The sequence below is a fragment of the Sorangium sp. So ce1504 genome, assembly GCF_051521635.1.
Classification (GTDB): domain Bacteria; phylum Myxococcota_A; class Polyangia; order Polyangiales; family Polyangiaceae; genus Sorangium; species Sorangium cellulosum_B.
Genome location: NZ_CP150365.1, coordinates 2,594,431 through 2,651,368, shown reverse-complemented (window position 1 = coordinate 2,651,368; position 56,938 = coordinate 2,594,431). Strand labels below are relative to the sequence as shown.

Annotated in this window: 49 protein-coding genes (1 of these 49 cut by a window edge); 24 read left to right on the top strand and 25 right to left on the bottom strand. The window is 70.7% G+C overall.

The window, feature by feature from the left end:
• Positions 1-33: 33 nt before the first annotated feature.
• From WMF39_RS10260 to WMF39_RS10250, 3 genes are all read right to left on the bottom strand, one after another.
• Entirely contained in the window at positions 34-330 is a 297-nt protein-coding gene (locus WMF39_RS10260; RefSeq protein ID WP_437745356.1) for a hypothetical protein, read from the bottom strand.
• A 116-nt stretch (positions 331-446) separates the two neighbouring features.
• Positions 447-1,631 (bottom strand): ARPP-2 domain-containing protein, encoded by a 1,185-nt coding sequence (locus tag WMF39_RS10255; RefSeq protein WP_437745355.1) that lies wholly within the window; start codon positions 1,629-1,631, stop codon positions 447-449.
• On the bottom strand, positions 1,631-3,226 hold the full coding sequence (locus WMF39_RS10250; RefSeq protein ID WP_437745354.1) for a hypothetical protein: 1,596 nt from the start codon (positions 3,224-3,226) through the stop codon (positions 1,631-1,633). The genes WMF39_RS10255 and WMF39_RS10250 overlap by 1 nt, the downstream gene beginning before the upstream one ends.
• A 779-nt stretch (positions 3,227-4,005) precedes the next feature.
• Here WMF39_RS10250 and WMF39_RS10245 point away from each other — a divergent pair.
• Both WMF39_RS10245 and WMF39_RS10240 read left to right on the top strand, forming a co-directional pair.
• The gene (locus tag WMF39_RS10245) at positions 4,006-5,241 is read left to right on the top strand and encodes an alpha/beta hydrolase (RefSeq protein ID WP_437745353.1); all 1,236 of its coding nucleotides are present in this window, start codon (positions 4,006-4,008) and stop codon (positions 5,239-5,241) included.
• A gap of 290 nt (positions 5,242-5,531) precedes the next feature.
• Positions 5,532-6,611, top strand: a complete 1,080-nt coding sequence (locus WMF39_RS10240) for a hypothetical protein (protein ID WP_437745352.1) — start codon at positions 5,532-5,534, stop codon at positions 6,609-6,611.
• Between the two features lie 13 nt (positions 6,612-6,624).
• Here WMF39_RS10240 and WMF39_RS10235 read toward each other — a convergent pair whose 3' ends face one another.
• The gene (locus WMF39_RS10235) at positions 6,625-7,236 is read right to left on the bottom strand and encodes a hypothetical protein (protein ID WP_437745351.1); all 612 of its coding nucleotides are present in this window, start codon (positions 7,234-7,236) and stop codon (positions 6,625-6,627) included.
• A 189-nt stretch (positions 7,237-7,425) separates the two neighbouring features.
• Here WMF39_RS10235 and WMF39_RS10230 point away from each other — a divergent pair, with 189 nt between their 5' ends.
• Positions 7,426-7,806: a DUF6176 family protein gene (locus tag WMF39_RS10230; protein ID WP_437745350.1), complete on the top strand. Its 381-nt coding sequence runs from the start codon at positions 7,426-7,428 to the stop codon at positions 7,804-7,806.
• 83 nt (positions 7,807-7,889) lie between these two features.
• Here WMF39_RS10230 and WMF39_RS10225 read toward each other — a convergent pair whose 3' ends face one another.
• The 6 genes from WMF39_RS10225 to WMF39_RS10200 all read right to left on the bottom strand — a co-directional run bounded on the left by WMF39_RS10225 (position 7,890) and on the right by WMF39_RS10200 (position 14,185).
• A complete protein-coding gene (locus tag WMF39_RS10225; protein ID WP_437745349.1) occupies positions 7,890-8,018 on the bottom strand; it encodes a hypothetical protein in 129 nt (42 codons plus the stop codon).
• Positions 8,019-8,383: 365 nt separating this feature from the next.
• The gene (locus tag WMF39_RS10220; protein WP_437745348.1) at positions 8,384-9,406 is read right to left on the bottom strand and encodes a TauD/TfdA family dioxygenase; all 1,023 of its coding nucleotides are present in this window, start codon (positions 9,404-9,406) and stop codon (positions 8,384-8,386) included.
• 87 nt (positions 9,407-9,493) lie between these two features.
• Entirely contained in the window at positions 9,494-10,927 is a 1,434-nt protein-coding gene (locus WMF39_RS10215; RefSeq protein WP_437745347.1) for a hypothetical protein, read from the bottom strand.
• Positions 10,887-11,927 (bottom strand): hypothetical protein, encoded by a 1,041-nt coding sequence (locus WMF39_RS10210; protein WP_437745346.1) that lies wholly within the window; start codon positions 11,925-11,927, stop codon positions 10,887-10,889. Before WMF39_RS10210 ends, WMF39_RS10215 begins: the two co-directional genes overlap by 41 nt.
• On the bottom strand, positions 11,924-12,670 hold the full coding sequence (locus tag WMF39_RS10205) for a nucleotidyltransferase domain-containing protein (protein WP_437745345.1): 747 nt from the start codon (positions 12,668-12,670) through the stop codon (positions 11,924-11,926). The genes WMF39_RS10210 and WMF39_RS10205 overlap by 4 nt, the downstream gene beginning before the upstream one ends.
• A 3-nt stretch (positions 12,671-12,673) precedes the next feature.
• Positions 12,674-14,185: a multinuclear nonheme iron-dependent oxidase gene (locus WMF39_RS10200; protein ID WP_437745344.1), complete on the bottom strand. Its 1,512-nt coding sequence runs from the start codon at positions 14,183-14,185 to the stop codon at positions 12,674-12,676.
• A 101-nt stretch (positions 14,186-14,286) separates the two neighbouring features.
• Between WMF39_RS10200 and WMF39_RS10195 the strand changes: the two genes are divergently transcribed.
• Complete coding sequence (locus WMF39_RS10195) at positions 14,287-15,264, top strand: D-2-hydroxyacid dehydrogenase family protein (protein WP_437745343.1); 978 nt, start codon at positions 14,287-14,289, stop codon at positions 15,262-15,264.
• Positions 15,265-15,287: 23 nt separating this feature from the next.
• Here the strand turns inward: WMF39_RS10195 and WMF39_RS10190 are convergent, their stop codons facing one another.
• The gene (locus WMF39_RS10190) at positions 15,288-16,211 is read right to left on the bottom strand and encodes a Rieske 2Fe-2S domain-containing protein (protein ID WP_437745342.1); all 924 of its coding nucleotides are present in this window, start codon (positions 16,209-16,211) and stop codon (positions 15,288-15,290) included.
• Positions 16,212-16,551: 340 nt separating this feature from the next.
• On the opposite strand from WMF39_RS10190, the gene WMF39_RS10185 reads away from it, so the two are divergent.
• The gene (locus WMF39_RS10185; protein ID WP_437745341.1) at positions 16,552-17,439 is read left to right on the top strand and encodes a hypothetical protein; all 888 of its coding nucleotides are present in this window, start codon (positions 16,552-16,554) and stop codon (positions 17,437-17,439) included.
• Positions 17,440-17,448: 9 nt separating this feature from the next.
• Here WMF39_RS10185 and WMF39_RS10180 read toward each other — a convergent pair whose 3' ends face one another.
• From WMF39_RS10180 to WMF39_RS10170, 3 genes are all read right to left on the bottom strand, one after another.
• Positions 17,449-18,417 (bottom strand): NAD-dependent epimerase/dehydratase family protein, encoded by a 969-nt coding sequence (locus WMF39_RS10180; RefSeq protein ID WP_437745340.1) that lies wholly within the window; start codon positions 18,415-18,417, stop codon positions 17,449-17,451.
• An 82-nt stretch (positions 18,418-18,499) separates the two neighbouring features.
• Positions 18,500-19,021, bottom strand: coding sequence for an HNH endonuclease (locus tag WMF39_RS10175; RefSeq protein ID WP_437745339.1), 522 nt, complete (start codon positions 19,019-19,021; stop codon positions 18,500-18,502).
• Positions 19,022-19,375, bottom strand: a complete 354-nt coding sequence (locus WMF39_RS10170; RefSeq protein ID WP_437745338.1) for a hypothetical protein — start codon at positions 19,373-19,375, stop codon at positions 19,022-19,024.
• Positions 19,376-19,660: 285 nt separating this feature from the next.
• On the opposite strand from WMF39_RS10170, the gene WMF39_RS10165 reads away from it, so the two are divergent.
• On the top strand, positions 19,661-19,966 hold the full coding sequence (locus WMF39_RS10165) for a type II toxin-antitoxin system Phd/YefM family antitoxin (RefSeq protein WP_437745337.1): 306 nt from the start codon (positions 19,661-19,663) through the stop codon (positions 19,964-19,966).
• A complete protein-coding gene (locus tag WMF39_RS10160) occupies positions 19,963-20,394 on the top strand; it encodes a type II toxin-antitoxin system VapC family toxin (RefSeq protein ID WP_437745336.1) in 432 nt (143 codons plus the stop codon). The genes WMF39_RS10165 and WMF39_RS10160 overlap by 4 nt, the downstream gene beginning before the upstream one ends.
• 79 nt (positions 20,395-20,473) lie before the next feature.
• Here the strand turns inward: WMF39_RS10160 and WMF39_RS10155 are convergent, their stop codons facing one another.
• Together WMF39_RS10155 and WMF39_RS10150 are read right to left on the bottom strand one after the other, a co-directional pair.
• Entirely contained in the window at positions 20,474-21,445 is a 972-nt protein-coding gene (locus WMF39_RS10155) for an alpha/beta fold hydrolase (protein ID WP_437745335.1), read from the bottom strand.
• 268 nt (positions 21,446-21,713) lie between these two features.
• Entirely contained in the window at positions 21,714-22,019 is a 306-nt protein-coding gene (locus tag WMF39_RS10150) for a WD40/YVTN/BNR-like repeat-containing protein (protein ID WP_437745334.1), read from the bottom strand.
• A 541-nt stretch (positions 22,020-22,560) separates the two neighbouring features.
• On the opposite strand from WMF39_RS10150, the gene WMF39_RS10145 reads away from it, so the two are divergent.
• The 9 genes from WMF39_RS10145 to WMF39_RS10105 all read left to right on the top strand — a co-directional run bounded on the left by WMF39_RS10145 (position 22,561) and on the right by WMF39_RS10105 (position 31,723).
• Positions 22,561-23,121 (top strand): NADPH-dependent FMN reductase, encoded by a 561-nt coding sequence (locus tag WMF39_RS10145; protein WP_437745333.1) that lies wholly within the window; start codon positions 22,561-22,563, stop codon positions 23,119-23,121.
• A 247-nt stretch (positions 23,122-23,368) separates the two neighbouring features.
• Positions 23,369-24,043, top strand: a complete 675-nt coding sequence (locus WMF39_RS10140; RefSeq protein WP_437745332.1) for an RNA polymerase sigma factor — start codon at positions 23,369-23,371, stop codon at positions 24,041-24,043.
• Entirely contained in the window at positions 24,027-25,298 is a 1,272-nt protein-coding gene (locus WMF39_RS10135) for a hypothetical protein (protein ID WP_437745331.1), read from the top strand. Before WMF39_RS10140 ends, WMF39_RS10135 begins: the two co-directional genes overlap by 17 nt.
• A 148-nt stretch (positions 25,299-25,446) precedes the next feature.
• The gene (locus WMF39_RS10130) at positions 25,447-26,706 is read left to right on the top strand and encodes a hypothetical protein (protein WP_437745330.1); all 1,260 of its coding nucleotides are present in this window, start codon (positions 25,447-25,449) and stop codon (positions 26,704-26,706) included.
• A gap of 295 nt (positions 26,707-27,001) precedes the next feature.
• Entirely contained in the window at positions 27,002-29,182 is a 2,181-nt protein-coding gene (locus tag WMF39_RS10125) for a type VI secretion system Vgr family protein (RefSeq protein ID WP_437745329.1), read from the top strand.
• 31 nt (positions 29,183-29,213) lie between these two features.
• Positions 29,214-30,284, top strand: coding sequence for a DUF2169 domain-containing protein (locus WMF39_RS10120; protein ID WP_437745328.1), 1,071 nt, complete (start codon positions 29,214-29,216; stop codon positions 30,282-30,284).
• 445 nt (positions 30,285-30,729) lie between these two features.
• Positions 30,730-31,074: an RNA recognition motif domain-containing protein gene (locus WMF39_RS10115; RefSeq protein WP_437745327.1), complete on the top strand. Its 345-nt coding sequence runs from the start codon at positions 30,730-30,732 to the stop codon at positions 31,072-31,074.
• Positions 31,075-31,181: 107 nt separating this feature from the next.
• The gene (locus WMF39_RS10110) at positions 31,182-31,364 is read left to right on the top strand and encodes a hypothetical protein (RefSeq protein WP_437328622.1); all 183 of its coding nucleotides are present in this window, start codon (positions 31,182-31,184) and stop codon (positions 31,362-31,364) included.
• Positions 31,361-31,723 (top strand): hypothetical protein, encoded by a 363-nt coding sequence (locus WMF39_RS10105; protein WP_437745326.1) that lies wholly within the window; start codon positions 31,361-31,363, stop codon positions 31,721-31,723. The genes WMF39_RS10110 and WMF39_RS10105 overlap by 4 nt, the downstream gene beginning before the upstream one ends.
• A gap of 445 nt (positions 31,724-32,168) precedes the next feature.
• On the opposite strand, the gene WMF39_RS10100 is transcribed toward WMF39_RS10105, so the two are convergent.
• Positions 32,169-33,671, bottom strand: coding sequence for a hypothetical protein (locus WMF39_RS10100; RefSeq protein ID WP_437745325.1), 1,503 nt, complete (start codon positions 33,669-33,671; stop codon positions 32,169-32,171).
• A 97-nt stretch (positions 33,672-33,768) separates the two neighbouring features.
• Positions 33,769-34,011 (bottom strand): hypothetical protein, encoded by a 243-nt coding sequence (locus WMF39_RS10095; protein WP_437745324.1) that lies wholly within the window; start codon positions 34,009-34,011, stop codon positions 33,769-33,771.
• A gap of 327 nt (positions 34,012-34,338) precedes the next feature.
• Between WMF39_RS10095 and WMF39_RS10090 the strand changes: the two genes are divergently transcribed.
• From WMF39_RS10090 to WMF39_RS10080, 3 genes are all read left to right on the top strand, one after another.
• Positions 34,339-36,195, top strand: coding sequence for a hypothetical protein (locus WMF39_RS10090; RefSeq protein WP_437745323.1), 1,857 nt, complete (start codon positions 34,339-34,341; stop codon positions 36,193-36,195).
• A 66-nt stretch (positions 36,196-36,261) separates the two neighbouring features.
• Positions 36,262-38,463, top strand: a complete 2,202-nt coding sequence (locus WMF39_RS10085) for a polyprenyl synthetase family protein (RefSeq protein WP_437745322.1) — start codon at positions 36,262-36,264, stop codon at positions 38,461-38,463.
• Between the two features lie 302 nt (positions 38,464-38,765).
• Positions 38,766-40,265 (top strand): sigma-54 interaction domain-containing protein, encoded by a 1,500-nt coding sequence (locus WMF39_RS10080; protein ID WP_437745321.1) that lies wholly within the window; start codon positions 38,766-38,768, stop codon positions 40,263-40,265.
• Between the two features lie 83 nt (positions 40,266-40,348).
• Here the strand turns inward: WMF39_RS10080 and WMF39_RS10075 are convergent, their stop codons facing one another.
• Positions 40,349-40,648 (bottom strand): hypothetical protein, encoded by a 300-nt coding sequence (locus tag WMF39_RS10075; protein ID WP_437745320.1) that lies wholly within the window; start codon positions 40,646-40,648, stop codon positions 40,349-40,351.
• A gap of 768 nt (positions 40,649-41,416) precedes the next feature.
• Between WMF39_RS10075 and WMF39_RS10070 the strand changes: the two genes are divergently transcribed.
• The gene (locus tag WMF39_RS10070) at positions 41,417-41,653 is read left to right on the top strand and encodes a hypothetical protein (protein WP_437745319.1); all 237 of its coding nucleotides are present in this window, start codon (positions 41,417-41,419) and stop codon (positions 41,651-41,653) included.
• Here WMF39_RS10070 and WMF39_RS10065 read toward each other — a convergent pair.
• From WMF39_RS10065 to WMF39_RS10055, 3 genes are read right to left on the bottom strand one after another with little or no spacing between them, the layout of a single operon-like run.
• Complete coding sequence (locus WMF39_RS10065; RefSeq protein ID WP_437745318.1) at positions 41,622-43,091, bottom strand: hypothetical protein; 1,470 nt, start codon at positions 43,089-43,091, stop codon at positions 41,622-41,624. The two genes, WMF39_RS10070 and WMF39_RS10065, sit on opposite strands and share 32 nt — an antisense overlap.
• Positions 43,092-43,116: 25 nt before the next feature.
• Entirely contained in the window at positions 43,117-44,361 is a 1,245-nt protein-coding gene (locus WMF39_RS10060) for a DUF2169 domain-containing protein (RefSeq protein WP_437745317.1), read from the bottom strand.
• A gap of 16 nt (positions 44,362-44,377) precedes the next feature.
• Positions 44,378-44,596 carry a hypothetical protein gene (locus tag WMF39_RS10055; protein ID WP_437745316.1) on the bottom strand — a complete coding sequence of 73 codons (219 nt, stop codon included), beginning with the start codon at positions 44,594-44,596 and terminating at the stop codon, positions 44,378-44,380.
• 217 nt (positions 44,597-44,813) lie between these two features.
• On the opposite strand from WMF39_RS10055, the gene WMF39_RS10050 reads away from it, so the two are divergent.
• Positions 44,814-46,676 (top strand): DUF2169 family type VI secretion system accessory protein, encoded by a 1,863-nt coding sequence (locus WMF39_RS10050; RefSeq protein WP_437745315.1) that lies wholly within the window; start codon positions 44,814-44,816, stop codon positions 46,674-46,676.
• A gap of 39 nt (positions 46,677-46,715) precedes the next feature.
• Here WMF39_RS10050 and WMF39_RS10045 read toward each other — a convergent pair whose 3' ends face one another.
• On the bottom strand, positions 46,716-47,201 hold the full coding sequence (locus tag WMF39_RS10045; protein ID WP_437745314.1) for a hypothetical protein: 486 nt from the start codon (positions 47,199-47,201) through the stop codon (positions 46,716-46,718).
• A gap of 316 nt (positions 47,202-47,517) precedes the next feature.
• Between WMF39_RS10045 and WMF39_RS10040 the strand changes: the two genes are divergently transcribed.
• Entirely contained in the window at positions 47,518-48,399 is an 882-nt protein-coding gene (locus WMF39_RS10040; protein ID WP_437745313.1) for a VOC family protein, read from the top strand.
• A 78-nt stretch (positions 48,400-48,477) separates the two neighbouring features.
• Here WMF39_RS10040 and WMF39_RS10035 read toward each other — a convergent pair whose 3' ends face one another.
• Positions 48,478-49,359 carry an AraC family transcriptional regulator gene (locus tag WMF39_RS10035; RefSeq protein WP_437745312.1) on the bottom strand — a complete coding sequence of 294 codons (882 nt, stop codon included), beginning with the start codon at positions 49,357-49,359 and terminating at the stop codon, positions 48,478-48,480.
• Positions 49,360-49,520: 161 nt separating this feature from the next.
• Between WMF39_RS10035 and WMF39_RS10030 the strand changes: the two genes are divergently transcribed.
• Complete coding sequence (locus WMF39_RS10030; RefSeq protein WP_437745311.1) at positions 49,521-50,003, top strand: DoxX family protein; 483 nt, start codon at positions 49,521-49,523, stop codon at positions 50,001-50,003.
• A gap of 155 nt (positions 50,004-50,158) precedes the next feature.
• On the opposite strand, the gene WMF39_RS10025 is transcribed toward WMF39_RS10030, so the two are convergent.
• Positions 50,159-51,358 carry a response regulator gene (locus WMF39_RS10025; protein WP_437745310.1) on the bottom strand — a complete coding sequence of 400 codons (1,200 nt, stop codon included), beginning with the start codon at positions 51,356-51,358 and terminating at the stop codon, positions 50,159-50,161.
• Positions 51,359-51,530: 172 nt separating this feature from the next.
• On the opposite strand from WMF39_RS10025, the gene WMF39_RS10020 reads away from it, so the two are divergent.
• Positions 51,531-56,938 carry the 5' portion of an AAA family ATPase gene (locus tag WMF39_RS10020; RefSeq protein WP_437745309.1) on the top strand. 568 nt of this gene lie beyond the right edge of the window, so only the first 5,408 of its 5,976 coding nucleotides appear in the window; it begins with the start codon at positions 51,531-51,533; its stop codon lies off the right edge, out of view.

Sequence of the window (56,938 nt, the reverse complement as noted above, 5' to 3'; positions counted from 1 at the left end):
GAGCGGCAGGGCGATCCGTCCGTGGTCGCGAAACTACCGTTCGCCGAGGCGGGCGGCGAGCGCCTCGGCGAGCGCGGGGAGCCGCGCCGGCGGCGACGCCGAGGCCGCCGGTCGTCGCTCATCCAAGGTCAGGTAAAGCACATCGACATCCTCGTTGGTCAGGCCGATGCAGCCGTCGGTGGGCCCCCAGAGCTTCTGAAGACCGGCGGCGTTGGCGAGGCGGATCCAGGCGCGCGCCAGGCCGGCGAGGCGGGGGTCGCTGCCGTGGATGCCGATCGCGCCTCCCGGCTTCTCGATGCCCTTCGCGCGGGCGCGATTCAGGTCATCCACGTTCGGGTACGAGACGCCGAGGAAACGATAGAACCGCTTGCTCTCGCGCTTGCCCGTACGGGAGCAGCGCGACCACGGCCGCGCGCCCGCACGTGAACGAGCTGGTAACGGCGCGCTCACCTCGTCCGCTTCAGCGCCGCCTTGAGCACGTGCTCCGCGATGAGGTAGCCGAACCCCTCGCCCTCGATGCGCCGGATCAGCTGGTCGCGCGTGGTCCGGAGCGCCGACGCCGTGGCGTTCAGGTTCCACCCGTGCGCCGCGAGCTGCTGGAGGAGCCGGGCGCGCCTCACCTGCCCCGCCGCGAGCCGGTACGTCTTCGCGTACTCCAGCGTGCCGTCCTCGCGCACGATCGCCTCGCCGATGTGGTTGTCCAGCGACGGATCGAGCTCGGTCATGAACCGCTGCAGCGAGAACGGCCCCGCCCGGTACACGCGCTCCGCCGCGATCGGCCGGCCGAGGAGCCCCGCGGCCGTGTCCACGTGCAGCGCGCCGGCCTCCGCCCGCGCCCTGCCGAGCGCGGCCCGCAGGTCGTCGAGCGAGCCGATCTGCGCGGCGTCGAAGGTGTGCTCGAGCGCCTGGCTGTCGCCGTTGTGGCGGGCCGCGTAGAGCAGCGTCTGCTCGTAGAAGTCCTCGATCAGCGTGCGGTGCAGCGCGCGGTAGTCGTCGGGGTGCGACACAACGAACACCGACGCGAGCAGCTCGCCGACGAAGAGCAGGACGCCGCACTGGCCCTCGTGGATCTCGAAGACGCGCAGCGCGTCCTCCAGGCTCGGGATCGCCCGGCCGGAGAGCGATACCTCGGTGCGCGGGTCGAGGCCGCGGGAGATCGCCCGCCGCGAGTACTCGGACCAGGCGATCTCGGGGGCGTTGAAGTGCAGCGCGAGGAAGCCCTCCATCGCGAGGTGCAACGGCAACAGGCGCAGGCGGTTCCGCTCGGCCGGGTCCTCGCCGCGCGCCTCGCGCCGGGCCATGCGGTGGAGCAGCTGGACGCCGCAGCCCCACCTGCTGAGCGGGTTTCGGACCTCCGGCCCCGCGAGCGCCGCGCCGTAGGACGCGACCGGCGAGCCGTCCTCGGTCCACCCGATCACGAGCGCGTGCGGCACGTAGGAGCAGTAGGCCGTGCCGTCGCCGAGATCGACGATCGACCAGGCGTCCTCGTGTCTGCGGCCGGCGATGCGCAGGTCGTCCCGCGGCGCGTCCCGGAGGAGCGGGACCAGGCGCACGCCCGCGAAGACCTGGGCGTGGGTTGCGGTGAGGCCCCGGAGCGAGAGCGATCGGAGCAGGGCCGGCGCCTTGGCCATCAGGGCACCTCGAGCGCCGCGGCGGGCGCCTCTTCTGCGGGCTCGGCGGCTGCTGCCGGCTCCACGGCGTCTGCCGGCTCCACGGCGTCTGCCGGCTCCACCTCGTCTGCCGGCCCCGCATCCGCAGCTGGCTCCGCGGCGCCCGGCGTCCGGGCGTGCCGCGAGAGAAGCGTGGCCGCGCGCTGCGCGAGGTAGCGCTCGAGCTCCGCGAGCGGCGCCGTGCCCTCGGCAAAGCGGGCGAAACCGAGGACCGTCGGCAGGTCCTCGGCGTCGCGCAGGCCGACCGTCGGGATCGACGGGCCGAGCGCGCGGGGCGCGTAGCGCTCGCTGTCGAACACGGGGTTGATGTGGACGATCGACGTGCGCTGCCCCGGATCGAGCCGCGCCCGGAAGCAGCGGGCGACCTCGGCGGCGGCGCCGGGCGGGTCGTTCTCGAAGCCGTCCGAGAGGACGACCACGACGTCGGGTCGCCAGGCGAGCGCGTCGAGCAGCGGCGTCGCGAGATCGGTCTGGCCGCGCGCGCCGACGAGGATCTCGTCGGGCGTGGGCGCGGTCCAGAAGGCGCGGTACTCGCGGGCGGCGGCGCGGAGCAGGTAGCTCACGCCGAGCGCGACGGCGAGCGGGCGGCGGCGCTTCTCGCTCGATCCGGACGCCGAGTAGCTCCGGTCGAGCACGGCGGCGACGCGCCCGAGCGCGGCTGGGCTCTTCCTGAGCGCGCGGGCGGCGCCGCGCTCGAGCGCCGCGTGGAGCTCGTCGCGGCGCTCGCGCCGGACCTTCTCGGGCAGCGAGAGCGCATAGAGCGCGACGCGCGTGAGCGGGGCGCGGCCGAGGTCGACGGCGAGGTCGACGTCCTCGCGCCCGGCGGCGCGCTGGAGCCGGAGGCGCTCGCCCTCGGTCATGCGCGGCGCGGCGCGGCGCAGGAGCTCTTCGCGAGAGACGCCGCGGGCCGCGGCGAGCCCCTCGGCGACGGTCAGCGGCAGGTCGAAGATCGCCTCTTTCGCGTAACGCGCCTGCCGCGCGCGCTCGAGGAGCGGCGTCTCGAACGGCGCGCGACGCCCGGGCTCGAACAGGAAGGGCCCGACCTCGCCGGGGAGCTGGAGGTGGGCGTGCACCGCGAGCGCGCGGAGGTGGGCGCGGTACTTGACGGCGTCGAACGCCGGGTCGGGCCGGCCGGCGAGGTAGCCGCGGATGACGGCGCGCGCGCGGCGGTTGTTCACGCGGCGCTCCCGGAGCTCGCGCAGCGCCCGGAGCGCGCGCTGCGGCGGGAGCTCCCGGAGGGCCGCCGCGATGAGCGAGCCCTCCTCGCCCCGGTCGGGAGCGGGCGTCTCGGCGCCGGTCGCGAGGAGGTTCACGGCGATGCGCGCCTGGTTGAAGTGGTTGATGCCGGCGGCGAGCGTGCGCGCGTAGAGGCGGCGGTAATTGCCGAGGATGTACTCGTGGAGGAACTCGATGGAGACCGCCTGGCCTCCGGAGGTGCCATAGAACTCGGCCTGCCCGGTGCACGCGAAGCAGGCGTTGATGAACATGACGAGGTCCTCGCGCTCGACGCGCTCGGTGTGAAAGCGTGCGGGGGGCGCGGTGGGGGCGAGGGGCATGGCAAAGAGCCGCCCGGGGAATGGTGGGGCGATCAACCTACGACAGTTTCCAGACTGGGATCGGAAATCGCCCCGAAGTCCCACGGGCGGCAACCGGCAGCATACACCTGAAGGGGCACCTCGAAGGACAAGATCCCCCTTGACGACAAGATCATCGCTGGCAGCGCTGAACGTCTCCACCCTGCCTGCCATGTCTTCGTCCCCCGCTCCGAATTCAGTCAGGGCAAGGGTGGCGAACAACGGACAGACATCCACCTCACGAAGCAGGCCCTCATCGCCTGGGAGGGCACGAAGCCTGTGGTTGCGACCTTGATGTCCCGCGGACTCCTTGTCGCTTGATCGCTTTCCCCGAGGGAGGCAACGCGGCGTGTGGGGCGCGAGCCGCCCCTGGCACGCGTGCCCGCACGGAGAAGTTCTTGGTACAGCGTCACTTTTCCAGGAGGAGGCGAATCGAAGATTTCCTGTGTCAACAGGCACGTGCGGCGTGGCTGTACGATGAGAACGTTCACACGGGGCGCTTGACATTCGGATCGCATTTGGATTCTCTAGCCCTTCGGATCGAGTTTGGATTTCCTCGCCCTGTTGCTCCTCGGAACGCCTGAGGCGTAGTTTTGCATGCCAGCTGCTGGGTGGTGCGCGACCCGTGCGTCGGCACGTGCCGCTTGCTTGGGACACCACGGTGACAATGCCAAATGCGCCAAAGCGCTTGTAGCGCGGTCCATGGAACTAGCGCGGGCCATGGAACTCGAGTTTGAGTTTTACCCACGTTGGAGGTCCCCATGCCCTTGAAGAACTGGCCTGCTGTCCTTTCGCTCTCCGTCATCTCTGTCCTCCCCGCCGCGGTGTATGCCAGCGACCCCGCTGATCTTCCCCTTCCGCCCAGGGGCTTCGATGCCAGGGACGCCAACATTCCCCATGGGAAGGTGGACGTCTCCGTCAGCTATCCGACCCGAAACTACGGAATGCGGAAGGTGACGGTCTATATGCCGCCGGGGTATTCGACGAGCCAGAAATATCCTGTCGTTTACCTGCATCACGGGATCGGCGGCAATGAGGTCTCCTGGATCGGCCAGGGGAGCAACGAAGGCAATGCCGACAATATCATGGACTATCTGTACTCGAAGCAGATGGCCAAACCCATGATCGTCGTGATGCCCAGCGGCAAGATGGACGGAGCGGACGATTTCGCGCGCTTCGCAAACTTCGGGGACGTCCTGCTCAACGACCTGATCCCCTGGGTCGAGAAGACTTATTCCGCTGCCACCGATGCCGATTTGCGGGCCATCTCCGGCCTGTCAATGGGCGGGGGGCAGACCTTCAACTTCGGGTTCCCCAATACCGATGTCTTCCATTACATCGGACCGTATTCGGCTGCGCCCAATACCCAGCAGCCAAGTCAGACCATCAAGGATGTGGCTGCGGTCAAGAACAACGTGAAGCTCATCTTCATCTCTTGCGGCAGCACAGACGGCCTGATCGGCAATAGCAGAAACTATCACGACTTCCTGGATCAGAACAACATCGACCATATTTACCAGATCGAGCCGAACGAAGGCCATACCAAGACCGTCTGGAACCGCAGCTTTTACAACTTCGCCCAACGCATTTTCCTCGACGGGGGCGCGACGGGCGCCGGTGGGGCGGGCGGGGCCGGTGGGGCCGGTGGGGCGGGTGAGACCGCGGGCAACGGCGGTAGCGCAGGGGACGGAAGCGGAAACGGCGGTAGCGCAGGGGACGGGAGCGGAAGCGGCGCAGGCGCAGGGGACGGAAGCGGAAACGGCGGGGGCGTGCCCGGTGGTGCCGTCACGACAGGCAGTTCTGCGACGACTGGCGGGCAGGTTTCGAGCAGCGCGAGCGGCGGCACCGACGAGGATACGCCCGTGACGGAGGACTCTGGCTGCAGCGTCTCGGTCCCCGGGTCCGAACCCGGAACGCCGCCTTGGCGCTTCGGGATCCATCTTGCGGCGATCGGAGCCATGCTCTTCGGAGCGCGAGCAAGACGGAATCGCGGCTGAGCGGCCGAGCGTCGCTCGAGCTCGCACAGCGTAGAAGACGGCGGATAGGGGAGGTAGCCGACTTCGTCGATGCAGGATGGCGAGCACCTCCCGAAGCCAGGGCTTGTCGGCGAGTGGCTGGAGCGCCCGCGCGATGCGGCGCGCGGAGCCAGTTTCCGACGTCGGTGTGAGACCATCGGAAGCGCGCCCACATGATACCCTCGCGCTGGCCAGTGCGCGGTCGGGGCTCCCTCTCTCTGCTCGCAGCATTCCTCCTCCACGCGGGCGGCGTCGTCGCGGCTCGTGTGCTCGTGCCCGAGAGCCTCGATGTGCCGGCACGGGCCGGCGCGGGCGACCAGCGCGATTCGCTCCTGGAGCTGGCCCCCGACGTCGTGCTGGACGAACCCAGGACGCCGGAAGCCCGGGCGGCGGAGCCCCGCCAGGGCCTCGCCCTGGCAAGGGGCGTCGATCCCGGCTTCTCGCGTGCCGCGCCGAGAGAGCGGGGCAGAGCGCTGCCCGAGGCGCCTCCTGCACGAGCATCCCGCTCCGGCGCGGCGACCCACGATCACGCGCCGCCGGACGCGGCTCACGCGCTGCCGGACGCCGCCCACGCGCCGCCGGACGCTGCGCACGCGCCGCCGGATGCTGCACACGCGCCGCCGGACGCCGCCCACACGCCCCCGGGCGCGCCCGACTCGCCTCCCCCCGCCGCGGCACCTCCAGGCCTGGGCGGCGCGCCCATCTGGGTATTGCCAGGTGTCTTGCCGGTGGAGCCCCCAGCGCGTTCCCGTGCTCCCGAGCGCCCCCTCGCCCCGGTGCGCGCCGTCCCGGAGCGCCCCGCGCGGAGCGCCGCGGACAAGGACGGGCGAGGGCCGGTCCTGGTCTTCCCCGCGGCGGGCGTGCTCGCCTCGGCCGTCGCGGAAGAGGTGTCGTCGTCCGTCGTGCCGCCGGACTCCGAGAGCTCGTTCGAGCTCACGCTGGACGCGAAGGGCCGGCTGGTCTCGGTGCGCTTCCTCCAGGCGAACACGGGGAACGGCGACGACTTCCGGCGCGTCGCCCAGGCCGTGTCGAAGCGCTTCTCCGGGCGAGCGCTGGCGATGAACGGCGATTTTGCCGCCGGGAGCAAGGTGACCGTCCACGTGACCAGCCGGGTCGTCATGCCGGATGGGACGTCGCACGGGACCCCGACGCCGACGAAGAAACCTGGAGACGGAAGGTCGATCATCCGCGAAGAGTCGCTGGACGATCGCTTCAGGTCGCCTCATCTCGCGCCGTCGCCCGGCGTGAAGCTGCCCAAGCTGACGTTTCTCTTCGATCTCGCGAACATCGGCGCGCAGCGCCGGAGGGTCGTCAGCACGCGGGTCGAAGCGGTGCCTGCCGCGCTGCCCTAGCGCGAGCAGGCCTCTACTCCGGCCAGACCTCGATCCAGACGAACAGCACCTGCCCGGCGGCCTGGTTCTCGACCGCCACCGGATAGACCGTGCGCGCTCGGAGCGCCTCGACGAGGTGACCGTGGTGGATCGCGAATCGCCCGATGAAGTCGTCGTTCACGAGATCCCTGTCGATGAGCTCACCGCTCAGGTGGACATCCGGCGTGAGCGGCACGCGGTACCAGGTGGGCGGGCCTTTCCAACCCGGCGTGCAGGTGTCGCGTTGCCCCGGGCGATCGAGCGCGCGCCTCCCGAGCGACCGGCCGCCCGCGAACAGCTCCGCCGAGCCGAAGGGCTCCGGCGGCTCGGTCCCCGCCCCTGCCGCCTCCGCCGCGAAGCCGGCCACGCTGGCGGCCGCCGCGACAGGGTGCTTCGTGCGGAGCAGGCCGCCGATGGCGGTGAGCGCCTCCGCCGGGACCGCGCCCATGCCGTCCCACTGACGGCCGTCCGCCTTGGCCGGGCTGACGACGGCGCCGTCGATGGAGATGCGGACATGCGCCGGCAGCGGCGGCGCCGCCGGCTTGCACGCCGCGCAGCCAAGGGCGATCCCGCACAGCGCGGCCGCTCCGAGAGGACGTGACGCCATGCCTCGAGAACCTATCCCGGCGGCCGCGCCGCACCAACACCGAAGCGCGCGCGGGGGCGCGGCCGGGTGCGCTGGTCGCGCCGCGGCATCTCGCGGCGAGCCTGCATCCTCCTGAACCGGCGACGTGGCGCGCCCCTGCAATCACGACGCCCTGGGCTTGCCGCATCGACGGGCGCCCCCGCGGACCGTATGCTGTTCGAGCTCACGGAGGCGTTGATGCAAGCCCAATGCGTCAGAATACCGTTGTTCGCCGGAAAGACCCAGCGCTTCGTCGACTGGATGCGGGAAGCAAAGAGCAGGAAGCGAGAGATGCTGGAGTCGATGAGCATCGAGGGCGTTTGCGCGGAAGCCATCTTCCTCGAGGGGGGCGAGACCGAGGACTCGATCGTATTCTATATGCGCGCACACGACCTGGCTCGCGCACAGCAGGCATTTGCGTCGTCGGATCTCGCGATCGACAAGGCCACCAGGGACATCATCGCGGAGTGTTGGGACGTCGCACGCGCCCGACCTCTCGACGTATTGCTCGAGCTCGAAGCCCCCGAAGGGTCGGGGCCCGGCTCTTCATAACCGGCTTCTGGAGAGAGGGAGCCTCGGCGCGGTCTGGACGTCAACCGCGCTGGAGCCGGAGGAGGCGCTCCAGCGCCTCGACATCAGCGCGATCCTGAGGTCGATCTGCGGCGCGGGCGGCCATGCACGCCGACGGCGTAGGCCCCGATCACCAAGAACTTCGCGTCAGCGGCGCACAGGGCGGAAATCAGATCGAGGAAGTCTTCGTTCATGGGCGGATCCCGGGAAGGCCAGCTCGAACAGCTCCTGACTCAGCTTCCAGGTGACCTCGGCACGCTGGTGGATGGGGATGGAGCTCCAGAAGAGGGCGTCCGCTTCCGCTTGCGCCTCGTCCTCTCCTGGTCGAAAGACCCGCATCATCCAGCCCGCGCGAGCCAACCGCCGCGCTTCCGCAGCCTCATCACCTGCGCTCATGGCCACACTGTACCATGCCGCTTGGCGGAGCCGATGGACAGGCCAGCGCAGCTGCGACCGCATCGACCCGGCGGACGTCCACAGCGCCGTCCACGCAGCTTCCGCCCGATGGACACGGCCCTCTTCCGCACAGCATCTGGGTGCCGCCCGGCGCAAGCGCGGCTCACCCGCGGGTCATCCGCGCGATCGCCTCCGCCAGCGCGCCGTCGTCCGCGCCCTCCGCGTCGCCCGAGAGCGCCTCCTCCGCGGCGGCGAGCGCCGCGTCGCGGAGGCGGTAGAGCTCGGGCTCGGGGATGCGCTCGCGCGCGGCGAGGACGCCCGGCGGAACGCCGCGCAGCATCTCCAGGACCAGGCCGAGGCGGCGGCGGGCCTCGGGCGGCGGCGGCGCGCCGAGGCCGAGCCGCCGCCGCGTGGCCCGCGGCGCTTCGGCGAGGCGGCGCGCGGCAGCCTCTGCGACCTCCGCGGCGAGCGCGTTGTACGCCGGCGGCGACGGGAGCCGCGCCTCCGTCCAGACGAGCAGCCGCACGAACTCGCGCGCCCCCTCGAACGCCCGCCGCCCGTGCAGCATGCGCCGGTTGTCGACGACCAGGATGTCCGCCGGGCCGAGCGACAGCTCGATCACCTCGCGTCGCGACGCCTCGACGAACCGCGCGAGGCGCGCGGCGATCGCGTCCCCCGGCGGCACGACCGGCGCGTGCGTGAGCGCGAGCGCGCCGCCGCGGAGCGACACCGTGGGCCCGAAGAAGTCGCCGAAGACGAACGGGATGCGCCTGTACACCGTGAAGAGCGCGCGGAAGAGCCCGGGATCGGCGCGCTCGATCGCCGAGAGCAGCGGCCAGCCGTCGAGCAGGAGGCAGCAGCCGCCGCGCTCCGCCGGCCTGACGCAGGCCATGATCTGCACCGCCGGGGGCGCGCCCGCGAAGCACTGGCTGTCGGTGTGGAGCGGCGCCGCCGCGGAGCTCGCGGCGAACGACCTGCCGCCCGGCACGGCCTTGATCGGCTGCCGCTCCACAAGGAGCGGCCTCGCCCCGAGGAGCCGCTCGGCGAAGCTCCACGGCGCCCGCGCGGCCTCCTCCGGCGCCAGCGCCGCGTCGCCGCGGAGGACCGAGAAGCCGCGCGCCGCGAGCTCGTCGAAGAGCCTCGCCGGACCGCCCTCCGGCCCGGGCCAGATCCATCGCTCGCTCATGGGCGCGCTCCGCGAGGGGGCTCGAAGGGCAAATTCATACCATCTATCCAGCACAACCAGGCCCGCTGGCGGCGCCGTCCACCCCGCTCACGCATCGAGGAAGCGGGCCTCCCGGAAGCCGGCCCGGAGCAGGTCGCGCGGGATGGGCACGATCCGGAGCAACGGCGCGCCCTCGGGCACCTCGATCGGCGCCCCGAGCCGGCGCACGTGGAACACCGCCGGGGTCGCGAAGAAGGCGTCGGTGGCGACCACGCCGCGCATCACGTCGTAACCGTCGCCGTGGACGCCGTCGAGCAGGCTCGACCAGCCCGGCGGCGTCCGGGTGAAGGCCCACGGCTTCACGAAGAAGTGCGGCTCGCCCGGCGGATGCGGCGTGAAGTACTTCGTCAGGTACCAGAGCGCCCCGCGGTTCGCGGCGAGGAAATCGTCGCCGAAGGTCTGCGCGAACGCGCGCTCCACCGCGGCCGCCCCGTCGGCGAGGCGCGGCGCCTCCGGCGCGACCGCGAGCGTGTGCCCGTCGAACGTCGCGCGGAACGGGACGGCGTTCCTCACCACGATCGACGCGAGCCGCCGAGCACCCCCGCGCCAGGGGACCGGATCCGGCCCGGCCGCGGTCGTGACCTCGGTCACCTCGGTGATCTCCGGCGCCGCCGGCCCGGCGACGACCAGCCGCACGCGCGCCGGCCCTGCGCTCCCCTCGCTCGTGCTCTCCCCGCCCGCGCTCCCCTCGCCCGCGCTCCCCTCGCCCGCTCTCGCGTTCCGCCCACCCGCCGTGCCCCCGACGAGCCGCCGGTACTTGCGGGTCACCTGGCCCTTCTTCACCGCGAAGTACTTCGCGTCGTAGAACGCCGCGTGCGCCCGCCCCACCTCGGGCGCGTCCGCGAGCGCGCACGCCTCGATCTGCACGTCGGGGAGCACGGGCGCGATGCAGCCGATCTCCCCCTCGATCTGCAGGCGCTGCGGGGCCTCGTCGCGGACGCGCAGCTCGACCACCAGCGGGACGAACGCGCCGTCGTCGGCGAGGTACGCCTCGCTCACCTCGATCAGCGCGTTCCGGCGGTTGGCTGCCCCCGCGACGCGCAGCCACAGGCCCGGGTCGGGGCGCACCAGGAGCCCGGTCCACAGGCGCAGGCGGGGCGGCCCCAGCCCCTTCCGGCACGTCCAGGCGAGGCCGCCGCGCAGCGCCCGGTGCCATGCCCCTTCCGGCGCCAGGAAGCCCTGCGAGACAAGCCGCGTCAGCGCGGCGCGGTGGGCGCGGGCGAGCGCCTCGCGGTGCTCGCCCGCCGGCTCGGCGCGGAGCGACCCAAGGCGCCGCCGCACCTCGATCGGCCGCGCCAGCGTGATCTGGAGCCCGAACGCGTTGCCCTCGAGCAGCGGCACGCACGCCTTCGCCACCCGGAGCGGCACCGCGCCGTCGAGATCGCCGGTGCGCCGGGTGAGCCGGCACAGGCCGAGGGCGTCGAGCACCTCGAAGCGGGCGTCACCCGCCGCAGCCACCACCACCGCCGCAGCCGCCTCCACCGCCGCAGCCGCCGCCGCCCCCGCAGCTCGACGAGCTGCAGCTCGATCCGCCGGACGAGCCGCCCCCCGTCGAGACCGGGGGGGGCGGGGTCATCGCGTAGACCATCGGCCCGAAGAGCGGCGACATCGCGAGCGCCGCCGTGCCGCTCGCGGCGACCGTCAAGCCGATGTCCACCGCCTCCCGGCGGCGGCCGCTCGCGACGTCGGAGCGGAGCGAGACGGTCGAGTCGTCGAGCCACCTCAGGTAGTCCGACTTCATGGTGCTGTAGGCGCTCGCGGTCCGCGCCACGATCCACGTGGCGACGAGCAGCGCGATCATCTCCACCACAAGGAACGAGTAGGGCCGGTCGAGCTCCTCCGCGCGGATGGCGCGGATCAGCCCCACGCCGAGCAGGCCGACGCCGACCGCCCACACCACGGCCGAGAGGGCCGTCATCGTCCCCCGCGGGCGCAGCATCCCCGCGGCGGCGAGCTCGCCGCGGAGCTCCTGCTCGAAGCGGGCCGCGATCTGGTCGGCGGAGGCGCGCACCTGATCGAGCGAGAGCGTCACCGTCTGCTGGCCGTGCGCGCCCCTCGACGAGAGCGAGCTGAAGAACGACGCGAGCACCCGGTCCGGCGGGGGCGAGCCGACCACGAGGTGGAGCGCCTGCGGCGCGTCCTTCGCGTCCCCCGCGGGGACGAGCCAGCCCGCGCCCATCGCGACCGCGATCAGCGTGGCGGCGACGCCCTTGTTCCCGTCGCGGAGGTACGCGATCGCCCAGTACTCGTCCGGCTGCGGGATCCAGCCCGCCGAGAGCCGCTGCCGCCACGCCGGTGAGCGGTACGACGCGCCCCCCGCGGGGACGCTCGCCTGCCCCGCTCGATCCAGGGAGGCGCCGACGGCGCTGCGCACCAGGATGGCGACGACGAGGCCAGAGACCGAGAGCGCCAGATAGAAGAGCAGGAACGCCGGCCCGGACGCCATGTTGAACGGGAAGAAGTCGAAGATCTCGTGGATCATCGCGCCGCCTCCGGGTGCTCCAGCCGGTCGACGTCGTCGACGGCGCGCGCGAGCAGCTCCGCCAGCGCCGCGTAGGCCGGGCCCGGCGCCTCGTGGACGCGCTTCAGCGGGGCCACGTCGACGCCGAGGAGCTTGCCCGCTCCCGCGAGCACCGCGCCCAGATCGTCGCCGCCCTCGATCCCGTGCAGGCCGAGCAGGGCGTGGAGCGGGCCGCGGATCTGCTTCACCTTGCGGGAGACCGCGCCCTTCAAGGCGTCGTCCGCGCCCATCCCGTCCACCACCGCGCGCCGGAGGCGGATCTGCGCCTCGCGCAGCTCCTGCTCGACGCGCAGGCGGCGGTTCTTGCCGTCGATCACGAGCGCCGAGAACGGGTCGCGGCCGGAGAGGAGCACGTGGCACCGGCGGATGTCGTCGTAGAGCAGCGGGAACACGTCCGCGGCCCGCGGGATCTCGGCGGCGGTGAGGATCATCGCCTCGATGCGGGCCGCGTAGCGCGCGATCTGGAGCGCGTTGGCGATCGCGTCGAGGCTCTGGCGGGAGGCCTCCTCGAGCACCACCATCAGATCGACGTCGCTCTGCCCGTCGCGGTAGCCGCCCCGCGCCGCGCTCCCATACACGAGCAGGCACGAAAGCTCGTCGCCGAGCGTCCGCTCCAGGCTCTCCTTGAGCTCGACGAGCCGCGCCTGCACCGGCGCCGGCAACCTGGAGACAGCGCTCCCCGTGGCGATGGATCCCTCGTTCATGGTCTACCTTCGCGGCTCGATGAGCCGGACCTCGGCGCTCGAGCCAATCCCCTTGATCGCCCAGACTACCCGACCTCCCGGCAGCCGCTCTCGCCGAATGAACGGCAGGAGCCTGGGCCTGACGCTCCCGTCGCCCGCGGGCCCGACGAAGCGGGCGCGGAGCAGCAGGCGGTCGACGATCGCCTCGGGCGCGAGCCGGGCGTCGTCCACCGCCGCCGCGGCGATGCGGAGCGCGTCGGCGACCGCCGTGAGGCTCGGGGCCCGCGGCGACGCCTCGACACACCGGGCTCCGAGGCGCGCGGCCGCCTCGCGGTGAGACGAGAGCCGCGGCAAGAGCGGGAGCGCGTCGTCGACACGCTTGCGCTGGAGGATCGCCCGCGACCGGGCGACGTCCTCGGCGTCGAACGGAGCCACGGCCTCCGGCGGCGGATCGACGGGTGAGGTGAGCAGCTCGGCCACGCGGGCCTGGACCTCGGCGAGCGCCGACGCCTCGAAGGGTGAAGCGTCAGGAGAAATTTGCAGCGAGATGGCGCGAGAGGCAGGCAACCCCGGTCGGGTCGGCGCCAACCTGGGTTCGGCCGGTGTGGGCCCGGCCAACCTGGGTCGGGTCGGCGCCAACCTGGGTTCGGCCGGTGTGGGCCCGGCCAACCTGGGTCGGGTCAACGTGGGTCGGGACGGCGCGGACCGGGCGATCGCCCTCGCGGTGGTGATCTCGGCCGCGAGCGCGGCAAAGGGCGGGAAGTCACCGTCGCGCTCGAGGAGGATCGGGAGCGGCCCGCTGCGAGCAACAACCTGGGCCAGCAGATCGAACACCGGCGCGGGGACCGGATGGGCATGCGTGTCGAAGTAGAAGCCGTGCTCCACGACGCCGCCGGCGATGTGGATCATCGCCACGCGCTCGAGCGGGTAGGAATCGACGAGCTCCCCGGGATCAACGCCGGCGTTGACGGCGTTCGCATAGACGTTGCCGACGTCGAGGAGCAGATCGCACCCGGTGCGGGCGACGACCTCGGCATAGAAGTCCCCCTCCCCGAGGGCGTCGCCCGGGAACCGCAGCGTGCACGCCGCGTTCTCGAGCAGCAGGGGGATGTCCGGGAGCGCCCGCCGGGCGGCGGCGACGTTCCGCGCGACGGCGCGCGCCGCCTCGAGCGTGTACGGCAGGGCGGTGAGGTGGCCGATCTCCCGGCCGCCGCCGCGCACGAACGCGACGTGCTCGCTCACGACCGGGGCCGAGAGCTCCCGGCAGAGCGCCCCGAGGCGCCGCGCGCGATCCATGTCGATGCCCGAGGCGCTGCCGAGCGAGAGCTTCACGCCGTGGGGCACCACCGGCCAGATGCGCGCGATGGCCGAGGCCTCGCGCCGCGCGGCCGGGCTCGCGAAGCAGGCCTCGGCGACGACCTCGACGAAGTCCACCGCGCCGGGCGCGGACAGCAGATCGGCGGCGAGCTCGGGGCGGAATCCAACGCCGACGGCGCCGGCGCCGGAGAAGGGCGAGCTGGGGGCGGGCACGAGCACGCGGGGACCTGCCTCAGTCTGCCCTCGCGGAGGGATCCGGAACAGAGGCCATCGGGCTCGGCTAGAAGTCGAGCTCACCCGAGATGAGAGAGGCAGCATCCATGCGCGTGGCGATCCTCGACGACTACCAGGGCGTGGCGCTCGGGATGGCCGACTGGCGAAGCCTCCACCCGGCGGCAGAGGTGCAGGCCTTCACCGACCACCTCGACGACCTCGAGGCCCTGGCCGCGCGGCTGCGCGCCTTTCAGGCCGTGGTGCTGATGCGCGAGCGCACGCCGTTCCCGCGCGCGCTGTTCGAGCGGCTGGACGACCTCCGGCTGCTGGTCACGGCGGGCATGCGCAACGCCTCGATCGACCTGGCGGCCGCGACCGAGCGCCGGGTCCAGATCTCGGGCACCGACATGCTGCCCTACCCGACGGCGGAGCTCACCTGGGGGCTCATCCTCGCGCTGTTCCGGCACATCCCGGCCGAGGACCGCGCCGCGCGAGAGGGCCGCTGGCAGACGACGCTCGGCCTCGGCCTCAAGGGCAAGACGCTCGGGCTCGTCGGGCTCGGCAAGCTCGGCGGTCAGGTCGCGCAGGTGGGCCGCGCCTTCGGCATGGAGGTGATCGCCTGGAGCCAGAACCTCACCGCCGAGCGCGCCGCCGAGGTGGGCGCCCGGCTCGTCCCGAAGGACGACCTCTTCGCCGGCGCGGATGTCGTCAGCGTCCACCTCGTGCTGAGCCCGCGCACCCGCGGGCTGGTGGGCGCGGCCGAGCTCGGGCGGATGAAGCCGACCGCGTTCCTCGTCAACACCTCGCGCGCCCCCCTCGTCGACGAGGCGGCGCTGCTCGCCGCCCTGCGCGCCCGGCGCATCGCCGGCGCGGCGCTCGACGTCTTCGAGCCCGAGCCGCTGCCCGCGGATCACCCGCTGCTCGCGCTCGACAACACGGTGATCACGCCGCACCTCGGCTATGTCACCGAGGAGGGCTATCGCCTGGTCTATGGCCAGGCGGTCGAGGACATCCGCGCCTTCCTCGATGGCAAGGTGCTGCGGCCCTTGAACCAGCTCCCTGTCGATCCGGCCCCGCTCGGATAGGCTCCGCCGCCGCGCCCCGCGCGTCAGAGGAACTGGCTGCTCCACTTGCGGAACGTCATGATGCCTTTCTCCCCGGCGCACAGCACGGGCTGAGCTCGGTAGATCTTGTTCTCCCAGATCGGGATGTCCTCCTCGACCTGCCGGCAGATCTCCGCCGCGAGGGCCTGGCCGAGGCGCTGCGCGCCGTCGTTGCGCAGCCAGAACGCGAAGCGGATGTCGACGAGCTCGTCGTCGATCGGGGTGACGGTGTTCACGAAGAGGAGCTCGACGATCCCGGTGAAGCGGATCGTCCCGTACCCCATGCCGTGGCCTTCCCATGTGATCGTGCCGTCGACCACCCGCCCTCCCGGGCCCTTCTGCTTCACCACCGACCGCGATCGGAGGATGTGGCCCTCGATCTCGATCTCGGTCCGGGGCGGCTCGAGCATGGCGTGCACGGCGACGAAGTGGGCCGGATCCACGATGTTCTCGAGGGTCTCCTGGACGTGCGTCCGGACCCTCCAGCGCTTGATCAGGCCCAGGGACCACTCCGTCGAGCGCGCCTCGGCGAGCGGCGGGATCTCGAAGGCGGCGGGCTCGCCGCCGAGCGCGTGGTGGACCAGGATCAGGCCGTCGAGCTCCCGTACCTCCCAGGCGCGGGTCCTCGCTTTCGGCGGGATCGTGTCCGCATAAGGGATGTGCACGCACTTCCCTTCGCCGGAGATCACCCATCCGTGGAACGGGCACCGGATGCCGCCCTGCTCGACGCGGCCCCCCACCCCGAGGTGCGCGCCCATGTGAGGGCAGTGGGCGTCGAGGACCCGGGCCTGTCCGTCCTGCGTCCGGAACAGCACCAGATCCTGCCCGAAGCAGCGGAGCGACACGGGCCCGCCCGTGGACAGCTCGTCCGAGGCGGCGACCTGGAACCAGCCTCGGGGGAAGGGCTGCAGAGGGATTCGAGCGCTCATGTGGGTCTCCTCGGCTCAGCGTCTGTCGGGGTCGCCCGCGCGCTCATGCAGCGCGGGGCGGAGGGGCTTCATCGTGCCGGTGATCGCGGCATGAGCTCGTCACTCTACCAGCAAACCTCGCAGGCGTGAGTGCGCCGAGGCACTGGCACGCTCCCGCGCCGCGCGCTGCGCGCCTGGCGAGCGGCCGTGCTCCGGCGGACACTGCGGCTCTCCGCCGCGTGCCCGCCGGCCGCCCGGAGGCGAGCTGCTGCGCATCACGGGCGAGCTGCGCTCGCGCCGGAAACTGCCGAGCGCAGTACGCGGATGGCCCCCATGCTCGGCGCACGGTAGGCTCGTGGGCGTGTCAGGAGCGCGTTGGGCTCGCCGCGCGAGGAGGGCGACGCAGGCCGTCGTCGCGGCGACGGGGCTCGCGCTGCTCGCGCTGCGCTACGTGATCCCCGCCCTGATGATGCAGGCGCATCCCATCGGGTCGACGCCGTCGCCCTACGGATATGTCGAGTACGTGCCGCCGGAGCCGGGGCCGCGCCCGCTCCTGCTCGTGCTGCACGGCGGGAGCAGCCGCGGTGACGGTAGGCACCCGCGCGCCATCATCCACCGCCTGCCGCCGCTCCGTTATCTGGCGCGCGCGCGCCTGTTCGGCACATCGTCCCCGCTCGTCGACGCCGGCGTGCTGATCGCCGCGCCGCAGTCGCCCGGCGAATGGGACCCGGCGACGATCGATGCCTTCCTCGACTACCTGCTCTCAACGCACGAGATCGATCGCGACCGCATCTATGTCACCGGTCCGAGCATGGGTGGATGCGGAACCTGGCGTTACGCCGCTGTCCATCCGGAGCGGCTGGCGGCGGCGCTGCCCATCTGCGGCGCTTGCCCGCAGACGGGTGAGCTCGCGGCGGGTCTGCGCACGCTGCCGGTCCGCGCGTTCCACGCCTTCGACGACGAGGTCGTGCCGAACACCATGTCCGCGACCTGGGTGTCCGCCATCGCCGCGCTGCGGGGTACCCGGAGCGGCAATCCGATGCTGAGCTATCCGCCGGGGTCCGATTCGACCGCGGTGTTCTATGGCGGCGGGGTCGTCTGGCGTCCCGGCACCGGCGCGTCCGCGGACGAGGCGCTCACGCTCACGGAGTTCGCGCGCGGCGGGCACGCCGTGTTCGTCGACGTCTACGCCGAGGACGCGACCTGGCGCTGGCTGTTTGCGCAGCGCCGCGGCGCTCGTGCGCAATGAACGCGCCTGTCAGCGCCCCGCCGAGAGCTGCTCCAGCCCCTCTTCCACGCCGATGATGGGCGCATACCCGAGCTCGGCGCGGGCGCGGTCGGTCTTCACCGTCACCGAATGCGACATCATGGCGACGGCGAAGCGGGTCATCGGCGGCGCCCGCCGGACGCCGAGGAGGCGCCACGCGCCCTCGATCGCGGCGGCGAGCGGGAGGACGACGACGCTCGGGACGCTGCGCCCGGGCAGCGCCACCCCTTGCGTCCGCGCCAGCGCCGTCAGGAAATCGCGAAACGTGCGCGTGCCGTCGTCGGCGACGAAGTAGGCGCGCCCGCCCTGGCCGCGCTCCAGGGCGAGCAGCAGCGCGTGCACGAGGTTCGCGACGTGCGTCGTCGACGTGCGCGCGCCGCCGCCGTCGAGCCACGCGAAGCTCCCCTCCCGCGCCATGCGCAGCACGATGGGCAGCACCGTCGCATCCCTTGGACCCCAGACGAGGCGCGGGCGAATGGAGACGGTGGTCATGCCGCCGGGTTCGTTCGCGGCGAGCACGCGCCGCTCCGCCTCTGCCTTCGTCTCCGAGTACAGGAAGCGTTGCCTCTCGGGATAAGGGTGCGTCTCGTCGATATCGATGAGATCGTGGCCATCGAAGAGCGCCGCCTCGGTGCCGACGTGGACGAACCGGCGCACACCGGCGGCGCGCGCCGCGTCGAGCACCCGCGCCGTCCCCTCCACGTTGTCCTCCCAGAACTGCGCGCGCGTCCCCCACTCCTCGACATACGCGGCGCAGTGCACCGCGGCCTCGGTGCCCGCGAGGTCCTCGCCCTTCAGCGTCCCGAGGTCGGCAGCGACCGGCGCCGCGCCGTAACGTCGCACGACATCGGCGCTCCTCGGCGAGCGCGCCAGTGCGCTCACCTCGTGACCGGCGCGCACGAGCCCCTCGAGGAGATGGCCTCCGATGAACCCCGAGCCCCCTGTAACGAAGACCTTCATGGCCGCCACGATGCCCGCGCTCTCACCGGATGTCCAACGCGGCCAGCGGCGAGGCCGGGACGGGCGCAGCGGTCGCGTCGGCTCACCTCTCGCTTCCACCAAGCAAAGCGACCACGACTGCCCGCAAGCGAGCGATCTCGCCCTGAAGCGCGTCATTTTCCCGCCGCAGACGCGCCTCCGCCTCTCGTGACCGCGAGAGGTCGGCTTTCTGCTGCTGAAGGACGTGGTGCAACTGGCGCCGCTCGACGAGCAGCGGGCGGTTCAGATGAAGACGCTGGATGTGAAACCAGCCGCGAAGCGTCAGCCCGATCAGCCGACCGTGGACCGTCTCCTCGACGTGCGCGTCGAGACCGTCACGCTGAGGGCGAAGAAGGCGCAAGCTGTCAGATGCATCGTGTGCGGGGGCATAATCGCCCTTGAACCGATTGCACGCGGTGCAAGCGTAGACGAGGTTCTCGATGTCGTCGGAACCACCCGCAGCAAGCGGGTAGAAGTGATCAATCTCCAGCTCGCCTCCCACCGACGTTTCGGAAACGCCGCAGTAACCACACCGTCCACCGAAGGTGGCCCGCACGATTGCGCGCGCTTCAGTCGAGACGGCCATTCATGCAGCGGGAAGCGGCCCACCCGCGACGCGGGCAAGTCCGTCGAGGATGGACGCGCGACGCCGGTCGAACTCTTCGAGGAACCTGCGCGTGTCGGTCACGAGGGCCTGTTGCTGTGCCATGAGCTGGGCCAGTTGCTCGTTCTCGCCCTCGACGCTGGCCAGCTCGACCGCCAGCTCGCCGGCCTCGGCACGCAACCGAGCCATCTCCGGAGCAAGCACCGCCGCCTCCTCCGCCTCGATCCGCGCGATCAGCGCCGCGAGCTCCTCCTGCTCGGGCTGTGTCAGCGTGCCGGAAAGCTCCCTGTCGCGGAGGCGGTCGAGCCTGCTCTGGTCATCCTCGGTCCAGCTCATGGCAGCCACCCTACCCATACCAGGCTGAGAGCGCAGGGGCAACGGCAGGCGCTCGCGACGTGTGGCGACGCGGATGGCACAGCCGCCGTCATCTCCTGTCTGACAGCACGCGCATGCAGGCTGACAGCACACGCACGTGAACCCCTGCGCCGACTCGTTGGTCGCGAGCCACTTATCGTCGGCGGGATCGTCGGAGGGAGTGCTCCGGCGCTAAGACCGGTCCGGTCCTGCCGCCGAGCTGCGCGACCTGAGCGTGGACCAGAGCCATCCCGCCCGGTTGCACGAATGTACATGTTGATGTACATCTATGGAATGGCGCATCGCTACTCCGTCGCAGAAGCTCGGGCCCATCTCCCCTCCATCATCGAGCAAGCGGAAGCGGGTGAAGTCGTCGAGCTCACCCGGCGAGGTCGCCCCGTAGCGGTCGTCCTGTCCCGGGAGGAGTTCGAGCGGCTGCGCGCGGATCGACCGAGCTTCGGCGACGCGTACCGAGCGTTCCGGAAGAGGCACGTCCTCGAGGAGGTGGGCCTGGAGCGCGACTTCGCCGCGTCCGTTCGCGACCGTTCGCCGGGTCGACAGGTCAAGCTGTGAGCCCGCGCTTCTTGCTCGACACCTCCACGATCTCGGAGCCGATGAAGCAGGCGCCCGACGAGGCGATGCTCGCAAAGATCGAGGCCCACGCGCACGAGAGCGCGCTCGCCGCCCCCGTGTGGCACGAGCTGTGGTACGGCTGTCGGCTCCTGCCCTCAGGCAAGCGGCGCACGGCGCTGGAGGCGTACCTGCGCGAGGTCGTCTACCTGTCTTTTCCCATCCTGCCGTACGACGCCGCGGCTTCGGCATGGCATGCCGAAGAGCGCGCTCGGCTCGATGGGAAGGGAACGCCGGCACCGTTCGTGGACGGGCAAATCGCCGCCATCGCGAAGAGCAACGGCTTGATCCTGGTAACGGTGAATATTCGAGATTTTCAGCGGTTTCAGGGCCTGCCGATCGAGAGCTGGTCGAGCAGAAAGAAGAAGTAGGCGCCGAGTCATCGTATCGACAGCGAAGCCAGGTATCGCCGCGCAGCCCCGCGCGGCAGCCGCTCAAGGGCAGCGCAGCTCAGCCGAGGAAGTCGAGGACATCCTCGTTGAACTTCTCGGGGTTCTCGAGCCACATGAAGTGGCTGCCCCCCTCGTCCGCGCCGAAGAGGAGGAGCTCGGCGCCGGGGATCTGGTCGGCGACCCACTGCTGGGAGATGGGGTTGAAGATGCTCGCCTCTCCGCCGACGACGAGCGTGGGCACGTCGATCCGCGGGATCACGTCCCTCCAGTCCTGCTCGGCCTGGTCCACGAGCAGCTTGGCGGCGTACGCGCGCGGGAGCTTCAGGTTCTGCTCGACGACCAGGGCGAGCTGATCCGCCGGGTAGCCGGGGGTGAACATGGTGGACACGAGCCCGTAGGTCGTGGCGATCCCGTCGGGCCCGCGAAGCGCGGCGGCCGTCTCGTGGAGCGTCTGCGGGGTGAACAGGGCCCCCGCCTCGGCCGCCTCTTCCGCGGACCAGTCGGGCCAGGCCGTCATCGCCGGGCCCACGTCGACAAGGATCAGGCGGTCCAGGGAGTGCCCCCCGTAGTTGTCCCAGTAGCTGTAGAGCGCGCCGCAGCCCATCGAGTGCCCGAGGACGGAGAGGTGCTTGAACCTCATCCCGCAGATGAATTCGTGAAGATCCCTGCTGAAGCGCGCGATGCGGTAGCCGTGCTCGGGCTTCTCCGACTCGCCATGTCCGCGCCAGTCGAGCGCGAAGACATGGTGGTGCCGCGCGAAGGCGAGGATCTGCGCCCTGTACAGCGCGGCCGACTGGGACCACCCGTGCAGGAGCAGCAGCGGCCTCCCCCTCCCCGCCTCCAGGTAGTTGAGGGCGACCCCGTCGCTCGTCGTGAAGGTCCCGGAGCGGATGCGCGGCGCCGCCGACGCCTCGCCACCAAGCAAGCGCGTGGCGGCCAACCCCGCGCCGAGGCCCACCGCCTGCTTCAGCACCTGGCGTCGGGTAGGGGTCGAGCTGGACGAAGGTGCTCCTTGCTTCTTGTCGGTCATGGCTCTTGATCTCCACTGCCGGCCCCGCGCTCGAGGCTGCCCCTCGAGCGCGCGCCGCCACTGCCAAAAGGAAGAGTCTCGACGCGACCGCGGCGATCGCCCGGATTGACGATCATCTCGGCCGCGCCGTCGAGCTGATTGTTCACGAACGGACCAAGGCCGCAAGTAAATACTAATTATAAACGGCTCAAGCAAATCTCCGACGCCGGCGCGTGCTTACGCAGGAGACAGGCCGCGCGGCGCCGCGATCGCGACGGCGCGCGCCGTGTCATGCCATGAATCGGACGCAATAGTTCGGAGGAGGTGGCTTGAGATCGCCTGCCATGAATCGGACGCAATAGATCGGAGGGAGGTGGCTTGAGATCGCCTGCCATGAATCGCCTTGATCCTCGGTGATCCAGAGCGAGCCCGTGGTGGACCCGAACGCGAGGCGATCGCCGCTGTCGTCGATGTCGAGGGCGTGCCGGAACGTGAGGTCGCAGGCGTGGCGCTGCGGCAGCCCATTGCGGAGCACGTCCCAGGTCTTGCCGCCGTCGCGCGTGCGGGACACGACCACGTTGCCGCCGACGGGCACGCGCGTCTCGTCCTTCTGCGCGGGGACGAGCCATGACGTGCTTCCGGAGCGCGCCCTGGTCGTCGAGCACGTAGCCGCGCACGCGCGGGTGCAGCGCGAAGTAGCCCTCCAGCGCCTCGCGCACCGTCCCGCCGGCGACCTCGAGAGCAGGGCATTCCACGTGTCTCGCCAGGTTCTGCGTGAAGGTGATCTGCGCCATCTCGCCTGTTCGGGCAGCGAAGCCCGCGGCGCGCCCCCTGCTCCGGGCGCATCGTCGATCTGGATCGGAACCGATGCAAGCCCCATGGCGGGGTCGGCCTGGCCGTGACGGGACTCTCCGCCCTGGCGCCTGCGGCTGCAGCGGTCCGGAGCGGTGGCCCCCGGGTCGAGGGGTCGCGCGCTCCCGCGACACCTGGCTGGCGGGAAGCCTGCCTGGCTGGTAGTAGCCTCGAGCTGGTAGCAACCTCGTGAGCCCCCTCCTCTCCACCACGGCGTCGTGGGAATGCGCATCACGCCGCCCGCTGGCTCGAGCGGAGCTGGGCTATTGCCTTGGAGAGCAGACATGTTGAAGGTGGCGATCATCCTGGGGAGCACGCGGCCGGGCCGCAACGGCGAGGCTGTCGCGAAGTGGGTGCACGACGTGGCGACGAAGAAGGGCGGCGCCGACTACGAGCTCGTCGATATCAAGGATTTCGACCTGCCGTTGCTCGACGAGCCGGCGCCCCCGTCGATGGGACAGTACACGAAGCCTCACACCAAGGCGTGGGCAGCGAAGATCGATTCGTTCGACGCCTTCGTGTTCGTCACGCCGGAGTACAACCACGGCACCTCGGGCGCGCTCAAGAACGCGATCGATTATTTGTACAAGGAGTGGAACAACAAGGCGGCTGGCTTCGTGAGCTACGGCAGCGCGGGAGGCTCACGCGCCGTCGAGCACCTCCGGCTCGTGATGGCCGAGCTCCAGATCGCGGACGTGCGCGCGCAGGTCATGCTCTCTCTGTTCGACGACTTCGAAAATTTCAGCGTGTTCAAGCCCCGCCCCCGCCACGAGAAGTCCGCCTTCGCCTTGCTCGATCAGCTGCTCGCGTGGGCCGGAGCGATGAAGACGCTGCGCACCGGGTGAGCAAGGCGCGCTCGCGGAGCCTCGATGGCCCGACGACGCCGATCCGCAGCGGTTCTCGTGGCGTTCGCCGATTCTACCGCGGACGTTGCAGGAGGGTACCAGGAGAACCCCGTGGAGGGGAAATCGACGCCTGAGACCGCCGACAGGAAACCAGCGCCGACCTCGATTGTGTAGGGTGTCAGATGGCGCAACTCTTGGTCGGCTCGTGGGGCTTCACGGCGGACGGGACCCTCGCTCGGAGGCGCCGGTGAACCTCGCCGCGCGACCTCATTTCGAGGGCCAGACCCGGGCGGAGGAGCTGCTCCCCCCTCCGGCGGACGGAGGCCGGAGCGCTCCGCCGGACGACATCGCCGTGCCTTCGGAGCGGAAGCTCCCACCCGCCGTGACGCAGCGCTCCGGCGAAGAGGCGCACGATATCGGCGCGCTCTACCGCAACCACCATCGCTTGGTGTACCGCCTCGCGCTCCGCTACGGCCGCGGCAACGTGGCCTGGGCAGAGGACGTAACGCAGGACGTCTTCCTCGACCTGATGAAGGCGCTCGAGACCCTGACCGAGCGAGACAACCTCGAGGGGTGGCTGTACCGGACGACCTCGAATCGCTGCCTGAACCGCCTGCGCCGGGACCGATTCCTGGCGCTCCCGCCCATCTGCTGGCTGCTCGGGCAAGGCGAGGGCGAGCGCAGCCCCCTCGATGAAGTGACGATCGCGCGCGACGATCTGCGCCGCGCGCTCGAGACGCTGGGCACGCTGCCTCCCAAAGAACAGGTCGCTTTTTCGATGTTTTATCTCGACGGCAAGGAGCAGGAGGAGATCGGGAAGATACTCGGCCACTCCAAGGGGTACGTCTGCAAGCTGATTCAAAAGGCGGTTGCGCAGCTCCGCGACGCCGGATGGGAGGTGGGCCATGACGCGAAACCGTGATCTGCTCGCGTTGCTGCGCGAGGTGGACGAGCAGCTCGCCTCGATGAAGCCGTCGCCTCGGCTCGAGGCGCGCCTCGTCGCGGAGCTCGACCGGCGCGGGCGGCGGCCTTTCATGGGCGGGAGCGGGGGGCGCTCGCTCGTGCTGGCGCTGGGCGCCAGCGCCAGCATCGTCGCCCTCGGCACCGCGCTCCAGGGCCTCACACCCGGCTCGATCTTCACAGAGCGCCCCGTCGAGCCAGCGATCGAGCTCGTGGGCGATCCGCCTCCCACGGACGGCGGGCTCCTGGAGCGCACGCCGGCCCACGGCCCGACAGCGCTGCCTCCCCGGATCCGCGCCCCGCTCCTCCAGGAACCTCCCCGCCGGCTCGCTCCGGCGCCGCCCGTGCCGCGCAGCGCCGTGCCGCCGCGGGACGCGAACGACACCCCAGGGCTCCTGGACGACAGCCGGCTCCCTGTCGACCGCGCCTCGCCTCCGCCGGCGCGCGTGCGCGTCGAGCCGCTGACCCCCCCGCAGACGCTGGGCCGGAGATGGGTTGATGGCCCGGAAGGGCTATCTCCTCTCGCGCAGCGCGGCCCTCACGCCGCGCTGCGCCGAGGCTCCGGAGGCGTCCCCGCGGAAGCGGCCGCGCACGAGGGCGAGAGCGGAGAAGGTAACCGAGCCACGGACGCCGAAGGACCCGCGATCGAGGATCCGGCGGCCCCGCGGGACGAGGCGCTCTGCCAGACGGCGGACGCGTTGCGGCACGAGGCCAGGGCGCAGTGCGAGGCGCAGAGCCTCATCGTCGCGGACTTGACGCTGCTCGATCCCTGCGATCACGGGAGCTACCTCGACGCCGAGTACACGTGCGGGAGGATGGCGCTGACCACATGCTGGAAAGGGGTGCTCGGCGACGGCGTCACGTGCTTCGACACGACGTATGTCAAGGACGAGGTCTGGAGGATGTGCAGAGACAGGGGCACGGAGCTCCGCTCCCTCGATCAGGAGCAGCCCGACCGGGACTGCGGTGACCACGAGACGACCAGGGTCTACTACGAGTGCTGCCCCTCGGGGGATCCGCTGCCTTCGCCGTCGTGCTGGACGAGCGAGATCGACTTCGGTGAGGTGTGCCAGCCGTACGAGAGGCTGGATGCCGAGGCCACGGCGCTCTGCAGGGGCAATGGCCACTATCTCTTCCGTCGCGTGTTCGGGGACAAACACGTCGCCTGCACCGACGCCACGGCCACGAGCCTGAGCTACACCTGCTGCCCCTTCTGATCGCGAAATCGCCCGCCCGAGGAAACCGCCGGCCTCGTCGCGGTTGGTAGATGGAGAGCGACACGACGGAGAGGGCGCGCTGACCCGAGCACGAGCAGCGCGCGCTCGGAGCTGTCCGGCGCAACGCCGGCTTTCACGGAGGATCACCATGCGGACTTCCCTTGCGATAGGTCTATTGCTCAGCGTCTCGATATCCAGTCTCCTCGTCGGCTCCGGGTGCACCATCACCCTGGCGCCGGATCCCGATCCACCAGCGGGCTCGACGGGCGGGGAAGGCGGGAACGGCGGGGACGCGAATCAAGGGGCGGGCGGCGGCGAGGACCCGGGATCAGACGGCGACGGGGGACGCTTGCCTCCCCCGCCCTCGGCGTGCTGGCTCGGGGATATGGGCGATGGATTCACGTGCCACGACACGGCCACGCTCCGGGATCACGCCCAGGCGAGGTGCGCGAGGATGGGCGCGGAGCTCGCGAGCTTCGTGAGCGACACCCTCAACCCGAGCTGCGCCGAGCACGAGAGCAGCGAGGTGGTCTTCGAGTGCTGCGGCGGCGATCCGCCGCCTCCGCCGCCGCCGAACTCGTGCTGGAAGGGCGAGCTGGGCGACGGATCCTCCTGCATCGACCTGGGCGCCATCAAGGATCGGGCCTACGCGATGTGCGAGAGCGCGGGCGCCACGCTCACCTGGCTCGACGCCCCGCCGGACCCCGGACGCTGCGGTACGAACGAGGCCACCAAGGCCACCTTCGAGTGCTGCGGCTCCACGCCGCCGCCCCCTCCGCCGCGCGCGTGCTGGAAGGGCGAGCTGGGCGATCGCAGATCCTGCGTCGACCCCTCTGTCCTCAAGGACCAGGCCTATGCGGCGTGCTCGCGCACGGAGGGAGACCTCACCGTCTTCGATTACGAGCGGAACAACCCGAGCTGCGCGGCCCACGAGACCACCTGGGGCTACTTCGAGTGCTGCGGTAACGAGCCGCCGCCTCCTCCGCCGCCTCCTCCGTCCGGCGCGTGCTGGAAGGGCGAGCTGGGCGATGGCCTCTCCTGCGTCGACCGCTCGGTCATGAAGGATCGGGCCTATGCGACGTGCACCAGCGCAGGCGCCAGGTTCACCTCCTTCTCTTACGAGGAGGAGAACCCGCGTTGCACCGGCTACGAGACCAGCAAGGCCTTCTTCGAGTGCTGCGGCGCCGAGCCGCCTCCGCCGCCGGAGGCCTGCTGGGGCGGCTCTCTCGGCGACGGCTCCTCGTGCATCGACGCGTCCGCCCTCAAGGAACGGGCCTACGCGACGTGCGCGAGCGACGGCGCCGTGCTCACGGCGTTCGACTACGCGAACGATGGTCGCTGCGCCGCCCACGAGGCGAACTACGCAAAGTTCGCTTGCTGCGCTTCGACGACGCCGCCCCCTCGGTAGCGCCGGCGCGACCGCGCGGAACCCCGGGCGAGCGATCTCGATCCTCGAACGGCGCCGAGCGAGCCCATCGAGACGTGCGTACATCCCAGGGTCGTACGGCCGACAGCGGCCGCTCGGGATCGCGTCGCTGGAGGAGGCATGAGCAGCCCGCGACATGCGCTGGGCGCAGCAGGGCCGGGGCGCGAGCGGCACATCGCACCTGCACCGCACAGCTCGCCCGGCGCGGCCAGCGCGCAACGTGTTTGCACATCGGCGCGGCATCGGCTCTGATGGTCGAACTTCTTCCGAGGTTCTCATGGCCGTGGCACCGCCCCTCGTCCGCGCACGACTCACGATCGATGGACTCAAGACCTCGCTCGAGGTGAAGGAGCTCTCAGGCGCGGAGGCGATGTCGGAGCTCTACGCCTTCGATATCACCGTCGAGTGCGCCGACACCGACCTCGACCTCGACGCGCTCGTCGCCGAGTCGGCCGTGCTGACGCTCGATCACGGCGCCGGCGCCCGCCACCTGCACGGGATCGTCAGCCGGTTCGAGCAGGTCCACACCTCGGAGCACCACGCCGCCTACCGCGCCACGCTGGTGCCGGAGGTCTGGCTCCTCGACCAGCGGTACGATTGCCGCATCTTCCAGGGCGTCACCACGGCCGAGGTCATCGAGCGCGTGCTGAAGCTCGGCGGCGTCCGGCGTTACCAGATCGTGCTCCAGCGCAGCTACGAGGCGCGCGACGTCTGCGTCCAGTACCGCGAATCGGACTGGGCGTTCCTCGGCCGCCTCATGGAGGAAGAAGGCATCTTCTATTACTTCGAGCACGCCGACGCTGGCGCGACCCTGATGATCTCCGACACGGCGCAGGTCCACTCGCCCATCTCCCCGGAGGAGCTCCGGTATCGGCCGGTGACGGGGGCGATCCACACCGGAGAAGGCATCGATTCGTTCCGCTTCGCGCAGCGGGTCCGGCCGGGGAAGGTCACGACGCGCGACGTGCCGTTCGAGAACCCCGCCTCGGTCGTGGACACGGCGGCCGAGAAGGGGCGGCACACGGACCTCGCCGTGTTCGCGTACCCGGCCAGCCCCGGCGCGGAGGTCCGCCTCGACGCGCTCCAGGCGACCGCGGCCGTGGGGCAGGGCGAGGCCTTCTCCGTGCGGCTCGCGCCCGGCGCGCGGTTCCGGCTCGAGGATCACCCGAGGGAGAGCTTCAACGCGGAGTACCTCATCACCCGGCTCCAGCACGCGGCCCGGTTCGACAGCAAGGAGGGGTACCGCTGCACGTTCGAGTGCGTCCCTGCCGGCGTCGCCTTCCGGCCCCCGTGCAGGACGCCCAAGCCGCGCATCGCCGGCCCGCAAGCCGCGACCGTCGTCGGGACGCAGGGGGCCGAGATCGAGACGGACAGCGACGGGCGCGTGAGGGTCAGGCTGCACTGGGATCGCAACGGCAGCGCCTCGGAGAACGCGTGCTGGGTCCACGTCGCTCAGATGGCGTCGGGGGCCGGCTACGGGGCGATGCACATCCCGCGCGTCGGGAGCGCGGTGCTCGTCGAGTTCCTCGACGGCGATCCGGACCGGCCGATCGTGACCGGGCGGGTGTACACGGTCGTGAGCCCCTATCCGTACGCGCTCCCTGCCGAGAAGACCAAGTCGGCCTTGCGGACCCAGACCACCCCGGGAGGCGGCGGGTACAACGAGCTCCGCTTCGAGGACCAGTCAGGCCGGGAAGAGGTCTACCTCCGCGCCCAGCGCGACCTCAAGGTCGAGGCCCTGAACGACGCGCGCCGCAACGTCGGCGGCGACGACGCGCTCGCGGTGACGGGCGACCGCACGAAGACCGTCGGCGGCGCGGAGACGGTGACGGTCGCGGGCGCGCGCACCGTGACCGTGGGCGCGGCCGAGACCAGAACGGTAACAGCGGATCAGACCACCTCGGTCGGCGCCGACAGCTGGCTCTCGGTCGCGGGCGATCACACGGCGAGCGTCGTCGGGGACCGCCGCGACATCGTCGCCGGGGACCGGAGCGCGTGCGTCGGCGGGGACGAGTCGGTCAAGGTGAGCGGCGATCGGACGGTCATCGTCACCGGGGCGCACGCGATCTCGTCCCTGGACGACGAGTCGAGGCGTGTGACGGGCAACCTCACCCTCTCGGTCGGCGGCACGATGCAGCAGGTCGTCGACGGGCACTGCACGCTCAGCGCGGGCTCGCTCGAGTGGGCGGTGACCGACGGCGCGCTGGAGATGACGTGCGCCGGAGAGGTGCGCGTCGAGTCCGAGCAGGAGGTCCAGATCGGCGGACCCGATCTCGCCCTGTTCGCCGACTCGACGATCCGGATCCGGGCCCAGAAGAAGATCGTCCTCGAGATCGGCAATTCGACCGACGCCGAGGGCAAGTCCGCGAAGATCGAGATCACCTCGGACGGGATCTACGTGACCAACGGGAGCGCCACGGAGAAGCTCGACGGCGGCACCGTGCGCCTGAACTGCTGAGCGCGGCGCCGCGGCGGAGAGGGCTCGATCCGTGAAGCTTCGCAACGAGACAAGGCACCCGGCGGTGCTCCTCAGGACGGCGTCGGCGCGCAGCGACGACCACATGCTGGGCTGCGCGATCGCGCGTCCCACCTTCCGGGTCGCCGGCGGCGCGCTCGTCGCCACGCCCGACGAGCCGTGGCCGATCTCGGGCGAGCCCGTCGCGACGGCGCTCGGCAAGATGCCGGGGGACAAGCCGTTCTACATGGGCGGGATCGACGTGCTGCTCGGCGGGAAGGTGCGCCAGCCCGGCGGCGCGGCGAGGCCGCGCCTCGACGTCGAGCTCGAGGTGGGCCGGGCCTTTCGGCGGCGGATCACCGTCTTCGGCGATCGCTCCTGGGTGCCCGGGGCCGGCGGCGCCCTGGTCCCGAGCGAGCCGGAGGCGTTCGTCTCGATGGAGCTCGACTACGGGCGCGCCTTCGGCGGGACCTGCCCCACCGACTACGGGCTCGACATGCCCTTCACGCCCAACCCGGCGGGGCGAGGGTTCTACCTCGACGCGAAGAGCGCGCTCGGGAAGCCGCTGCCCAACCTCGAGGACCCGAACCGGCTGCTCCGCTCGTTCGGCGACGCCCCCGATCCCGTCGGCCTGGGTTATTACCCGAGCGAGGGCGCGCTCCGCGTGAAGGCCGCGACGAGCGCTGCCGCGCCGGACCCGAGCCGGCTCACGCCCGACAGGGCGCCCGAATTCAAGGTGGGGCACAGGGACATCCTCCCGACGTTCTTCAACATGGGGCACCCGGGCATGATGATCGAGGCAGGCGGCGAGCCGAGGCCGGGCGACGGGATCCGGCTCACGCACGGCCTGCGCGGCGGGGATCTCGCGTTCGCGATGCCCGACCTGCGGATGCACATCCACGTGCAGCTCGAGGAGCGGGAGGTTGTCTTTCCCATGCACCTCGATCAGATAGGGATCGTCGCGGGGGAAGGGCGGGTTTTCTTCTCCCTCCGCTGCGTGTTCGAGTACCGCGTCCGCAAGGAGGAGCGGCGCACGGCGACGCTGTACGACGGGCCGCCGCCGGCGGTGATCCCGGGGAGCTACCGGATCGCGCACGACCGGTGAGGCCGGCGGTCGAGGCTCGCCTCGAGGCTCCAGAGGTGGACGGTGTCACGGCGCAGCCTGGCATGTGCGTTCGGGTCCGCTTCAGGACCCGACTCGATGATCACCAACGTCGCTCACGGCGGGCCCCCGCAGGGTCCGGGGCCGAGGTGCACGGAGATCGCGGACATGCGCCATTTCGCCCCGATGCAACCTCGTTGTTCGCCGGCCGCCTGCGGTCGGCGGCACGCTCGGCGACGGAAGACCGAACGGCGCGCTTGCGGACGGCGAGGCACCGGGCTAGGATGCCCCCCTCACGATCGTCCCTGGCCCTCTATAACGACGCTTTCCCTCTTCCCTCGCCCGTGAGGGAGATTGCAGCTCGCTCGGACGACTGGACGACGCACCGTGTGATCGCGCGGGAGTTCCGCGCCGCACGTCTCCGTTCGATCCGTCACGGCTTCGTCGGATGGCAGGCCGGGTCCGCCGCAGAGCGCACCAGAAGGCCGTAAAAGAGCAGGATGGCATGGGAAATCGTCTCTACGTAGGAAATCTTTCGTTCAACACCACCCGCGAGACCCTCGAGTCCGCGTTCGCCGCGGCCGGCGAGGTCCGTGAGATCGCGATGCCGACCGACCGCGAGACGGGGCAGCCGCGCGGCTTCGCGTTCGTGACCATGGGCACGGCCCAGGCCGTGAACAGCGCCATCTCGCAGCTGAACGGCGCCATGCTCGATGGCCGCGCGCTGAAGGTCAACGAAGCGCAGGAGCGTCCGGCGCGCGGCTTCGGCGGCGGCGGTCGCGACCGGTACTGATCACGGGCGCGGCGTGGCGGCGCTCGTGCGCCGCCACGCCTGCGCTTTCAGGACGCACCATGAGGTGCTGAAGAACGCGCCCGGAGGCGCCGAAAGGCCGGTTCGGCATGCAGAGACAGGGAGCATTGAAGCGGCAAAAGGAACGCGAAAGGCAAGAGAAGCAGCGCGAGAAAGACGCGAACCGTCTCGCGCGCCGCACGGGAAAGGGCTCCGCCGTCAGCGGGACGCCGGGAGAGGATCCGGACATCGCAGGGATCGTCCCGGGGCCTCAGCCTGCGGTCACCGAGTGAAGCGCGCAGCGCCGAGCCAGGGCGCCGAGCGCGCCCCGTCAGAGCCAGCAACCGACCAGAACGGCTCGGCGCTGGCGGCCGTGCGGCAACGATTCATCGAGCAGAGCGCCAACGCGCTGGGCCAGGCGTGGGCCAGGCGTTGGCGTCAAGACCTCCATCGAGAAGGCCGCCCCGCCGCCGGCGGATGGCCCGGCACGCTGCGTGAAGCACGAACTCAGGTGGAGATCACCCTTCCCGGGGAGCTGTGCCATCGCAAGATGCCCGCCATCACCGGCGTGGAGCGCGAGCTCGCCGCCCGGACCGCCTACTCAAGCGCGCGGGACGAGTGGCGAAGGCACACCGAGCCCGAAATCCCCTAGTCGGGTAGGCCGGGGTCGACTACCCCCCCGGCCCCCCACAGATCCGGACGTGCGGAATTCGCGCATCCGGATCTTCGGGTGGTGGGCGTCAATTGTCTTCGTCGGAACCATCGATATCCCGGCCGACGACACACGGTAGCCACAAGCGCCCTCTTGGTCTACGACATGGCCACAGCCATGATGTCCCCCCTCGTGCTCGCCGAGCCCGGCACCTACATAGATAGCGTGACGATCGCTCCCGACGCGACGTCCCTTGTCTAGTGCCTGCGCCATGACGACGTGACGGATCTCCACGCCATCGACCTCACGGAGGCCGAGCCCGAGGACAGGCCGATCACCACCGACGGCAAGCGCTGCTCCCCGGCCTTCTGAAGCGTCGCTGGCGACCTCGACCTCTGTCCGCGACCGATACCGGCTCGCGCATCGCGCGGCGAGCCGGCTTCTTTCACTTGCGCGCCGGGATGCGGAAGACGAATCCGCTCGTGCTCGGCGACGCGACGGGGCCCGAGCCGACGTCGATGGAACCGTAGAAGGTGCCGGCGACCCAGAGCGTACCGCCGGAGGTGAGCGCCATGCCTTCGGAGGAGCCGGCGCTCGACGCGTAGCGCTGGAGCGCCGTGACCTCCGAGGACGCGCTCGCGCGCAGCGCGAACGGGGTGTAGTCGAAGGTGACGAGATCGTCGTAGCGACCCGCCGCGTAGACGCCGCCGGCCATGTCGGGCGCGAGGCCGTACATCGTGCCGCTCGGCTCCGGCGTGATCACCCACTCGGCCGTCCCGCTCTCCGTGAGCTTCGCGACGAACGGCGTGCCCTCGAGGTCCGCGTCCACCGTCGTCCCGAGCACATCGCTCTCGCCGCTCACCGCGCCGGCGAGGAACGTGCCCTCACCGACGGCGATCTCGTTGCCCATGTCGAACACCGGCCCGCCGAAGCGCAGCGCGAACCGGGCCTCCCCCGCGCTCGAGAAGCGGGCGACGAAGCCCATCATCGTCGAGCCTGCAGGCAGCGACAGCGCTGTGCCGTCGATGGTCAGCGCCCCGTCGGCGTAGCCCGTGATCGACACGTCGCCGCCCTGGTGGACGGCGATGCCGGCCACGGCGCTGCCGGCGCCGCCGGGGTTGTTGAACACCTTGGCCCAGGCGACGTCGCCGTCCGGCGTGAGCTTCAGGAGGAACGGGGACTCCCCATCCACCGCCAGGAGGCCGTCGCCAAAGTCGATGTCGTCGTCGACATAGCCACCCACGTACACATTGCCCGTGGCGTCGGTCGCGACCGCAAAGCAGCGATCCGCGGCCGTGGAGGCGAAGCGTTTCGCCCAGAGCACGCTGCCGTCGGCGTCGAGCTTGGCCACCATGGCGTCGGGATCATCCGTCGCGCCGGACAGCTTCGTGTCCCCGATCGTGACCTCGCCATAGAGCTCGCCCGCGATGAGCACATTGCCCGCTCGGTCGACGGTGACGGCCGTCGCCGAGGATTGCTGCGCCGTGACGATGGGCGCCGACCAGAGGAGATCGCCCTCGGGATCGAGGCGGATGAGGAACGCTCCCAGCTTGGTGATCGTCTGGTCGCCCAGCTTGATCTCGCCGAACCCCTCGCCGCTCACGTAGGCGCCGCCGTCGTCGGCTCCGGCGATCGCGATGTGAAACACCATATTGGTCGTCTCCCCCGCCGGGTGGAGGAAGATGGCGTCAGGCGCGGCGAGATCGACGCCGACGCCCGCCCCTCCACCGGTCGCGTCGCCCCCGGCCCCCGCGCCGCCGCCGCCGGTGCCGGCGGCATCGCCGCCGCCGCCACCCGCACCGCCGCCACCGCCGCCCGAACCGCCGCCGCTGCCCGCGGTCGCCGCGGCGGCGCCCCCGGCTCCGCCTCCTCCCGGGCCGGACGGATCGCCGTTATCACCACACGCCGCGCACAGGAGCCCCAGAGTCAACCAGGCCAAGATTCTCATCCACGCACCGTAGACGAGCGGAGCCCGCCCTCGCGCGTCCTTTGCGCTCCGGCGCTCGACAGAGCACGTTTGCCGCGCCAGATATCGCTGAATTTTGTCAGCGAGGGTGAAGAACCAGGGACAGACGCGCACCGGTGCTCGATCTCGGTCTGTCGAGCGTCGCATCGGGCGCGTGCGTGAGGAGCGGGAGCGGCTCGAGCCCTTGCAGCGCCGGGAAGTAGGACGCGCCGCGCCCCACGACGAGCAGCTTGAAGACCGAGTTCCCCACGAGCTCGGCGAAGGGGCGCGGGTCGTGGAGGGCGTCATCCATGAAGGCCTCGAAGCTGGGCAGGAGCGACACGGCCGTGGCGAGGGCGTCCGGTGCCAGGCGCCCTCCTCCGAAGAGCTCCGGATTGGCCAGCTCGCGGGCCGGCCGAGCGCGGGACCAGCGATCGAGAGCGGCGAAGGTGTGTAAGATGCTTGAATTATTGGAGTCTCGGAGTCGGGAGCGTGGAGCCAGAACCAAGCTCCAACGAATAGGCGTTTGCGGCACTGCGCCTGACCCGCAGCGGGGGCGAGGTCCCGGCGCGGTCCCGCAAACGCCTGTTCGTTCTGCCAACCCGGAGCACGTCCCGCGATTGGGGCTTGACGTCTCCGAAACGTTTGGATTTCCTTCTCCCGGATGGATATGACGACGCTCTCCCTCCCTCGGACGACGCTCGCCGATTCCGTGGATCAGGTCCTCCTCCGCGGCGCCCGCGCGGTCCTCGAACAGCAGCGGACCGACGGGGCCTGGCAGGGTTTCAACGACGCGGGCGTCGTCTTCACGAGCGTCGCCCTCGTGCACGAGCGCTGGCTCGGCGCGCTCGACGAGGAGGACGCCGCGCTCGGCGTGAAGCGCCTCCGCGCCGAGCAGCGCGACGACGGCTCCGTGCCGCCCTGGCCCAGAGCGCGCGCGGGCCAGCTCGACGCGACGTGCATGTGGTACGCGGGGATGCGCGCGGCCGGCGTCGATCCGGCGGATCCCGCGTTGAGCCGCGCGCGCTCGTTCATCACCTCCGAAGGCGGCTTTGGCCGGGCGAGCCTCTCGGCGCGCATCACCCTGGCGCTCGCGGGCGTGATCCCCGCAGACACGCTCCCCGATCCCGGCCTCGCGTTTCGCTTGTTGCCCGGCAGCGAGCGTTTGCTGGCCAAGGCCCTCGGTGTGAACACGCTCGTGTGGATCCACCTGGCGACGGCGGTCTTCGACCTCTTGCACCACGGCCCTGGCGAGGCGAAGGGGCACCCGATCCGAGCGCGCGGGCGGAGGAGCGCAATCGAGTACTTCACGAAGAGGCAAGATCCATCGTTTGGGCTCATGGGCGTGGGCCCAGCCACGCTCACCGCGGCCATCGTCCTCGCGGGCTTCGGCGTCCCGCGAGACGACCAGCGCATCCGCGGCGCGCTCGCCTGCTGCGATCAGCTCAAGCGGAGGACCGAGGCGGGGCTCGAGGTGAGCCCGTTCCTCAGTGATCACTGGGATACGGCGCAGCTCGTCCACGCGCTCGTGAAGAGCGGGATTCCGGCGTCGCACCCCGCGATCACCTCGGCGATCGGCTTCCTGGTGCGCGGGCGCGCGACGCAGCCCGGGCCCACGGACTGGCAGACACCTCCGCGCGGCGCGCCCAGGACGGGCGGTTGGGCGTACCAGCGAGGCAACGGGCGCAATCCCGATCTCGACAGCACGGCAGAGGTGCTCGCCGCGCTCGCGCTCGCGTCACCACGCCAGATGTTCGGAGACGTCATCCACGCAGGCGAGGCGTGGCTCGTGGCCATGCAGAACCCCGACGGCGGGTGGGGCTCGTTCTCGACCGGCCGCCCGGCAGCGCCGCCCGGCCCGCTCTACATCGATCCCGCGTCGCTCCCCGCGTCGCTGCGCCCGCGCACGCCGATCGGCCGCGCGCTGCGCCGCGCATGGATGCTGCAGGCCGAGGCGGGCGATCCCTCGAACGCCGACATCACGGGGCGCGTGCTCCGCGCCCTCGGCGCGCTTGGCCACGACGCGACGAGCCCGCCCGTCGCGCGGGCCATCGCGTTCCTGCGACGCCACCAGGTGCCGGAGCTCGGCGCGTTCTGGGGGCGGTGGGCCTGCAACTACCTCGCGGGTACGGCGTACGTCCTCGCCGGGCTCGGTGCCGTGGGGATCGATCACCGCGCGCCGTGGGTCACGCGCGCCGTCCAGTTCGCGCTGTCGCGACAGAACGCGGACGGCGGCTGGGGAGAGGACATCGCGAGCTACGCGGATCCCGCCGAGGCGGGCCGCGGCCCGTCGATGCCCACGCTCACAGGCAACGTCCTTCGCGGGCTCCTCGCCGTCGGTCTCCCGCGAACGCCGGAGCTCGATCGCGCGGCGAGCTTCCTCGTGGATCGCCAGGAGGCCGACGGCCGCTGGGTCGACGACAGCTGTTACACCGTGCTGTTCCCGCACGTCGCGTACGGCCGGAATCCGACGCTCCCGCTCTGCTTCGCCCTCGAAGGGCTGAGCGCGTGGCGGAGTGCTCGATAGCCCAGATCCCCGGAGAGCGGGGGAGTCGGCCGCGCGCGCCCGCGCGGAGAGGAGGAGTGTGCATTCATGACGACGAACCCGAGACCGATCGCGCGGCCCGCGGACTGGCCTGCTCCCGGGCCCATCGATCTCGACGTGCACGACCGGCCCCACGTCTCATCGGATCTCGAGTGGTGGTACGTGAACTCCTATCTGGAGACGGAGGGCGGCCGTCGCCTCGGCGTCTTCGCGGCGTTCTTCCGGCACCGCGTCGCGGACTCGCGGCACGCGCACTTCGTGACCTGGGCCCTGACGGGAGAAGACGGAGGGTACGCCGCCACGGTCCGCGTCGACGACGCCACCCGCGAGCTGGCGCTCCTGAAGGTCGATCAAGCGAGGTCGCTCGACGAGCGGAGTCGCCGGGCGCTGCGCGAAATCCTCGCGCGCGGCGCCGTCCCTCTGCCGACGCGCCGCATCGACGGCGCTGCGCGCGTGGACGACGGCTCGCTCTCCTTGTCTTATGGCGCCGACAGCTTCAAGAAACGAGCCGACGGCGACTACGAGCTGACGCTGCGCGACGACCAGACGGATCTCCGCGTCGATCTCGTCTTCCACCCCGAAAAGCCCCCTGCACGGCAGGGCGATGACGGGGTGATCCGCGGAGCGGGCTCGGAGCAGATGTTCTATTACTTCATCCCGAGGTGCGCGGTCCGCGGGACGATCGCCGCGTCCGGGCGCGAGGAGGCCGTGGCGCGCGGGAGCGGCTGGTACGATCACGAGCTCGGCTTCGTCCCGGAGGGCTCGGCCGCCGGCGGCGAGAACGCGTGGACGTGGGCGTCGCTCCAGCTCGAGGACGGCACCGACGTGAGCATCTATCTGATCCGCCCGGCCGAGCGCGGGGGGTTCGTCGAGGATTGGGTGGTGGTGAGCGACGCGGCGGGGCGCGTGCGCCGCTCCCGGCGCGTGTCGATGCGCGTGGAGTCCGCGTGGCGGAGCTTGCGGACCTTCGTCGAGTATCCCGTTCAGATGACCTTCACCTGCGAGGAGCTCGATCTCGAGATCAGCGTCCGAGCGGTGCACGCGGATCAGGAGGTCGTCACCATCCTCTCCGAACCGTCGTTCTGGGAAGGGCAGGTGGTCGCCGCCGGCTCGCTCCGCGGCACCGCCGTTCGCGGGCGTGGCTGGGTCGAGCTCCGCGGGTACGGCGCCCGGGATCTCGACGCATTCCTCCGCTCGGTGGGCGACGAGGTGCGGCGCGTGCTCGCCGAGACCATCCCCTCGCGCCCCACGGAGGACCGCCTGCGAGCGCTCGTGACCGGCTCGCACGCGCGCCCGCGCGACGGCTTCGATCGCGCGACCTTCGAGGCGAAGCTGATCGCGCCCATCCGCGAGATCCTGGACCGCGGCGGCAAGACGTGGCGCTCGTTCGCGATCCTCGCGTGCGTCGAGCTCGTCGGCGGCGACGCGCGCCGCTTCCGTCACTGGCTGGCGGTGCCGGAGCTCATCCATACGGGCTCGCTCATCGTGGACGACGCCGAAGATCGCTCCGTCGTCCGGCGCGGCGGCCCGACCTGCCACCTGATGCACGGCGACGCGACGGCGATCAACGCGGGGACCGCCGCCTATTTTTTGGGCGAGCCGCCGGTCCATCGCGACGCCATCCCGGATCGCGACAAGCTGCGCGTCTACGCGCTCTACTTCGAGGCGATGCGCGCGGGGCACGCCGGACAGGCCCTGGATCTCGCCGGCCTCGCCCCGACGACGCTCGACGACGACGAGCTGGCGCGGCTCTCGAATCGCCTCCTCTCGATTCATCACCTGAAGAGCGCGGTGCCTCCGGCGTCGATGGCGCGGATCGGGGCGATCCTCGGCGGCGGATCGGACGCGCAGCTCGACGCCGTGGGCCGCTTCTTCGAGGCGCTCGGCCTCGCCTTCCAGATCGTCGACGACGTGCTGAACCTGCGCGGCTTCGCGGGCGACTTGAAGACCCGCGGCGAGGACGTGATGCACGGCAAGCTCACGCTCCCGATCCTCGACGCGCTCGGCTCGCTCCCGCGCGCCGATCGCGCGGCGCTCGCTCATGCGATCCTCGTGCGCCCGACCGAGGGCGACGAGGTGGGTCGTATCCTCTCGATCGTCGAGGCGGCAGGGGCCAACGAACGCTGCATGGCGCGCGCGCGCGCCATGGTCGAGGTGGCGTGGGCGGAGCTCGATCCGCTCGTCCCGGATTCCCAGGCGAAGATCGCCGTGCGCGCGTTCGCCTGGTACCTGCTGGAGCGGCACTACTGAGCGTGTGCGGCTCGGCTCACGCGACCCGGGCTCGACGCCGGCCGGTGTTCTGGGGTGAGTCGCCCGGGGGAAGGCGATGTGGGCGTCGACGGCGTGAAGCTCGACGTGGACGCAACCGGTGAGAGGGGCTTACGCGTCCAGGCGCCGCCCTTCTTCACCTCCCTCTTCCGTCCCTTCTCATATCCCGTGCCACGCGCCTCGCCGCCGCACGCCAGCCGCGCAGCGGCGCTGGCAGAGAAACTTACCGGGGCGAGAAGAAGGATGTCTCTGCTACCAGAAGGTTTGTTACGCTGGCGAGCACGATGGCCCGTGTTCTCCTCGCATGGATCGGGAAGACAGACCTCAGGGCGGCGTCGGGCGACGCCGCGGTCGGCGCAGGCCCCATCGCGCACGCCGTCGCCGAGCGCGGGTTCGACCACCTCGTCCTGCTGAACAACCATCCAGGAGAGGAGGTCGCGCCGTTCACGCGATGGCTCAGGAAGAAGACGAAGGCGAGCATCGTCCTCCGGCAGGAGACGCTCTCCACCCCGACGCACCACGCGGACATCTACCGCGCCGTCATGGAGGCTGTGGCCTGGTCGATCGAGCAGTACGGGAAGAGGGCCAAGCGGACCTTCCACCTGAGCGCGGGCACGCCGGCGATGGCGGCCATCTGGATCCTCGTCGCGAAGACGCGCTTCGAGGCGGAGCTCATCGAGTCATCGCCCCAGACCGGCGTCCAGACCGCCGACGTGCCCTTCGAGCTCGCCGCGGAGCTGATCCCCGCCGCGGTCCGCCGCACCGAGGAAGAGCTGGCCCGCCTCTCGGGCGGCTTCCGGCCCGATGAGCCGGGGTTCTCGGACATCGTCCACCGGAGCGAGGCGATGAAGCGGCTGCTCCACCGCGCGTGGCAGGCCGCCGGCACCACGGCGCCCGTCCTCATCCATGGCGAGTCCGGGACCGGAAAGGAGCTCCTCGCCCGCGCCATCCACCAGGCGAGCCCGCGCGCCGCGGGCCCGTTCGTGGCCGTCAACTGCGGCGCCCTGCCCCGGGAGCTCGTGGACTCCGAGTTCTTCGGGCACACCCGGGGCGCCTTCCCGGGCGCCGCCGCCGACCACCAGGGGCACCTCGGGCGCGCGACCGGCGGGACGCTCTTCCTCGACGAGGTCGGCGAGCTGCCGCCCGATGCGCAGGTGAAGCTGCTCCGCGCCCTCCAAGAGAAGAAGATCCGCCCCGTCGGCGGCAGGCAGGAGGTCCCCGTCGACGTGCGCATCATCGCCGCGACCAACAGAGATCTGATGCGTGAGGTCGGCCAGGGTCGATTCCACGAGGATCTCTTCTACCGCCTGGCCATCCTGGTCCTGCACACGCCGCCCCTCCGCGAACGCGAGGGCGACGTGGGCCTGCTGACCGACCAGTTCCTCGCCCGCCTCAACAACGAGGCGCGCCCCGGAGGCATCCCGAAGAAGCTCTCTCCCGCCGCAAGGAACCACCTGCTCCGTCACCCCTGGCCGGGGAACGTCCGGGAGCTCGAGGGGACCCTCTGGCGCGCCTTCGTCTGGGCGCACGGGCCGGTGATCGATGTCGTCGAGGTCCGCGAGGCGCTGTTCGTCCGCGAAGACACGCCGCGGGACGCGGTGCTGGGCCAGCCGCTCGGCGACGGCTTCAGCCTCGAGGAGACCATCGCCCACGTCGTCCGGCACTACCTGGAGCGGGCCATGAAGGAAGCGAACCACAACAAGACGCGCGCGGCGGCGCTCATCGGCTTCAGGAGCTACCAGCGCCTGAAACAGTGGCTGGACAAGTACGGGGTGGAGGCGTGATGGGACGGGCCGCGCTCGGCCGAAGGGCGTGGTCTCCGCGATGGTGGGAGGAGGATTGGACGCTCTTCTGACTGTCTGCCGCTCTAGCCGTAGGTCGCAACGCCATTGGCGTAGGTGATCGTCCCTTTCTCCCCGAACTTGCGCCCATGGTTCGCGGCGTAGCCGGCATGATCGTCCGTGATGGTCACCGTGATCGTGCGGCTAGCGGACGCGGTGAGGAAGCGCTTGTGACAATCGTGGTACCGTTCGCCCGTGCACGGCCAACCGTTCATTTCTACGACGAGGTTTGCTGTACTACTGACGGAAGCGAGCATGATCTCTTCCGCGTGGTAATGACCGTCGCTCTCGTACGTCTTGCCTTTAACTGTCACTGAAATCGGCATGTTGCCCCTCCAAGACGCTTTCGCAATCGAAACGATGCCCGAGTCCTGCATTGTTTCGTCGCAGTGCAGAGGATCTCAGGCCGGGTTGCGAGCGTAAAGAGAATTCGAACCATGGTCTGTTCGGTGCAAGACCCGTGCGCCGACCCCTCCCGACGCCCGCTCGCCGCCCGGGGGCTCCGCCAGGCGGCCTATGCCGCGTCCACGATGCGAATTCCGGCCGCACTTGGGCGCTGGTTCTGGTCCGCTTGGTGTTGCCGGTCACCGTCGTCGATGCCGACGGCACACCTGGATCCAGCTCTTTGATGGTGGGGGGACGGCTCGCCGCGGTGCGCTATTGTCGATACGGATGGCACCCCACGGCGATGGTGCCCGGGGCGGAAGTTTTCGTGGATTGACGCCTTGTGCCGGCTCGTAGCCTCATGGGGCCACCTGACGGCCCCCGGCACGGGAGCGCCTCGCTCGGCGCGGAGACTTCCCCTCCTCCGCGGGCCATCCCTGCTCGCGCTGGTTCTCCGGGGGGAACAGGTGTCTCCTTCAGAGAGACAGGGGGCTCGGCAGCCCCCGTTCTCATCTCAGGAGATCGGGGGAGCGATAAGCCTCGTTTTCAGCACGAACGCGGGGGATCGTCGGCGGACGCGCGGCCTGCTCGCCGCGGCATGACGCTTGCGAAACCTCTCGCCGTACGCCTCGCTTCTCGGCGACAACGCCCCTTCGACCACCGAGCCATGCACGTCGTGCGTGGGCCGATTTCACCCAACGGAGATGAACATGACGTTCGATCGAACGATCGAGTCTGCTCGCGCCAAAGATCATGTGACCGGCAAATCGCTCCTCGTCTCTCGGCGCACGATCCTGGGTCTGCCGCTGCTGGCCGCGCCGGCGCTGCTCACAGGCTGCACCGCCGAGACGCTCCTCAGCGCCGGGTTCAATCAGGACACCGCATCTCAGCTGGCCGGACTCCTGGTGGGTGGAGCTACGCGCCGGACGTGGCGGCGTCGCTCATGATCCAGGCAAAGCGGTCGTCCACACCCGCGCTCCCGCCGCTCTCCTCGCGCTGCTCGGACCACGAGAAGCGCTCGCTCACGCGCGCCTTCGCGCTCGCGTCGCCCCGCCAGGCGAACCGATCGCCGACCGCAGTCTTGCTGGTCTCGTCATCATCATCATCGTTGTCGCCCGTGTCCCCCACGGGGTCCCCGAGGTCGTCGTAAACGCCGCTCCTGCTCCCGAGCGCGAACGGCCCGAAGCTGTACCCGTCCGAGGCCGCGTCGAGATCCCCGAGGTCGTGGTACTGCGCGTCGATGGAGCTGTAGACCTTCCCGCCGATCTTCTTCGAGTATTTGAACCCGTTCGCCAGGGCCGTGTACTTGAGGATGCTGCTCACCTTCCGCGACTGCAGGAGGTTCTGCTCGGTCACCTTCTTCCACGTCTTCACGGCGATGATCGTGTCCTTCACCGACTTCGCCGCGGAGCCAAGGCTCTTCCCGAGCTTCTTCATGCGATCGGCGGCGCTCTCGCCGAGCTCCGCGGCGCCCTGCTTGAACGACCTCCACACGCTGCCGTCAGCGGCCTCCGCGAGCTCCTCGAGCAGCTCGTCGCTCTGCGATCGCAGCCGGCTGAGCGAGTCCGAGAAGCTCTCCGCCGCCTGCTTGCCCACCTTCGACGCGACGTCGTCGGCCGCCTCCTCGGCGGACTCCTTGAGGATCTTCGCGAGCGTCTCCTCGGCGCTCTCCCGCGCGAGGGCCTTGCCGGCCCGCTTGAAGAACGGCTGTGCGAGATCCGCGCTCCTGGCGGCGGCCATCTTCGCGCCCTTCACCAGCCCCTTCCCCGCGGCCTTCGCGCCTTTCCACAGCTTGCCCGCGATCTGGCCGCCGAACTTCATCAGGATGTCCATCGCGATCTCGATCGCGATGTCGACGAGGCACGCGATGAAATCGGTCCAGGTGAAGCCGGCCTTGGCGGTGCCCCAGACGATGGTGAAATCGAGCGGCAGGCTGACCGGGCTGTTGCACGCGAGGTGCAGCGAGAACGGCACGGTCTTGAACGGCGAGCACGCGAGATCGCAGGTCGTCTCGCCGAAGATAGGGTTATCGCATCCGATCGTGACCCCGCTCGTCCCCCAGACCGAGATGGAGCTCCCGAAGAGGATGGTCCAGGGCAAGAGCGGATTCCACCCCTGGACCACGTCCACGTGCGGGACGACGAGGCTCGCGTCGCTCCCCCGCCCCATCCAGTGCACGCCGTCGAGCTGTATCTCGTGCTTGTTCTGCTCCGACCAGAACGAGAAGAGGTGTGTGCCGCTGACGAGCCCCGTCTGGAAATGAGGCCAGTACTTCTGGGGCACGTAGGCCCCGGGCGGCGGCATCGGCCACCAGAACAGGGCCTCGTGCCACGAGAGGCCGAGGAACACGTTCCACCGCGTGACGGTCAGGCAGCCGTACGACATTGTCCGCGCTCCTTCATCGAGTCGATCATCGAGTCGATCGGGCCGCCGAGGTCCAGCGCACCTCGCGCCGCAGGTTCGTCATCTGCTCCTCGGTGAGATCCAGGGCCACGGGGGCCCGGGCGCTCCAGACCACCACGACCTCGCCCGGGACCGGCCGCACGACCACCGAGCAGAGGTGGGACTCCGCCTCGGTGAGCGCCCGGCCGGGCGCGAGCTCCAGCATCACCCGGGGCACCTCGCCGGGCAGGTGGAAGGAGTAGACTTGCCGGTTCGGGTGCACGTGATGCAGCTCGAAGTACTCGTCCGGCGCGAGGTCGGAGACGCTCATCCCGGGCGACGCGACCTGCGCGTATTCCAGTCGGAGCGGGGCGCCGGGGTCCTGATAAAGCGGCGGGATCGAGAGCACATCCCGGGCGGCCCAGCCGCGCTCGACCTCGGCCGGGAGCTTGCCGTCGCTCTGGCAGGTCGGGGCGAGCCCGAGGTAAGCGAGCCGGGGAAACCAGGCCATGGACTGGTAATCCCAGCCTGCCGGCAGCGGCGCATGGATCCACCGGTACGGCTTGCCCACGGCGAGGCGCTGCGGCGTCAGCGGGTCGAACGGGAACTCGAGGTTGGGGATCGGCCGCCCCGCGAAGCCCTCGGCGTCGATCTCCATCAAATACCCGTAACCACAAGGATTTCTCGGGTAGTGGTACACCGTGTCGGCGAGCCGGTCGATGCCTCGGCGGGCATCCTGGACGAGCTGGCCGAGGAGGTCGCCGTTCCGGCCGAGCGCCGTCAGATCGACGCCGCCGTAGGCGTAGTCGTAGCGGATCGGGACCACCTCGATCGGCGCAGGCTCGGAGAAGCGCGGCCGGCCCGCGCGGTCGATCTCACCCACGCGGTCGCCGTGGACCACGATCTCGCGGTGGTGCTTGCCGAACCGGACGCTCGCGGTGAGCGTGCGGGTGTCGGGCTTGTAGGCGTGGGCGAAGGCCTGAATGACGACGTCGGTCGCGCGCCGGAAAGGGAGCATCTCGTCGACGGCGATCGGCGGAGAGACCCGCGGCGGCTTGCGATCCTCGCTGTACGGGATCTCGTCGTCGTGCAGGACCTCCTGCTGCGCGGGGGCGTCGAGCTCGCAGCGCCCGTTGTGGATCCGGTAGGTGCGCTTCGAGATCCAGGCGATCCACCGCCGCCCGTCGGGCTCGCCCTGCAGGAGCAGCTCGGTCTTGCGGCGCGGTCTGCGCGCCGGGGCGCGCGCGGCGGGCGGCGTCGGGTCATTGCTCACGGCCGCTGCTCCGCGCTCACTCTGCCTCGTAGATGCGCCACCGGCCCCGCCAGAAGTTCTTCTCCGGCTCCTCCGCGTCGCCTGGCTGGCGCCGCGTGTCGGTGAGCAGGGGCTCCATCTGATCCCAGAAGCCCTGACCCACCGCGGGGCCGAAGATCGCCATCACCGTGTCGCGCATGAGCTCGTGGCGCTCCGCCTCCGGCAGCACGTGAAAGGGGTCGGTGAGCCGCTTCATGTGGTCATGGTACTTGGCGCGCGCGGGCGGCCACTCGGTATTTTGTTTTGATCTCCCGCCGCCGGCGCGCACCCCTGGCCGAGCTCGGCGGCCAGGTTCCGAGGCCATCCGCGCACCGCCACACACCGACGACGACTCCAAGGGTCGTTGCGGCCCGCGATCGCTGGATGAGCCCTTGACCTCGGGAGGCGCGGTTGCGACCGTGCACGACGGGGACATGAGCGAGCCGAAGGGGACACTCCCAGTCGACGACGCGCAGGCCGCGCAGTTCGCGGCGCGCGCCTTGCCGTTCTTGCCAGGCACCGCGGGCGGCGTCGCGTGCGCGTCGCTCACGCCGGCGGCGTCGGCGACGGCGGCGCAGGCGACCGTGGACACGGTCCCCTGGCGCCACGAGGGCAAGCTGCGGCTGACGGTCGTCGTGAAGGCCAGCTTCTCGCTCGACGCGTCGCCGATGCGGCCGGCGGAGGTGGCAGCGCCGTTCCAGACGAAGGATGTCCACGACCGCCGCGGCCCAATGACCCACGTGACCGCGGCGAGCGATCGGGTGCCGTACCGCCAGTACGTGGACGTGACCGCCCTCGGGCACGCCGCCGCGCCGGGCGGCCGCCCCGTCGCCGAGATGAGCGCGCGGTTCGCGCTCGTCCAGCGCGAGGCGCCGGGCCTCGACAAGACGGTGCGCGTCGTCGGCCGCCGCAAGGAGGCCGGGGCGGCGCCGGAGCCGTTCGTGCGGATGCCGATCGTGTACGAGCGCGCCGCCGGCGGCGTCGGCGTGCCCGAGAACCCCCTGGGGTGCAGCGAGCGCGACGGCGAGCTGCCGAACGTGCTCGACCCCGTCGATCCGCAGAGGCCCGCCGGCTTCGGTCCGCTCGCGGCGGCGTGGCCGGCGCGCAGCCGCCGCCTCCCGGCAGGCGCCCGCGCCAGGCTCGACGCCGAGGTGATGGAGGTGCCGGGCGCCTTCGACTGGTCGTACTTCCAGTGCGCCCCGCGCGACCAGTGGATCTCCGCGCTGCAGCCGGACACGGTCGTCGTGCTCGAGGGCTTCCACCCGGATCGCCCGCGCATCCAGAGCGCGCTGCCGGACGCGCGCGTCGCCGGCGCGGTGTACGGCCTCGACGACGCCGATCCCGACGCCCCGGCGCGGCTCGCGTTCCACGCCGACGGCCTCCACGTCGACGCGGATCGGCTGCTCTGCACGATCACCTGGCGCGCCCACGTCGAGCTGCGCGACCCGGCGCAGCGGGAGCGACTGGTGGCCGTCGCCGGCGTGGGCATCGGGAGCGCGCCAGCGGTCCCGCCGCGGCGCCCGCCGGTCCAGCGCCCCGCGGCGGCCGCGCCAGCCGCGCCGTCGCGCTCCGGCGAGCCGCGGCGGCGGGAGGGGTCCGGGGGCGGCACGCTGGCGCTCGACGGGCCCGGCAGCGCGCCGGGGTCGGGCACCTTGCCCGCCACCCCGCCGCCCGCCACTCCGCCGCCCGCCACTCCGCCGCCCGCGGCCACGACGCCCGGCCCAGCGGCGGGAGCGGTGCTCGCCGCGCTCGACTTCGATGGAGCCCCATCGCAGCCGCCCGCCCTCGCGGGCGCCGCCCCGCGCGCCCCGGCCCCCGCGCCGGCGCCGCAACCGCCGGCCCCGCGGAAGGAACCGCCGGCGCCGAGCGCAGCGCGCCCGGAAGAGCCGGTCACGATCGAGCGGTACGCCACCGTCTGCGCGGAGCTCGCCGAGCGGGGCGCGCTGCGCGGCGAAGTGCTCTCCGCGCACGACCTCGACGAGGGCACCTGGCGGAAGGCCGAGCGGCGCTGGCGCGACGAGCTCGAGCGCGCGCTGAAGCACGGGGACCGCGCGCTGCGCGAGCGCTTCGACGATGCCTACGTGACCGCCTGGGAGCGGCGCCACCCGGACCGATTCGGGGCCGAGCAGTACGCCCGCCTCGTCAGGGCCGAGCGGCGGGGCAAGCTCTCGCTCGAGATCGCGGAGCAGGGGCTCGACGCGCCGCTCGGCCTGCGGCTGAAGCGCGTGTGGCAGCGGCGCGTCGCCGCGCAGGCCGCGCTGGCGGGGCAGGTCGAGCGCGCGCTCTCGGCCCTCTGATGCGCGGTCGACCCGCGCGCGGCACGCCGCACGCAACGCTCAGCAGTTCAGCTTGATCCGCTCGCCGAGCAGCTGCACGTCATCGTTCGCCGCGATCTGCACGTCGCCGCGCGTGGCCTCGAGGTTCACCTGACGGGCCTCGGCGCGCAGCTCGCCGCGCGCCCGCGTCGTCACGTCGCCGGCGACCGTCTGCGCGAGGTTGCCGCCGGTCTCGTGCACGATCCCGTGCTCGGCGCGCACATGGAAACGATCGCAGTCGACGCGCACCGCGCCCGGCGACTCCAGCTCGAGCTCCGCCGCCCGGATCCGCAGCACCGGTCCGCGCGCGGTGAGGCGCACGTCGAGCTCGATCTCCCCGGAAGCGCTCCGGATCGTCACCCGCTCCTCGTCCCCTGCCGCGGATCGCACCTCGACGACGCGCCCCGACGGCAGCTCCACCTGCCGACCCTCGGCATCGCGCCGCGTCTGCTCCGCGATCCGCTCGATCAGCGCCGGCAGCTGGTCGACCTGCTCGGGCTCCGTCACGATCTCTGGTGCACGAGCTTCGTACGAGGGCTTCATCGCGGCGCGCTCGCGGGAGAGTCTCCCGCTTCCTGGATCGAAGGAGAGCGCACCCGGGCGCGCCGGGCAATCGCAATCTGAGCGTCCCGGGGTGCGACCGCGGACACCACGGAGCAGGACCCTTCCACCGCCTTGCGGCTCCCGGCATGGTCAATCGCTGGCACACAGCACGTGGAGGATGACGAAGCGTCGTTCGGTGCGGCGCATGCCCACGAGCCTGGACCGCCGCGGCTTCCAATTTGTCCAATACGGCGGCGCGCGCGGGCAACAGAATCGGCGCATGAAGATCATCCTCAAGATCATCCTCATCCTGGTCATTCTCTCTCTCGGAGGTTGCATGCCCCATACCACCCAATCGACCTCGGCCATGGAAGGCCCCAATGCCACCTCGGCCGTCGTCCGCTACCAGGTCACGGACGTCGATCGCGCCGTTCGCTTCTACACCGAGCGACTCGGCTTCACGCTCGACCTGCAGGCCGGCACGGCGTTCGCGACGGTCTCCCGCGGTGACTTGCGCTTGCTCCTGAGCGGCCCCGGCAGCTCCGGAGCGCGCCCCATGCCCGATGGCCGCGCTCAGGTCGCCGGCGGCTGGAACCGCATCGTCCTCTACGTCGACGACCTCGCCGCGATCATCGAAGGACTCCGCGCGGCCGGGACACCCTTCCGAAACGACATCGAAAGCGGCGTGGGGGGCGCGCAGATTCAACTCGAGGATCCCGACGGCAACCCGATCGAGCTTCACGAGGCGCCGGAGGAATCGACCTCGGCCGCGGAAGGCCCCGATGCCACCGCGGCCGTCGTCCGCTACCAGAACACGGACGTCGATCGCGCCGTTCGCTTCTACACCGAGCAACTGGGCTTCACGCTCGACCTGCAGGCCGGCACGGCGTTCGCGACGGTCTCCCGCGGTGACTTGCGCTTGCTCCTGAGCGGCCCCGGCAGCTCCGGCGCGCGCCCCATGCCCGACGGCCGCGCTCAGGCCGCCGGCGGTTGGAACCGCATCGTCCTCTACGTCGACGACTTCGCCGCGATCATCGAACGCCTCCGCGCGGCCGGCACACCCTTCCGAAACGACATCGAACGCGGCATGGGGGGCGCGCAGATTCAACTCGAGGATCCCGACGGCAACCCGATCGAGCTTCACGAGGCATCGGCGGGTTGATCATGACGACTCGGAGGCGACCGGGTTCGTCGCCGGTAGCGCCGCGATGCGTCCCGACACGGCGCTGATCCTTCGCGGTCATCGGGTCGGGACGCATCGGGATCGCGCGTGTTGCCGGTCCCTTCCGCGCGGCCCATCCAGCGCGGCTGGCGCGGCGAGGGCGATGTGGTGCAACTTGACGCGTTCGCGGGAGGAGTGGGCGATGAGCGCGGTCGGCGAATTGCCGGAGAGCGCCACGAACTCGCGAATCAGGTGCGACTGGTCGCAGAACCCTGACACGGCAGCGAGCCGGGCCCAGTCCGGCTCGCGCTCCCTCTCGGCCTGCGAGAGCGCCCGCCGAAAGCGTGTGATCCGGGCGAAGGCCTTCGGGGCGAGGCCGGTCTCGGCGGTGAACACGTCGACGAGCCGGCGGTGGCTGATGCCGAGCGTGGCCGCCACGTCGGCGACGCGCCTTTCGCCTCCCTCGAGCGCCGCGATCGCGTGCGGCACCAGGGGATGACCGGGGCGCGCGTTCGAAAGGCGGTCGAGCAACGCGCGCTCGAGCAGCGCGAAGCGCGCGCGCGGCTCCGGCGCCGCGCAGAGGCGTTCGCGGAGCTCCGCCGCTCGCTGCCCCCAGAGCTCCGCGAGGTCGGCGTGCGAGTCGGTCAGCGCGCCGGGCGGCGCGCCGAGGAACGGCCACGCGCCGCCGGGGCGGAATTGGACCCCGACCATCGACGCGTGCTCGCGTGTGTCGACGCCGAAGGCGGACTGGTACGCGCCCGAGACGACGGCACCGGAGTGGCGGCGAATGGTGGGGCCGTCGTAGACGCGAACCTCGTCCTGGTCGAGGTTGACGACCAGCTGGAGGGTACCGGAGGGCAGGATACGCTCGGCCGCGTGAGGCGGAGCAGCCGAAAGGTACCAGAGCTCGGCGACGTGCGCCGAGAGCGGCGGACCCGGCACGTGGCGGACATACAACACGTGGGCATTATGGCCGACGATCACGCCGCCGGCCACATCGCCGCGCGGCGATCGCGAAGCCCGGGTACTCCCGTCGCACCTTCGCCTATGCTGGCGTGAGTTCCGGGTGAGCCTCCGGAAGATCCACCTCCACACTCCTCGACAAGGGCTGGAACGAAATGATGAAACACCTGCGCAAGATGCTCGATTCCCAGGCGCCTGCGGCGACGCTCCTTATCCGCCTCTCGGTCGGGGCCGTGTTCTTGTCCGAAGGGATCCAGAAGTTCATCTATCCAGCGGAGCTCGGCGCCGGACGGTTCGTCAAGATCGGCATCCCCTGGCCGGAAGCCATGGGACCTTTCGTAGGGGTGGTCGAGATCGTCTGCGGGGCGCTCGTGCTCGCGGGGCTCCTGACCCGGTTCGCCGCCGCTCTGCTCGTCATCGACATGGTCGTGGCGCTGCTCTCGACCAAGCTTCCGATCCTGCTCGGCCGAGACATCCTCGGCTTCCACGTGCGCAAGCTGCCGCAATACGGCTTCTGGAGCATGGCCCACGAGGCGAGGACGGACTGGGCGATGCTGCTGGGCGCGCTCTTTCTCGTCGTCGTCGGCGCGGGGCGCTGGTCCTTCGACGCGCGCCTGGCACGGCGCCGGAGCGCGCCGTGAATGAAGCAACACCTCTCCCGCGTCGGTCCGGCGCTGGACGGGGCCGACCTGACGCCTGGGCGTCGCTCGCGCGCCTTCGTCCGAAAGACAAGAAGAAGGACAGCTGACGCGCGTTCGACTTCAGGCGGCCGGGAGCCTCCGGCAGAGCAGAGGTCCTATCCTCGATGACGGGAGGCATGCATCGCGACGGCAATGCCGTCCTGGAGCGTGCCCTTCGTGACGATGCCTTGCAGCGGTGCGTCGAGTTGCACGAGCGTTCGGGCCACCTCCGAGCCTATCCCGGTGATCACCGTGCGCGTCCCCAGGAGCCGCAGGCCGCTGGCCGCGACGAGGAGCATGGCGGCGACGCGCTCGTCCACATGTTTGAGGCCGGTGATATCGATGATGACGAACTCGGCGCCTCGGCTGCTCGCGCCGTGGAGCATCGCATGGTTCGCCTGCTGAGCCCGGTCACTGTCCATCGTACCGATGAGCGGCATGACCAGGATGCGATCCGTGATCGGAATGAGCGGCGTGGAGAGCTCGAGGAGCCGGCCGCGCTGCGCGGCGATGATCTGCTCGTGCAGCGCGGTCCTCTCCGCGTTCGCGTGCCCCTTCTCGACGAGCTCGCGCTCGAGCCCCTCCTTGGCCTCGCGCAGCTCGTCCGTACGGGTCATGAGCTCGACGAGGAGCGCCTCGCGCGCGGCCTCGACGGCGACGCGCTGCCGGACCTCCGACTCCAGGCTGGCGTTCTTCTCCTGCAACGCTCGCGTCATGCGCCGGACGGCGATGTGCGGGCGTATCCGCGCAAGGAGCTCCTCCGTATCGAAGGGCTTGCTTATGTAATCGACGGCGCCCGCCTTCAACCCTTGCAACCGGTGCTCCCGATTGTTCAAGGCGGTCATGAACACGATCTGAGTGTCGGCGGTCTGCGGGTTGGCCTTCAGGCGCCTGCACACCCCGAAGCCGTCGATATCTGGCAACATGACGTCGAGGAGCACGAGATCCGGCTGCTCGCGCTCGATCAAGCTGATCGCCATGGTGCCATCCGTGGCGACGGCGAGGTCCAGATGCTCGCCCGACAGTACGTCGAGGAGCGTGTCGAGGTTGGCGGGGTTGTCGTCGACCGCGACCACGAAACCATTGAATTGCGTCAAAATCTTCCCCCCAGTGCCTGAAAAACGCAGCGTGGACGCTATCAAGGAGCGTGACGACTGTAAAGGGCCAAGCATGCAGCGTCGCTCGGAGGAGCGCGGCTCCGACGAGCCCTGCAGGTGCTGACACGACGTGTCTGTAACTTGCTTCACGTCGACAATGCCAGGACAGATGGAACTGTACGTGTGCCAACGTATACGGCCTCGCGCAACGCTGGTCACGACCTGGAAACGCTGTAGTCAGCGTGCGCCCGCGTACGTGCGTGGGGTGCGCAAGTGTGGCAGTCGCGAAGCGTCTTTCACAATTGCATTGACTTGTGTTGCCGTGCCCAGGCTAGTTTAGCGCGCACTCGGCTATCGTGCCGCGGTGCAGATGCATGGGAGGGGCTCAGGCATGGAACTGACGGAGTATGCGCTGGGGGATATCGCTTACGAGGGAAGCGAGACGCGCGTCTGTCGCGCGGTGCATCTCCCCTCGGGCGCGCAGGTGGCGATCAAGTTTCCGCTCGCCGAGGTACCCAACCCGCGCGTCATGGGGCGACTGGTCCACGAGCATCAAGTGCTCCAGCAGCTCGCGGCTGTGCCAGGCGTGGCGCGCGTGCATGCGTTCGAGCAGCGGAACGGCACGGCGGCGCTGGTCCTCGAGAACCCTGGAGCGAGCTCGCTCGATCAGGTGCTCGCCAGGCACGGTCGCCTGCCGGTGGCGGCCGGGCTGCGGTTCGGGCAACGCCTTGCTCAGGTGCTCGAGGGCGTGCATGCCGCCGGCGTGATGCACAAGGACGTCAAACCGCAGAACCTGCTCGTGGATGACACGTACGAGCAGGTCACCCTGCTCGACTTCGGCATCGCCTCGCTGCTGTCCCAGGAAGCGACCGAGGCGAGCATCCCCGAAGCGCTGGAAGGGACCCTGGCGTATATCTCGCCGGAGCAGACGGGGCGCACGGCGCGCGCGCTCGATACGCGCACGGATCTCTATTCGCTGGGCGTGACGCTCTTCGAGGTGCTCTCGGGGCGGCGGCCCTTCACGGACCGCGATCCGCTCTCGCTGGTGCACGCGCATCTGGCCAAGAGCCCGCCTCCGCTCGACACGATCGCGCCGGAGGTGCCGAGCGGCGTGTCGGCGATCATATCGAAGCTCCTGGCGAAGGATCCCGAGCGGCGGTACCAGACAGCCAGAGGCGCGGCCGAGGATCTGGAGGAGGCGTTCCGCGCGCTCCACCAGCGCGGTACGGCGGCGCCCTTCTCGCTTGGAAAGAAGGACTTCTCACGGAAGCTGCGGTTGCCGCAGGTGCTCGTGGGGCGGGAGCAGGACGTCGAGCGGGTAGGCGAATCGTTTGCCCGCGCCGAGCGGGGCGCGGCGGAGCTCTTGCTCGTCGGCGGACCGTCGGGCATCGGCAAGACGGCCCTGGTGCGCACGGTCTACCACGACATCGCGAAGGCGGGGCGCGGCCTCTTGATCGCGGGCAAGCACGACCAGCTCGCGCGGTCGACGCCGTACGCCGCGATAGCGCAGGCGTTCGGGGGGCTGATGCGTCAATGGATCTCGAGCCCGAAGGCGGTCCTGGAGACCTGGCGGGATCGGATCCGGAGCGAGGTCGGGGACAACGCGCGGCTGATCGCAGACGTGGTGCCGGAGCTCGACCTCGTCATGGGCAAGCTGCCGCCGGTGCCGCCGGCGGAGGGCGAGCAGGTGCTCAACCGGCAGAAGCTGACGTGGTTGAACTTCGTTCGAACCGTCACGACGCCGAACCCGCCGCTCGTCATGTTCCTGGACGACATGCAGTGGGCAGACAGCGCCACGCTGATCATCCTGCAGACGCTGCTGACGGACGTGGAGCGGAGGTCGCTGCTGGTGATCGCAGCCTACCGTGACAACGAGACGCCGCCCGAGCATCCGCTGTGGAAGCTCGTGGAGGCGGTGGAGGCGAGCGAGGCCAGGGTATCGAGGCTGACGGTGGGCCCCCTGTCGGAAGAGCAGGTGCAAAAGTGGCTTTCGCGCACGCTCGAGAGCGAGCCGAAGCGCGTGGAGCCGCTCGCGCGTGTGCAGTGGCAAAAGACGCGTGGAAACCCGTTCTTCCTGGAGCAGCTGCTGTTCTCCCTGCACCGGCAGAAGCTCCTTGTGAGGGACGCGGAGAGCGGGGAATGGCAGTGGAATCAAGCGGACCTGGAGCGAGCGCAGATCACCGACAACGTGGTGTCGTTGCTGACGGACAAAGTACGAGAAATGCCGGACGCGACCCAGCAGCTCATGGGGCTCGCGGCGTGCGCGGGGCACACGTTCCATCTCCACGATCTGGAGCGATTGAGCGGCTGGGAGCCCGCCCGGGTGACGGGAGCGTTATGGCCGGCGCTGCAGGAGGAGCTGGTCGTGCCGGTCGACGGGGCTTATCGCCCCGCGCAGGCGCTCGGAGGGGTGGGCGACGGCGCGCTGGACGCCTCGTACCGGTTCTTGCACGACCGCGTGCAGCAGGCGAGCTACGAGCGGATCTCGCCGGAGCAGCGCGTCCTCGCGCACCTCGAGATCGGCCGGCGGCTCTGGGCGCGGTACCGCGCGGAAGGGGGCACGGCGCAGCAGCTCCTGGAGCTCGCGCGGCACATGAACCAGGGTTCGGCGCGGCTCACGTCCGTGGAGGAGCTCAATGACGTCGCGCGGATGAACCTGGAGGCCGCTCGCGTCGCGAAGGCCGCGAGCTCCCACCGCCTGATGGCCAGCCTCCTGGAGAACGCGCAGGCGCTCCTCGGCGAGCGAGCCATCAGCGACGAGCTTTCGCTGTCGGTGGAGATAGCGCTGGAGCGGCTGGAGGCGGCCTATCTGCTGCGAGATTTCGAGGACGTCGAAGCACGCGCGCTCGACTTGCTCGCGAGGCCTCTCGGGGCGGTGCCCTGGCTGTCGGCGCAGGAGATCCGCGTCCGCTGCTGCCTGGCGACGGGCCAGTACGCGCGGGGGATCGGGCTCGGTATCGCGGCGCTCGCGGAGCGGGGCTTCGCCTTCCCCGAGACGGACGAGGCGTGTCAGCCGGCGCTCCTCGACGAGTCCGCCGCGCTGGATCGATGGTTGGAGCAGGACCTCGGCGCGTTCGATCGAATGCCGCCCGAGCAGTCCCCGGAGCACCGGCTCATCGACGCCCTGATGACGCAGACGCAGCTCTGCTCCATCTACGGCGGCCGGCCGATGCTCTACACGCTCATCATCGTTCGCCTGGTCTCCGAGGCGGTGCGACGGGGGGCCCTCACGCCAGCGGCCACCCTCATGCTCTGCAGCTTCGCCAACGTGTGGTCGGTGGCCACGGGCATGTATCGCCGGGTCTTGCGGTGGGTCGAGCCCGGGGTGCGCGCCGCGGAGCGGGTGGGGTCCCCGATGCTCCCCGAGTGCCTGGTGCTTCATGGCATCTACATGGTCTATTCCAGACCTGTCGACGAGACGGCCGCCCTCTATGAGCGAGGCATGGCGGCCGGCCTGAAGCTCGGTTCGTTCCAGGGCACGAGCTGGGGCCTCCTCGCCGAGCTGTTCTATCACCGCGTCTGGCGTGGCCTGCCGCTCGGCCAGGTCGACGCGCAGGTCAAGGCTCGCTGGGATCTCGTGCAGCGCGCGGGCGACGCCGTGGGGAGGCACCACTTCGAGGCGATCGCGTCCTATTGTGACGTGCTGATGACCCCTGACGGCGCCCCGAAGCTCCTGGACGACGAGCCGCTCTCGCGAGGCTCGCGCTCCCTCCTGGCCGACGGGGACGGGTTCACGGGAGGGCTCGCTCGCACTCTGGAAGTCTATCTGTTCTGCGTCACCGGCAGGTGGGAGCGAGCGTTATCGCGGGCGCGGGAGGCAGACCAGTCTCGAGCCGACATCCTCGGCATGCCGCCGGTCACGGATATCCCGTTCTTCCTCGCCCTCTCGGCGGCGAAGTGCTGGCATGACGCCGCGGGCGCCGAGGAGCAGGCGAGGCTGCGGGAGCACATCGACCACGGCCTCGAGCGGCTGCGGTACTTCGCGGAAGGTTGCGCGCCGAACTTCCTCCACAAGCTGCGCCTCGTCGAGGCCGAATACGCCCGCGTCCGCGGCGAGACCGAGGAGGCCATCGCCAGGTACGACGAGGCCATCGAGCTCGCGCGCGAGCACCGCTTCCTGCACATCGAGGCTCTCTCGATCCAGCTCGCCGCCGAGTTCCGGCTGCAAACGGGCAAGAGGCACATCGGCGCCATGTACCTGCGCGAGGCGCGCGACGCCCATGCGCGCTGGGGCGCGGTCAACGTGGTCGCCCATCTGAACGCGAAATACCCTGCTCTGCTCAGGGCGGCCATGCACGGGGCGCCTGTCGAGCGCGCGATGGTGGCGGCGGCGACCACGGCGACCACGGGCGCCTCCACGGGCGCGAGCCTCGACGTGAACACCGCGGTGCGCGCGGCGCAGGCGCTCTCGAGCGAGCGCGACCCGGAGCGCGTCGTGGGCCGGCTGATGGAGCTTTTGCTGGCGAACGCGGGCGCGCAGCGCGGCGCCCTCGTCCTCCGCGAAGGGGAGGCGCTCTCCGTCGTGGCGCGGCTGTCGGTGGAGGGGGCTCGCATCGAGACGGGGCTGTCGGAGCCGCTCGGGCAAAGCCACGACGTGCCGGCGACCATGGTGCAGTATGCGGCCCGCACGGGCGAGCCGGTGGTGACAGGCGACGCGACGAGCGAGGCGCGCTTCGCCGTCGACCCATACCTCGCGTCGCGCGTGGTGCTCTCGCTGCTGGCCCTGCCCTTGACACACAGGGGCCATCTCGTGGGCGTGCTGTACCTCGAGCACCGCGACGTGCCGTCGGCGTTCCCTCCGGCGCGCGTGGAGTTCCTGTCGGTGCTGGCCTCGCAGGCGGCCATCGCCGTCGAGAACGCCGTCCTGTACCGGGACCTGGAGGCCAAGATCAAGGAGCGCACGGCCGAGCTCCAGATCGCCAAGGAGGCGGCCGATCGGGCGAACCGGGCGAAGAGCGATTTCCTCTCGAGCATGAGCCACGAGCTGCGCACGCCGCTCAACGGCATCCTCGGTTATGCCCAGGTCCTCGCTCGCGCGCCCGAGCTCTCCCCGAAGAGCCGTGATGGCGTGCAAGTCATCAAGAAATCGGGCGAGCATCTCCTCTCATTGCTGGAAGACGTGCTGGACCTCGCGAAGATAGAGGCCGGCAAGATGGATCTCGTCGCGACGAAGTTCGATTTCCAGGCGCTGGTGCGCACGGTGGTGGATCTGTGCCGCGTGCGCGCGGACCAGAAGGGCATCGCCTTCACCCATGAGATACGCGGCGGAGCGACGTCCGCGTTCTACGGCGACGAGAAGCGCCTGACGCAGGTGCTGTTGAACCTCGTGAGCAACGCCATCAAGTTCACCGAGCGAGGAAGCATCGCCCTCGTCGTCGACGAGCTGAAGCGCGGCCCCGGTGAAGGGAGCACGTTGCGGTTCCGGGTCGAGGATACGGGCCCCGGGATCGCCGCGGAGCACGTCTCGCGCATCTTCGATCCCTTCGAACAGGTCGGAGATCACAAGGCGAAGAGCGCCGGCACAGGGCTCGGCCTCGCCATCACGAAGAGAATCGTCGACCAGATGGGCGGCACGATCGAGGTCGAGAGCGAGCTCGGCCGAGGCAGCGCCTTCACCGTGACGCTCGCGCTCGCGGAGGGGCCAGCCGCCGCGAGCGCCGACAAGGCCCTCGGATGGCATACGATCACCGGGTATCGCGGAGAGCGCCGCACGATCCTCGTCGTGGACGACAACCCGCATAACCGTGCCCTGATCAGCGATTTGCTGGTCCCGATCGGCTTCGAGGTCGTGGAGGCCGA

What these genes read in the sequence shown, in the direction of transcription:
- WMF39_RS10255 (WP_437745355.1), bottom strand. Translation starts at nt 1,631, where the DNA reads ATGGCCAAGGCGCCGGCCCTGCTCCGATCGCTCTCGCTCCGGGGCCTC.
- WMF39_RS10250 (WP_437745354.1), bottom strand. Translation starts at nt 3,226, where the DNA reads ATGCCCCTCGCCCCCACCGCGCCCCCCGCACGCTTTCACACCGAGCGC.
- WMF39_RS10245 (WP_437745353.1), top strand. Translation starts at nt 4,006, where the DNA reads ATGCCCTTGAAGAACTGGCCTGCTGTCCTTTCGCTCTCCGTCATCTCT.
- WMF39_RS10235 (WP_437745351.1), bottom strand. Translation starts at nt 7,236, where the DNA reads ATGGCGTCACGTCCTCTCGGAGCGGCCGCGCTGTGCGGGATCGCCCTT.
- WMF39_RS10230 (WP_437745350.1), top strand. Translation starts at nt 7,426, where the DNA reads ATGCTGTTCGAGCTCACGGAGGCGTTGATGCAAGCCCAATGCGTCAGA.
- WMF39_RS10225 (WP_437745349.1), bottom strand. Translation starts at nt 8,018, where the DNA reads ATGAACGAAGACTTCCTCGATCTGATTTCCGCCCTGTGCGCCGCTGAC.
- WMF39_RS10220 (WP_437745348.1), bottom strand. Translation starts at nt 9,406, where the DNA reads ATGAGCGAGCGATGGATCTGGCCCGGGCCGGAGGGCGGTCCGGCGAGG.
- WMF39_RS10210 (WP_437745346.1), bottom strand. Translation starts at nt 11,927, where the DNA reads ATGATCCACGAGATCTTCGACTTCTTCCCGTTCAACATGGCGTCCGGG.
- WMF39_RS10205 (WP_437745345.1), bottom strand. Translation starts at nt 12,670, where the DNA reads ATGAACGAGGGATCCATCGCCACGGGGAGCGCTGTCTCCAGGTTGCCG.
- WMF39_RS10195 (WP_437745343.1), top strand. Translation starts at nt 14,287, where the DNA reads ATGCGCGTGGCGATCCTCGACGACTACCAGGGCGTGGCGCTCGGGATG.
- WMF39_RS10190 (WP_437745342.1), bottom strand. Translation starts at nt 16,211, where the DNA reads ATGAGCGCTCGAATCCCTCTGCAGCCCTTCCCCCGAGGCTGGTTCCAG.
- WMF39_RS10180 (WP_437745340.1), bottom strand. Translation starts at nt 18,417, where the DNA reads ATGAAGGTCTTCGTTACAGGGGGCTCGGGGTTCATCGGAGGCCATCTC.
- WMF39_RS10175 (WP_437745339.1), bottom strand. Translation starts at nt 19,021, where the DNA reads ATGGCCGTCTCGACTGAAGCGCGCGCAATCGTGCGGGCCACCTTCGGT.
- WMF39_RS10170 (WP_437745338.1), bottom strand. Translation starts at nt 19,375, where the DNA reads ATGAGCTGGACCGAGGATGACCAGAGCAGGCTCGACCGCCTCCGCGAC.
- WMF39_RS10165 (WP_437745337.1), top strand. Translation starts at nt 19,661, where the DNA reads ATGTACATGTTGATGTACATCTATGGAATGGCGCATCGCTACTCCGTC.
- WMF39_RS10155 (WP_437745335.1), bottom strand. Translation starts at nt 21,445, where the DNA reads ATGACCGACAAGAAGCAAGGAGCACCTTCGTCCAGCTCGACCCCTACC.
- WMF39_RS10145 (WP_437745333.1), top strand. Translation starts at nt 22,561, where the DNA reads ATGTTGAAGGTGGCGATCATCCTGGGGAGCACGCGGCCGGGCCGCAAC.
- WMF39_RS10135 (WP_437745331.1), top strand. Translation starts at nt 24,027, where the DNA reads ATGACGCGAAACCGTGATCTGCTCGCGTTGCTGCGCGAGGTGGACGAG.
- WMF39_RS10130 (WP_437745330.1), top strand. Translation starts at nt 25,447, where the DNA reads ATGCGGACTTCCCTTGCGATAGGTCTATTGCTCAGCGTCTCGATATCC.
- WMF39_RS10125 (WP_437745329.1), top strand. Translation starts at nt 27,002, where the DNA reads ATGGCCGTGGCACCGCCCCTCGTCCGCGCACGACTCACGATCGATGGA.
- WMF39_RS10115 (WP_437745327.1), top strand. Translation starts at nt 30,730, where the DNA reads ATGGCAGGCCGGGTCCGCCGCAGAGCGCACCAGAAGGCCGTAAAAGAG.
- WMF39_RS10110 (WP_437328622.1), top strand. Translation starts at nt 31,182, where the DNA reads ATGCAGAGACAGGGAGCATTGAAGCGGCAAAAGGAACGCGAAAGGCAA.
- WMF39_RS10100 (WP_437745325.1), bottom strand. Translation starts at nt 33,671, where the DNA reads ATGAGAATCTTGGCCTGGTTGACTCTGGGGCTCCTGTGCGCGGCGTGT.
- WMF39_RS10090 (WP_437745323.1), top strand. Translation starts at nt 34,339, where the DNA reads ATGACGACGCTCTCCCTCCCTCGGACGACGCTCGCCGATTCCGTGGAT.
- WMF39_RS10085 (WP_437745322.1), top strand. Translation starts at nt 36,262, where the DNA reads ATGACGACGAACCCGAGACCGATCGCGCGGCCCGCGGACTGGCCTGCT.
- WMF39_RS10080 (WP_437745321.1), top strand. Translation starts at nt 38,766, where the DNA reads ATGGCCCGTGTTCTCCTCGCATGGATCGGGAAGACAGACCTCAGGGCG.
- WMF39_RS10075 (WP_437745320.1), bottom strand. Translation starts at nt 40,648, where the DNA reads ATGCCGATTTCAGTGACAGTTAAAGGCAAGACGTACGAGAGCGACGGT.
- WMF39_RS10070 (WP_437745319.1), top strand. Translation starts at nt 41,417, where the DNA reads ATGACGTTCGATCGAACGATCGAGTCTGCTCGCGCCAAAGATCATGTG.
- WMF39_RS10065 (WP_437745318.1), bottom strand. Translation starts at nt 43,091, where the DNA reads ATGTCGTACGGCTGCCTGACCGTCACGCGGTGGAACGTGTTCCTCGGC.
- WMF39_RS10055 (WP_437745316.1), bottom strand. Translation starts at nt 44,596, where the DNA reads ATGAAGCGGCTCACCGACCCCTTTCACGTGCTGCCGGAGGCGGAGCGC.
- WMF39_RS10050 (WP_437745315.1), top strand. Translation starts at nt 44,814, where the DNA reads ATGAGCGAGCCGAAGGGGACACTCCCAGTCGACGACGCGCAGGCCGCG.
- WMF39_RS10040 (WP_437745313.1), top strand. Translation starts at nt 47,518, where the DNA reads ATGAAGATCATCCTCAAGATCATCCTCATCCTGGTCATTCTCTCTCTC.
- WMF39_RS10030 (WP_437745311.1), top strand. Translation starts at nt 49,521, where the DNA reads ATGAAACACCTGCGCAAGATGCTCGATTCCCAGGCGCCTGCGGCGACG.